The sequence below is a fragment of the Eikenella halliae genome, from assembly GCF_001648475.1.
Classification (GTDB): Bacteria; Pseudomonadota; Gammaproteobacteria; order Burkholderiales; family Neisseriaceae; genus Eikenella; species Eikenella halliae.
Genome location: NZ_LXSQ01000008.1, coordinates 1 through 45169 on the forward strand (window position 1 = coordinate 1; position 45169 = coordinate 45169).

At 59.0% G+C, this 45169-nt stretch carries 43 protein-coding genes, 1 other RNA gene and 2 pseudogenes; 25 read left to right on the forward strand and 21 right to left on the reverse strand.

Translation table 11 applies throughout. The features are described 5' to 3' along the window. Together A7Q00_RS03240 and A7Q00_RS14275 are read left to right on the forward strand one after the other, a co-directional pair. Nucleotides 1–209, forward strand: a pseudogene (locus A7Q00_RS03240) (metallophosphoesterase); the annotation flags it as partial. Nucleotides 210–1256: 1047 nt separating this feature from the next. Further along, a pseudogene (locus A7Q00_RS14275) lies at nucleotides 1257–1775 on the forward strand (site-specific integrase); the annotation flags it as partial. Between the two features lie 142 nt (nucleotides 1776–1917). Here the strand turns inward: A7Q00_RS14275 and ssrA are convergent. From ssrA to A7Q00_RS03270, 6 genes are all read right to left on the reverse strand, one after another. Continuing rightward, nucleotides 1918–2280, reverse strand: a transfer-messenger RNA (tmRNA) gene (gene ssrA / locus A7Q00_RS03245). A 326-nt stretch (nucleotides 2281–2606) separates the two neighbouring features. Next, nucleotides 2607–2963 (reverse strand): 50S ribosomal protein L20, encoded by a 357-nt coding sequence (gene rplT, locus A7Q00_RS03250; protein ID WP_023888029.1) that lies wholly within the window; start codon nucleotides 2961–2963, stop codon nucleotides 2607–2609. A gap of 13 nt (nucleotides 2964–2976) precedes the next feature. Then, nucleotides 2977–3174, reverse strand: a complete 198-nt coding sequence (rpmI, locus tag A7Q00_RS03255; protein ID WP_003823953.1) for a 50S ribosomal protein L35 — start codon at nucleotides 3172–3174, stop codon at nucleotides 2977–2979. Nucleotides 3175–3324: 150 nt separating this feature from the next. Further along, complete coding sequence (infC, locus tag A7Q00_RS03260) at nucleotides 3325–3846, reverse strand: translation initiation factor IF-3 (protein ID WP_082880675.1); 522 nt, start codon at nucleotides 3844–3846, stop codon at nucleotides 3325–3327. Nucleotides 3847–4016: 170 nt separating this feature from the next. Then, on the reverse strand, nucleotides 4017–4355 hold the full coding sequence (locus tag A7Q00_RS12725; protein ID WP_082887729.1) for a hypothetical protein: 339 nt from the start codon (nucleotides 4353–4355) through the stop codon (nucleotides 4017–4019). Between the two features lie 303 nt (nucleotides 4356–4658). Next, nucleotides 4659–5171 carry an O-acetyl-ADP-ribose deacetylase gene (locus A7Q00_RS03270; protein ID WP_064089209.1) on the reverse strand — a complete coding sequence of 171 codons (513 nt, stop codon included), beginning with the start codon at nucleotides 5169–5171 and terminating at the stop codon, nucleotides 4659–4661. A 319-nt stretch (nucleotides 5172–5490) separates the two neighbouring features. On the opposite strand from A7Q00_RS03270, the gene A7Q00_RS03275 reads away from it, so the two are divergent. Next, nucleotides 5491–7692 carry a primosomal protein N' gene (locus A7Q00_RS03275; protein ID WP_064089210.1) on the forward strand — a complete coding sequence of 734 codons (2202 nt, stop codon included), beginning with the start codon at nucleotides 5491–5493 and terminating at the stop codon, nucleotides 7690–7692. 362 nt (nucleotides 7693–8054) lie between these two features. Here A7Q00_RS03275 and A7Q00_RS03280 read toward each other — a convergent pair whose 3' ends face one another. The 6 genes from A7Q00_RS03280 to A7Q00_RS03305 form a co-directional block, all read right to left on the reverse strand. Then, a complete protein-coding gene (locus A7Q00_RS03280; RefSeq protein WP_064089211.1) occupies nucleotides 8055–8525 on the reverse strand; it encodes a hemerythrin domain-containing protein in 471 nt (156 codons plus the stop codon). A gap of 68 nt (nucleotides 8526–8593) precedes the next feature. Continuing rightward, nucleotides 8594–9280, reverse strand: a complete 687-nt coding sequence (gene narI, locus A7Q00_RS03285) for a respiratory nitrate reductase subunit gamma (protein WP_064089212.1) — start codon at nucleotides 9278–9280, stop codon at nucleotides 8594–8596. 24 nt (nucleotides 9281–9304) lie between these two features. Beyond that, nucleotides 9305–9949, reverse strand: coding sequence for a nitrate reductase molybdenum cofactor assembly chaperone (gene narJ / locus A7Q00_RS03290; RefSeq protein WP_003823941.1), 645 nt, complete (start codon nucleotides 9947–9949; stop codon nucleotides 9305–9307). Further along, nucleotides 9949–11517 (reverse strand): nitrate reductase subunit beta, encoded by a 1569-nt coding sequence (gene narH / locus A7Q00_RS03295; protein WP_003823940.1) that lies wholly within the window; start codon nucleotides 11515–11517, stop codon nucleotides 9949–9951. The genes narJ and narH overlap by 1 nt, the downstream gene beginning before the upstream one ends. 71 nt (nucleotides 11518–11588) lie before the next feature. Further along, entirely contained in the window at nucleotides 11589–11933 is a 345-nt protein-coding gene (locus tag A7Q00_RS03300; RefSeq protein ID WP_023888022.1) for a cupin domain-containing protein, read from the reverse strand. Nucleotides 11934–11996: 63 nt separating this feature from the next. Then, nucleotides 11997–15683, reverse strand: a complete 3687-nt coding sequence (locus tag A7Q00_RS03305; protein ID WP_064089213.1) for a nitrate reductase subunit alpha — start codon at nucleotides 15681–15683, stop codon at nucleotides 11997–11999. Between the two features lie 337 nt (nucleotides 15684–16020). Here A7Q00_RS03305 and A7Q00_RS03310 point away from each other — a divergent pair, with 337 nt between their 5' ends. The 9 genes from A7Q00_RS03310 to A7Q00_RS03350 all read left to right on the forward strand — a co-directional run bounded on the left by A7Q00_RS03310 (nucleotide 16021) and on the right by A7Q00_RS03350 (nucleotide 23752). After that, nucleotides 16021–16449: a TOBE domain-containing protein gene (locus tag A7Q00_RS03310; protein ID WP_064089244.1), complete on the forward strand. Its 429-nt coding sequence runs from the start codon at nucleotides 16021–16023 to the stop codon at nucleotides 16447–16449. A 274-nt stretch (nucleotides 16450–16723) separates the two neighbouring features. Further along, nucleotides 16724–18721 (forward strand): TonB-dependent receptor plug domain-containing protein, encoded by a 1998-nt coding sequence (locus A7Q00_RS03315; protein WP_064089214.1) that lies wholly within the window; start codon nucleotides 16724–16726, stop codon nucleotides 18719–18721. Nucleotides 18722–19221: 500 nt separating this feature from the next. Further along, nucleotides 19222–19752, forward strand: coding sequence for a DUF2478 domain-containing protein (locus tag A7Q00_RS03320; RefSeq protein ID WP_064089215.1), 531 nt, complete (start codon nucleotides 19222–19224; stop codon nucleotides 19750–19752). Continuing rightward, on the forward strand, nucleotides 19749–20837 hold the full coding sequence (locus A7Q00_RS03325; protein ID WP_064089216.1) for an ABC transporter substrate-binding protein: 1089 nt from the start codon (nucleotides 19749–19751) through the stop codon (nucleotides 20835–20837). Before A7Q00_RS03320 ends, A7Q00_RS03325 begins: the two co-directional genes overlap by 4 nt. Before the next feature lie 314 nt (nucleotides 20838–21151). Beyond that, nucleotides 21152–21469, forward strand: a complete 318-nt coding sequence (locus A7Q00_RS03330) for a hypothetical protein (protein ID WP_064089217.1) — start codon at nucleotides 21152–21154, stop codon at nucleotides 21467–21469. Nucleotides 21470–21541: 72 nt separating this feature from the next. Next, nucleotides 21542–21847 carry a hypothetical protein gene (locus A7Q00_RS03335; protein WP_064089218.1) on the forward strand — a complete coding sequence of 102 codons (306 nt, stop codon included), beginning with the start codon at nucleotides 21542–21544 and terminating at the stop codon, nucleotides 21845–21847. A 96-nt stretch (nucleotides 21848–21943) separates the two neighbouring features. Continuing rightward, nucleotides 21944–22510 carry a hypothetical protein gene (locus tag A7Q00_RS03340; protein ID WP_064089219.1) on the forward strand — a complete coding sequence of 189 codons (567 nt, stop codon included), beginning with the start codon at nucleotides 21944–21946 and terminating at the stop codon, nucleotides 22508–22510. A gap of 79 nt (nucleotides 22511–22589) precedes the next feature. Beyond that, nucleotides 22590–22892, forward strand: a complete 303-nt coding sequence (locus tag A7Q00_RS13850; protein WP_064089220.1) for a hypothetical protein — start codon at nucleotides 22590–22592, stop codon at nucleotides 22890–22892. 44 nt (nucleotides 22893–22936) lie between these two features. Then, complete coding sequence (locus A7Q00_RS03350) at nucleotides 22937–23752, forward strand: class I SAM-dependent methyltransferase (protein WP_064089221.1); 816 nt, start codon at nucleotides 22937–22939, stop codon at nucleotides 23750–23752. A gap of 80 nt (nucleotides 23753–23832) precedes the next feature. On the opposite strand, the gene A7Q00_RS03355 is transcribed toward A7Q00_RS03350, so the two are convergent. From A7Q00_RS03355 to A7Q00_RS03375, 5 genes are all read right to left on the reverse strand, one after another. After that, nucleotides 23833–24396, reverse strand: a complete 564-nt coding sequence (locus A7Q00_RS03355) for a TIGR01440 family protein (protein ID WP_064089222.1) — start codon at nucleotides 24394–24396, stop codon at nucleotides 23833–23835. A gap of 635 nt (nucleotides 24397–25031) precedes the next feature. After that, nucleotides 25032–25640, reverse strand: a complete 609-nt coding sequence (recR, locus tag A7Q00_RS03360; RefSeq protein ID WP_064089223.1) for a recombination mediator RecR — start codon at nucleotides 25638–25640, stop codon at nucleotides 25032–25034. Between the two features lie 23 nt (nucleotides 25641–25663). After that, entirely contained in the window at nucleotides 25664–26146 is a 483-nt protein-coding gene (locus A7Q00_RS03365; protein ID WP_064089224.1) for an SMI1/KNR4 family protein, read from the reverse strand. Between the two features lie 76 nt (nucleotides 26147–26222). After that, nucleotides 26223–27407: an LD-carboxypeptidase gene (locus A7Q00_RS03370; RefSeq protein WP_064089225.1), complete on the reverse strand. Its 1185-nt coding sequence runs from the start codon at nucleotides 27405–27407 to the stop codon at nucleotides 26223–26225. A gap of 170 nt (nucleotides 27408–27577) precedes the next feature. Continuing rightward, nucleotides 27578–28009 (reverse strand): HIT family protein, encoded by a 432-nt coding sequence (locus A7Q00_RS03375; protein WP_064089245.1) that lies wholly within the window; start codon nucleotides 28007–28009, stop codon nucleotides 27578–27580. 321 nt (nucleotides 28010–28330) lie between these two features. Between A7Q00_RS03375 and A7Q00_RS03380 the strand changes: the two genes are divergently transcribed. The 3 genes from A7Q00_RS03380 to ribF all read left to right on the forward strand — a co-directional run bounded on the left by A7Q00_RS03380 (nucleotide 28331) and on the right by ribF (nucleotide 31770). Next, entirely contained in the window at nucleotides 28331–30103 is a 1773-nt protein-coding gene (locus tag A7Q00_RS03380) for a M48 family metalloprotease (RefSeq protein ID WP_064089226.1), read from the forward strand. A gap of 77 nt (nucleotides 30104–30180) precedes the next feature. Beyond that, nucleotides 30181–30681: a hypothetical protein gene (locus A7Q00_RS03385; RefSeq protein WP_064089227.1), complete on the forward strand. Its 501-nt coding sequence runs from the start codon at nucleotides 30181–30183 to the stop codon at nucleotides 30679–30681. A 150-nt stretch (nucleotides 30682–30831) separates the two neighbouring features. Continuing rightward, nucleotides 30832–31770 carry a bifunctional riboflavin kinase/FAD synthetase gene (ribF, locus tag A7Q00_RS03390; RefSeq protein ID WP_064089228.1) on the forward strand — a complete coding sequence of 313 codons (939 nt, stop codon included), beginning with the start codon at nucleotides 30832–30834 and terminating at the stop codon, nucleotides 31768–31770. A gap of 279 nt (nucleotides 31771–32049) precedes the next feature. Here ribF and A7Q00_RS03395 read toward each other — a convergent pair whose 3' ends face one another. Beyond that, a complete protein-coding gene (locus tag A7Q00_RS03395; protein ID WP_064089229.1) occupies nucleotides 32050–32859 on the reverse strand; it encodes an autotransporter domain-containing protein in 810 nt (269 codons plus the stop codon). Nucleotides 32860–33423: 564 nt separating this feature from the next. Between A7Q00_RS03395 and A7Q00_RS03400 the strand changes: the two genes are divergently transcribed. Next, complete coding sequence (locus A7Q00_RS03400; protein ID WP_064089230.1) at nucleotides 33424–35187, forward strand: acyl-CoA dehydrogenase family protein; 1764 nt, start codon at nucleotides 33424–33426, stop codon at nucleotides 35185–35187. An 86-nt stretch (nucleotides 35188–35273) separates the two neighbouring features. Beyond that, the gene (locus tag A7Q00_RS03405) at nucleotides 35274–35681 is read left to right on the forward strand and encodes a VOC family protein (protein WP_064089231.1); all 408 of its coding nucleotides are present in this window, start codon (nucleotides 35274–35276) and stop codon (nucleotides 35679–35681) included. 225 nt (nucleotides 35682–35906) lie between these two features. Here the strand turns inward: A7Q00_RS03405 and A7Q00_RS03410 are convergent, their stop codons facing one another. From A7Q00_RS03410 to A7Q00_RS03425, 3 genes are all read right to left on the reverse strand, one after another. Beyond that, a complete protein-coding gene (locus A7Q00_RS03410; RefSeq protein WP_064089232.1) occupies nucleotides 35907–36200 on the reverse strand; it encodes a chaperone modulator CbpM in 294 nt (97 codons plus the stop codon). A 3-nt stretch (nucleotides 36201–36203) separates the two neighbouring features. Continuing rightward, nucleotides 36204–37169 (reverse strand): DnaJ C-terminal domain-containing protein, encoded by a 966-nt coding sequence (locus tag A7Q00_RS03415; protein ID WP_064089233.1) that lies wholly within the window; start codon nucleotides 37167–37169, stop codon nucleotides 36204–36206. A gap of 364 nt (nucleotides 37170–37533) precedes the next feature. Continuing rightward, nucleotides 37534–39051 carry a polyamine aminopropyltransferase gene (locus A7Q00_RS03425; RefSeq protein ID WP_064089235.1) on the reverse strand — a complete coding sequence of 506 codons (1518 nt, stop codon included), beginning with the start codon at nucleotides 39049–39051 and terminating at the stop codon, nucleotides 37534–37536. Nucleotides 39052–39312: 261 nt separating this feature from the next. On the opposite strand from A7Q00_RS03425, the gene A7Q00_RS03430 reads away from it, so the two are divergent. From A7Q00_RS03430 to speD, 8 genes are all read left to right on the forward strand, one after another. Then, nucleotides 39313–39711, forward strand: a complete 399-nt coding sequence (locus A7Q00_RS03430; protein ID WP_064089236.1) for a DUF350 domain-containing protein — start codon at nucleotides 39313–39315, stop codon at nucleotides 39709–39711. 185 nt (nucleotides 39712–39896) lie between these two features. Then, nucleotides 39897–40931: an SPFH domain-containing protein gene (locus A7Q00_RS03435; protein ID WP_064089246.1), complete on the forward strand. Its 1035-nt coding sequence runs from the start codon at nucleotides 39897–39899 to the stop codon at nucleotides 40929–40931. Between the two features lie 127 nt (nucleotides 40932–41058). Continuing rightward, a complete protein-coding gene (locus A7Q00_RS03440) occupies nucleotides 41059–41559 on the forward strand; it encodes a hypothetical protein (RefSeq protein WP_064089237.1) in 501 nt (166 codons plus the stop codon). 36 nt (nucleotides 41560–41595) lie between these two features. Further along, the gene (locus A7Q00_RS03445; RefSeq protein ID WP_064089238.1) at nucleotides 41596–41952 is read left to right on the forward strand and encodes a hypothetical protein; all 357 of its coding nucleotides are present in this window, start codon (nucleotides 41596–41598) and stop codon (nucleotides 41950–41952) included. Between the two features lie 15 nt (nucleotides 41953–41967). Then, the gene (locus tag A7Q00_RS03450) at nucleotides 41968–42438 is read left to right on the forward strand and encodes a GNAT family N-acetyltransferase (protein WP_064089239.1); all 471 of its coding nucleotides are present in this window, start codon (nucleotides 41968–41970) and stop codon (nucleotides 42436–42438) included. Between the two features lie 51 nt (nucleotides 42439–42489). After that, complete coding sequence (locus A7Q00_RS03455) at nucleotides 42490–44040, forward strand: DUF4178 domain-containing protein (RefSeq protein WP_082887731.1); 1551 nt, start codon at nucleotides 42490–42492, stop codon at nucleotides 44038–44040. A gap of 3 nt (nucleotides 44041–44043) precedes the next feature. Next, nucleotides 44044–44223, forward strand: coding sequence for a hypothetical protein (locus tag A7Q00_RS13335; protein WP_156503716.1), 180 nt, complete (start codon nucleotides 44044–44046; stop codon nucleotides 44221–44223). After that, nucleotides 44220–44573, forward strand: a complete 354-nt coding sequence (gene speD / locus A7Q00_RS03460; RefSeq protein ID WP_064089241.1) for an adenosylmethionine decarboxylase — start codon at nucleotides 44220–44222, stop codon at nucleotides 44571–44573. The genes A7Q00_RS13335 and speD overlap by 4 nt, the downstream gene beginning before the upstream one ends. Nucleotides 44574–45169: the final 596 nt, after the last annotated feature.

The following is a 45169-nucleotide window of genomic DNA, read 5'->3' on the forward strand; positions in this document are numbered from 1 at the left end:
GGGCAGAGGATGCGGAAATCGGGCTACCTGAAAAGCTTGCAGCCTGCATCCACGGCCATGCCCACCAACACCTGCCCGTGTGTTACGCCAACGAATACGGCATTCCGACGGTGAGCAACACCATCGGTTATTATCAGGAAGAGTTTAAGCCCGACAGCCCGGCGGGACAGCAGCAAATCAAAGACGGGCTGCCGTTTTTGATGGTGTGAACCAAGCAACGCATCAAAACGACAAGAGGGATGGTTTTCCATCCCTCTTTTTTCTGCGTCATCAGGTAAAAATCAACCGTGTCATGATACTTCCGGCTGCTGCTTGAAGGCTAAACGGAGCCGTTATTCTGCATGCTCAAAGATATCGACAGGCACAAAGGCAAGATACTTAATTGATCATATTAGATAATTTACTATATTGTTGAATCAAAACGAATATTGCGGGTAACGAAAACAGTATCAACAATGAAACGATTGGCCACGAACCTAGTACACCTCCGGTCTTTAGGGGAGATAGCTGCCGGTCGTTGGTATGCATCATCACCTCTTGCTTAGGTTTTATCTTTCAGTGAGTGAAAGAACCAGGTCCTTGCAACCCTCCCTGCTTCCAAGCAAGGCTGTCTGCCTCAATACCCCTTTTGATTGCGGACTTGGTCTCGGCAATCTGCCCTTTGCCCGTCGGTATAATTTTCTGCATCGATGCGGATATGCTGTGAGTAAGCTTAAAGTGACTTTAACCCGGCATGCATCATAGTCGTTGCCGGCCGTGACTGCTGTACGGATTCCATTTGCACTAATACGCTGATCTGTTCTTGTCAACCGCCGATGAACTAGGTCCGGATAGCGCCAGCGATACCTACATCAGCACACGGGATATTGGAACCTTGTCCGCTTAATCGGCGCTTGATTAGGCCCAACAGATGGAGAAGTGTGCCTGACCAGGTTCTCCGGTTAGTGAGTTTTACTAAGCTCTCGGGCATAAATCACTTCAAAAATATCAATCCATTGATATTTAATATTATTTCTACTTTATATTAAAAACCATGCGGCACTCAGCATTAACAGAACCTAGTTCCATTACATGAATACACTTGCGGCCATCGTACTTTTTATAGGGATAACCAGCTAGCCGGGCTGCTGGCTACCTTAGACTGTAGCGCAAAAACTCGCAACAACATCGCCACCGTTATCCGGCAGCCGTTTGTTCTTGCGCTCCGCGACGGCAGGATAAAAGACAATCCCGCCCAGCATCTGGCCAATGCCAAAGTGCAGAAAGAGCCGCCTGATCCGTTCACGCTCGAAGAGGCCGAAGCCATCCTAGGCTACCTGAAAAATGAACCTGTGTTTCACAATTACTTCGAGCTGGCCTTTTTTAGCGGTATGCGTACCAGCGAGCTCATAGCTCTCACTTGGCAGGACATCGACTTCCAAAGGCAGTGCGTGCGCGTGAACAAAGCATCCGTGGCTGGCAAGCTGAAAAGCACCAAAACCCACAGCTATCGAGACATCGAGCTCAATAGCCGCGCCTTGGAAGCCTTACGTAGGCAATGGCAAAGAACAGGGCTGGCAAGCGGATACGTTTTCATCAATCCGAAAACCGGCAGCCCGTTTAAGAACGACAAAGTGCCGTGGAGACCGTGGCAGCACGCTATAAAAATAGCGGGGGTAAGGTACAGGAAACCCTACAACACCCGCCATACATTTGCTACACTCAACCTCATGGCTGGAGCCAACCCCATGTGGGTAGCCCGACAGATGGGGCACAGCACCATGAAGATGCTACTTGAAAACTATTCCCGCTGGATTGACTTGGCCGACAAGCAGCGTGAAAAGTCCAAAATCGAGCAGTTTTTTGGTGGGAAATGTGCCAATGGTGTGCCAAAAAACACAGAAATGGAGGTAAGCATAGGATACTTATCGGATATTTTGGTGGAGGCGGGGGGAATCGAACCCCCGTCCGGAAGCCCTCTACAGAGCGTTCTACATACTTAGTCTTGCCAACTTGAAATCTCGCCCCCATTCCGCCGACAGACAGGCTGTTTGGGAGCCAGTTACCTTAAATCTCATTTCCCGCCAAGTAACCCGACGGGAAACCAGTCAATGTAGAATGACGTTGCGGTAGCTTACGCTACACAGCCCATTGACCAACTGTTGCAACGGCAGGCCTTAGGCGGCCAATGCGAAAGTTTCGTCGTTTGCGACTATTTAAATTCAGTGTTTTACGGGGAATCTGAGACCCCGGTATGCCCGCATCTGCTTTGCAACCCCCGTCGAAACCAAGGTCGCCCCCAGATAAAGGGAGGTGGATTATACGCTGTCGGGTGGATTTGGACAATTCGTTTTGCTGGCCGCCACCCCAAAGGCTACCTGAAAACAGTTTCTTCAGCGAGGTGGAGCGGCGGTTGGTGTAACCAAGACCAAGTATCTGCGAAACTATAGTGAATTAACAAAAATCAGGACAAGGCGACGAGCCGCAGACAGTACAGATAGTACGGCAAGGCGAGACAACGCTGTACTGGTTTTTGTTAATTCACTATAAAAGCCTAAGCACCCTCTCCACTTCCAGCACAATAAAAAATCGGCCGGAAGATTCCAGCCGATTTTTCCAATCAAGCATTAAGCCAAAGCGGCTTTGGCTTTTTCAACCAGCTGCGCGAAAGCAGCTTTGTCGAATACAGCCAAGTCGGCCAATACTTTGCGGTCCAGCTCGATAGCGGCGCGTTTCAGGCCATTCATGAATTTGCTGTAAGACAGGCCGTGCTGGCGGGCACCGGCATTGATACGGGCAATCCACAGTTGACGGAACTGGCGTTTGCGCTGACGGCGGTCGCGGTAGGCATATTGGCCTGCCTTCATCACCGCCTGTTTGGCAACGCGGTAGACGTTTTTACGACGGCCGCGATAACCTTTGGCCAGAACTAATACTTTTTTATGACGGGCACGTGCGGTTACACCGCGTTTTACGCGTGGCATATTTCAGACTCCTTTAAGCGTAGGGCAACATTTTATGAACGGAAGCCACGTCGCGCTCGTTCACCATAGCGGTGCCGCGCAGCTGGCGTTTGTTCTTAGTGGTTTTTTTGGTGAGGATGTGGCGTTTGAACGCGTGGGCGCGTTTGATGCCACCGTTGCCCAGCACTTTGAAGCGTTTCTTCGCACTGGATTTGGTTTTCATTTTAGGCATGGGAAAACTCCATTGGTTTATCGGATTAGGCATCGGGAGGCTGCCTGCAACAGGCCGCGCTTAATACCCGAAACCACGGTTTTATGCCGCACACACAACATTGAAGCCGTTTCCCGCGTGCGGCGGAGCGGAAAACGGCGAATTATACGGTTACTTCTTCTTAGGTGCAACCATCATCACCATCTGGCGGCCTTCCATTTTCGGAAACTGTTCCACAGCGGCCACTTCGGCCAAATCGGCCTTCACACGTTCCAGAAGCTGCGCGCCCAAGTGCTGGTGCGCCATTTCGCGGCCGCGGAAACGCAGGGTGATTTTCACTTTGTCGCCATCGGCTAAAAAGCGGGTAACGTTGCGCATTTTGATTTGATAATCGCCTTCGTCGGTGCCGGGGCGGAATTTAATTTCCTTAATCTGCACCTGCTTCTGCTTTTTCTTGGCTTCGTCGCGTTTTTTCGACTGCTCGTATTTATATTTGCCGTAGTCCATCAGCTTGCAGACAGGCGGTTTGGCGGTAGGGGAAATCTCCACCAAATCCACATCTTGCTCTTCGGCCATGGCCAGGGCTTCTTTCACGGTTACGATGCCGAGCTGCTCGCCCGTGCCGCTGATTAAACGCACTTCTTTGGCGTGGATTTCGCCGTTGATCCGTGCTTCGCGTTCTTGTGCGATGATGAATCTCCTATTAAGGTTAGTTTGGTGGCAGGCCGGGTTTTGGCTGATGAGCCGACGGCATACCGCTGTGGCCGGTGTTATCGAAAGGAGCACCGGCTGCTCCAGAAATTTTCAGGTAGCCCAAGGCAGGCTATTTGACATCAAACGTATCAAATGCGGCGCCCGGCCATTTAATTTTTTTGCTGCCGGTATTCGTCTAATACGGCAACGGCATCACGTAAAGAGAGGCCAAAACGGGAGCGGATAGCTTTGATGTCGGCAATACGTACGCCACTCAGGTTTTCAGCCAGCCATTGACGGGCAGCAGGGTTATTATGGAATGCTTGCAGAGCGGCACGGTGGGCACGGCTTATCATCCAATCGTAGAGGCCATATACCAAGAGTAGGGTAAGAATGTAAACCAAGAAGTCTTGGCTACTGCCAGCTTGCCTGGTGAAATGCCACAGCAGGATAGCAAGGATAATCAGATAGACAACTTGCAGCCAGCCCCAAAGTTTGCTGCGCATCATTGATACCTCCTAGTGGGCAATTCTTAATCTGCCTGCGGCGCTTTTGAGACAGGCCTTTTCTTTCAAGTAAAGGTTACCTGATCTCTATTCTTTCCAAACCACAAACTCCAATTACAGGTTTGCCGCCTGCCGCCGCAACGCGCTCGCGATTATAGCAAGTTTCGCCCTAAATACACCAAAAACCTGCATTTAGCCGCCCAAAACGATACTTCCCGCCAACAATTCAAGCAATCCGTTTTGGCGATGTACCCGATTTTGCCTGCTTACTGCCCCAAACATACGCTGCGTATCTGCCCGAATTTTTCAGGTAGCCTCCAGCAATCTCCGATATAGTGCCGCATCTCGCTGCGAAAAACAGCAAAACACCACGCGCTCTATCTGCGGGTATTGCGGCAGCGTTTCGCGCACCGTCCGCACCGCAATTTTCGCTGCTTCGCGTGCGGGGTAGCCATACACGCCGGTGCTGATACAGGGGAAAGCAATGCTTTTCGCGCCCTGTTCCGCAGCCAAGCGTAGAGAATTGGCATAGGCTGCGGCCAGTAGTTTCGCTTCGCCACGCTGCCCGCCGCGCCACACCGGGCCGACCGTATGCACCACCCAGCGTGCCGGCAGCCGGTAGCCCTGCGTGATTTTGGCCTCACCGGTGCGGCAGCCGCCCAGCTGGCGGCACTCGGCCAACAGCTCCGGCCCGGCGGCGCGATGTATCGCACCGTCCACCCCGCCGCCGCCCAACAGCGAGGAATTGGCAGCATTAACTATCGCGTCCACCGCCAGCGTGGTGATGTCGGCTTGGCATACCTCCAAAGTGGCATTCATATTTTCCCCTTAAGTTCTAAATGAGGCTACCTGAAACTGGCTTCGGCCTTGCCACAGGCTATTTCCACTGTGTTGCAGCCAAGGTTTTCAGGTAGCCTGATTTTACGTTGGCACAATACGCTCAGTTTACCGCCCGCCCTGATTAGAGGCTACCTGAAATCTGTGCGGCCATTTCAACAACATTGAAGCCAACGCCCCAGCTTCGCAGAAATTCGGCCTTAGCTGTGCCAAAACGCCTCCCCGTTGAAGCTGCGCTTTCAGGTAGCCTTTCCCGTTTCAGGTACAATACCCGCTGTCTCTTTATTCCTACCCAACCGCCGTGCCCTACTGCCAAGTTGCCCTCAATGTTCCGCTCGACACGCTCTTCACCTACCGTGCCGACCGCATTCCCGCGCCCGGCGTGCGCGTGGCCGTGCCGTTTCGCGACAAAACCGTGGCCGGCATCGTGTGGGGCGCGTGCGAAGAGCCGGAAATCAGCCCGGACAAAATCCGCCCGCTCGCGCAAGTGTTTGAACACGAACCGCCGCTGCCCGCCGCCTGGCGCGAACTGATTGAATTTACTGCCCGTTATTATCACCATCCCATCGGCCAAACCGCCTTCACCGCCCTACCCGCCGGTCTGCGCGAAGCCAAGCCCTGCCCGCCGCCGCAGCCGGAAACCTATTTTTCGCTCACCGATTTGGGGCGTCAGCAGCCATCTCCGCCACCGTACCACCGCCGCAAGGCCGCGCTGTGGCAGGCATTGCTGGAGAGCCCGGTGAGCCAAAGCGCCGCCCGCACCATCGCGCCGCAGGCCGCCGCCCAGCTGGCAAGCTGGCAGGCGCAAGGCTGGCTGGTAGCCGAAACCGGCGCTTTGCCCGCCCGCCTGCCGATTCCGCCCTCGCCCGTGCCGCTCAACCCCGGGCAGCAGGCCGCGGCCGATGCGGTGGCGCAGGCGCAGGGTTTTGCCCCCTTCCTGCTGCACGGCATCACCGGCAGCGGCAAAACCGAAACCTATTTCGAAGCCATGGCCGCCGCACTCTCGGCGGGCAAACAGGTGTTGTTCCTGCTGCCCGAAATCAGCCTCACGCCGCAGCTCATCGCCCGTTTGCAACAGCGTTTTGCTGACGTGCCGACCGCCGTTTTGCACAGCCAAACCGCCGCCGGCGAGCGCACCCAAGGCTACCTGAAAGCCATGTGCGGCCAAGTGCGGCTGGTGGTGGGCACACGGCTGGCGGTGTTCACGCCGCTGCCGGATTTGGGGCTGATTGTGGTGGACGAAGAACACGATTCCTCGTTCAAACAAGACAGCGAGCTGCGCTACCACGCCCGCGATTTGGCCGTGTGGCGCGCACAGCAGGCCGGCTGCCCGATTGTGCTCGGCAGCGCCACACCCTCGCTGGAAAGCTGGCACAAGGCGCAAAGCGGCGGCTACCGCCTGCTCAGCCTGCCGCAACGCGCCCGCGCGGCCGCCCGCCTGCCCGAAATCCGCCTGATCGACATCCGCCGCGAGCCCTTGGACCAAGGCTTCAGCCCGGCCGCTTTCAAGCTGTTGCAGCAAAATCACGCCGCCGGCGGCATGAGCATGGTATACCTCAACCGGCGCGGCTTCGCCCCCGCCCTCTTCTGCGGCGACTGCGGCCACACCTTCGGCTGCCCGCACTGCTCCGCCAAACTGGTGCTGCACCAGCGCGCGCGCCAGCTGCGCTGCCACCATTGCGGCCTGGCCGTGCCGATTCCGAAAAAATGCCCCGACTGCGGCAACCAAGACCTCACCGCCGTGGGCATCGGCACGCAGCGGGTGGAAGAGGCCCTGCGCGCGCAACTGCCCGGGGCCAAAATCGAGCGCGTGGACCGCGACAGCGTCGCCCGTAAAGGCGACTGGCAACGGCTCTACCGGCGCATCGCCGAAAACGGCGTGGATATTCTGGTGGGCACGCAGATGCTGGCCAAAGGCCACGATTTCGCCCGCCTGAATTTGGTGTTGGTGCTCAATGCCGACGGCAGCCTCTACAGCGCTGATTTCCGCGCCCCCGAGCGGCTGTTTGCCGAACTGATGCAGGTGGCCGGCCGCGCCGGACGTGCCGAGCTGCTCGGCCGCGTGTTCATCCAAACCCGCCTGCCGGAGCATCGCGTGTATCAAACGCTGCTGCGGCAAAACTATGCCGACTTCGCCGCCGGCGAGCTGGCCGAGCGCGAAAGCTTCGAGATGCCGCCCTTCGCCCACACCGCCGCCGTCCGCGCCGATGCCGCCAATATGGCCGATGCGCTGGAAATGTTGCGCCTGGCTGCCGAATGGGTGGCGCAACAAAGGCTACCTGAAAGTGCGGCAGCCGAAGCCGCAGAAGTGCTCTGCCTCGGCCCCGTGCCCATGCTGCTGGCCAAACTCGCCGGCCGCGAACGCGCCCAGGTGTTTCTAGAAAGCCCCAACCGCAAAGCGCTGCACCGGCAAGTCTCCCTCTGGCAGCAAGCCCTCGCCGCGCTGGCACGGCAGTTTGCCTCGGCCAGATGGTCGGTGGATATCGATCCCTTGGAGATGTGAGCGGCCTGTATTCGGTGTCAGCGCCACGCTTTCACAAAAGGCTACCTGAAAAATACCCTGCCCTTTGAATGGAGCATTTTTCAGGTAGCCTTGCTGCGATAAGCTGCCTTTAGCTAAAACCGCCCAAGGCTGATACGCTTTCCCTCCCCTTCAACGCCGCCATTCAAACCTGCTCCCGCCAAACCGCTCGCTAACCGTTGAACAGAAAAAAGGCTACCTGAAAACAGCAAATCCGTTTTCAGGTAGCCTTTCTGCATTCCATAGCAAGCCATCTTAACCTCCGCTACAGCATGGCTTCACCTTACCTTACCATCTGCGGCTCGCCGCCTTGTATCGAAGCTCAGCTGGTTTACTATATGGGGTTATGCCAATACGCGGGCAAAGAGGATGTTGTCTTCCAAATCGATGTGGTCGCGCAGGTCGTCCACCAGCTCTTGAGCCAGGCTGTAGAGGTGCTGCCAGCTGCGGCAGGCATCGGCGGGGGCTTGCAGGTTGCCGGTAACTTCCAGCAGGCGCTCAAGGGCGGCTTCGTGCTCGGTGTGCTCGTGCATCATCATGCGCACGGGCATGGCGGCAGCGCGACCGGCGCCTTGTTTGAGCATCGGGAAGAGGATGCGCTCTTCCTTCATCATGTGGCTGAGCAACTCGTTTTGGATGGTGTGCAGCAGGGAAACCACCTCGGCCGGGAATTTGCCTGCGTGCACGCCGGCCACTTTTTCGGCCAGTGGAACGAGTTCTTCCAACTGGCGGCGGTGGGTGTCGTGGTAGCGCGGCAGGATGTGGTCGATGATGTCGCTGTCGGAGGCGTTTTGCCAAAGTTCGTGATCAATCATGAGTGTGATGTCCTTAGTGTTCTATAAGAAATTTCAGGTAGCCCGAAAGGCTACCTGAAAATATTGCCTTAACGGCGGCGTACCAGCTGCCAGGGGCGGAATACGTAGAATACGCTGGCAAAACCGCTCCATACGTGCACCATACGGGTGAACGGGAAGATGAGGAAGAAGGTCATGCCCATAAACATGTGCAGCTTAAAGAGGATGTGCGCATCGGTAATGAAGCCGGCGGCTTCCACACCGCGGAAGGTAACGATGTGCTGCGCCCACTGCATGAGCAGGGTCATTTCGTGGCCGTCCATGTGGCCTGCGCTCACGCAAATGGTGGAGAGGCCGAGCAGGAGGGTCACCAAAATCCACACCAGCAGCAGCTTGTCGCGCCAGGTGCTGTTGATGTTGATGCGATCGATGGTGAAGCGGCGTTTGATCAGAATCAGCAGGCCGACCAGCGCCATGGTGCCGAAGATGCCGCCGGCGGTCATGGCCAAGAGCTGCTTGGCCGCATGGCTCACGCCCAAGGCATGCCATACCCACAGCGGGGTAAGCAGGCCGACGAAGTGGCCGCCGAACACGGCCAATACGCCCACGTGAAAGAGGATATTGCCCAAGCGCAGCTGGCCGTCATACAGCAGCTGGCTGGAATCGCTCTTCCAAGTGTACTGCTCGCGGTCGAAACGCACGAGACTGCCGAAGAAGAAAATTGCCAAACAAATATAGGGATAGATGGCAAAGAAGAAGAAGTGCAGGTTACTCATATCAAAACTCCCAAGCAGGTATGCTTACTTGCTTTTTGGATAAAATTGTACGGTTTGGATGCTCGGCTTGAGCAGGGGCTCGATACCGGATACGTCGGGGCCGAAGGTTTCCATGGCTTCGTCCATATCGCGCACGGGCGGCTCGGTTAGGGGCTGCGGCTCGACGGGGCTGAGCGCCACGATATTCTCCAGCACGACGGCATAAGGCGAACCGGCGGTACGCAAGTTTTTGCCGATATGGTTGATCACGTGCACGGCATCACCGAGCAGTTTTTGCGCATCGGCAGGCGGGATATGGGCGAAAAATTCCAGCAGCGCGGGCAGGAAGTCGGGCAGTTCGTCGTCGCCCAATTCGAAGCCGTATTTGCGGTATTCTTCCAACAAATCCACCATGGCGCTGCCGCGGTCGCGGTCTTCGCCGAAAACGTGCTCGAAAATATACAGCGCATGCAGGCGGTTGCGGTCGAAGGTGGAAACGTATTCCTCCTGGATATGGCGCAGGCTGTTGCCGCCCAGATAATCCAGCAACGCTTGCAAACCCTCGCGGTGTGCGGCCAATTCGGGCATTTGGTCGAGTGCTGCCTGAAATTCAGGCAGCGCCTCCACTAATTCGGCTTCCGGATAGCACAGCAGCGCCGAGAAGAATTTGTATACCGGATTGCCCTGCATCAGCGCACCCCTTTTTCGCGGTTTTCTTCCAAGTCCTTACGGCGGTCGAAGAAGATGATGGGCGAGGCTTTGGGCTTGCCGAACAGGCTTTCTTTGGTCATGCCGTCCGAGCCGCCGGAGCAGCCGTTGCCGAAGGAGAAGCCGCAACTTGCTTTGTCTTCAAAGGTGTTTTCCACCTGTTCTTTGTGGCTGGTGGGAATCACGAAGCGGTCTTCGTAGTTGGCGATGGCCATAATCTGATACATGTCTTCCACCATGGCGGGGGTCAGGCCGGTGCCGTCCAAGGTTTGCTCCAGCGTTTCGCCGTGTACTACTTGGCCGCGTTTGTAGCGGCGCATGGCGATCATGCGTTCCAGCGCGTCTTTAATCGGCTCGATTTTGCCGGCGGTCAGCAGGTTAGCCAGATAACGCAGCGGGATGCGCATTTCGTCCACGCTGGGGATGATGCCGTTTTCGCCCACCAAGCCGTTTTCGATGGCGGATTGGATCGGGGAGAGCGGCGGGATGTACCAAACCATCGGCAGCGTGCGGTATTCGGGGTGAAGCGGGAAGGCGATTTTCCATTCCATCGCCATTTTGTAGACGGGCGATTTTTTCGCCGCATCGAGCCAGCTCTGGCTGATGCCCTGTTTCAGGGCTTCGCGCTGGATTTCGGGGTCGTGCGGATCGAGGAACACGCCCAGCTGCGCTTCGTACAGGTCTTGCGGGTTTTCTACTGAAGCGGCTTCTTCGATTTTGTCGGCGTCATACAGCAGCACGCCCAGATAGCGGATGCGGCCTACGCAGGTTTCGGAGCAAACGGTCGGTTCGCCCGCTTCGATACGTGGGTAGCAGAAAATACATTTTTCGGCTTTGCCGCTCACCCAGTTGTAGTAAATTTTTTTGTAGGGGCAGCCGGACACGCACATACGCCAGCCGCGGCATTTGTCTTGGTCGATGAGTACGATGCCGTCGTCTTCGCGTTTGTAGATGCTGCCGGAGGGGCAGGAGGCGACACAGGTCGGGTTCAGGCAGTGTTCGCACAGGCGCGGCAGATACATCATGAAGGTCTGCTCGAACGCGCCCATCATGTCTTTCTGGATGCCTTCGAACAGGGTATCTTTGGCGCGTTTTTCAAATTCGCCGGCCAAGTCGTCTTCCCAGTTGGGACCCCATTCGACCTTGTCCATTTTCTTGCCGGTGAGCACGGAAATCGGCCGCGCGGTGGGCGGAGTTTTCATGCGCGGGGCATTTTGCAGGTGCTCGTAGTCGTAGGTGAACGGCTCGTAATAGTCGTCTATCTGCGGCAGGTTGGGGTTGGCGAAGATGTTGGACAGGATTTTCAAACGGCCGCCCTGCTTGGGCACGAGTTTGCCGTTGGGTTTGCGCACCCAGCCGCCGTTCCATTTTTCCTGGTCTTCCCAGTTTTTCGGGAAGCCGATGCCGGGCTTGGTTTCAACGTTGTTGAACCAGGCGTATTCCACGCCGTCGCGGCTTGTCCATACGTTTTTGCAGGTAACGGAGCAGGTGTGGCAGCCGATACATTTGTCCAAGTTCAGCACCATGCCGACTTGTGCTCTGATTTTCATGATGTGTTCCTTAAATGATTGGTCTTTTTCAGGTAGCCTTCCGTTGGCTCTTGAGGCTACCTGAAAAACGGTTATGCCTTTTCGAATCCGGCTTTCGGACTGACAATCGAAACCAAGATGCAGTCTTCCTGGCCGCTGTTGCGGGCGCCGTGGATTTGGTGGTCGCCCACCACTACGCTATCGCCTGCGCGGATGGTGCGGCCGCTTTGCGCGTCGTCCACCAGCTCGGCTTCGCCCTGCAGCACAATCCAAATATCCACGCCGCACGGGTGGCGGTGGGCGGGCAACATGGTTTGCGGCGGAATCTGCCACAGCACCATGTTGTCGTGTTGGTCTTGATACAGTACGGTGCGCACGGCTTCGGAGGGGGTTTCCTTCAAATAATCGGAAAAACGGATAATCTGCGGGAGCTTCATGGTTTTGTTCCTTATCTGGTTTTCAGGTAGCCTTTGGTTTAGCAGAAGGCTACCTGAAAAACCTTATGCCTGATCAGCGGGTTCGTCCATCCAGTCGATGTCCTTCATCTTGCGGACAATCACCCACTCGTCGCGGTTGGAGCCGACAGTGCCGTAATAGTTGAAGCTGTACGCCAGTTGCGCATAGCCGCCTATCATGTGGGTCGGGTTCAATACCGCCTTGGTTACCGAGTTGTGGATGCCGCCGCGTTTCTTGGTGGTTTCCGCCGCAGGCGTGTGCACCAGTTTTTCCTGAGCGTGGTACATCAAAATCATGGTTTCAGGAATACGCTGGCTCACAATCACGCGGCAGGCGATCGAACCATTGGTGTTGAACACTTCCACCCAGTCGTTATCCACCAACCCTGCTTTCTTGGCATCGATTTCGGAAATCCACACGTGCGGGCCGCCGCGAGAGAGCGTGAGCATGCGCAGGTTTTCTGAATAGGTACTGTGGATGCCCCATTTCTGGTGCGGCGTGAGGAAGTTGAGCGTGATTTCCGGATTGCCGTTGGGCATTTTACCCAAGAGTTTCTTGGTGGTTTTGGTGTCCACGGCGGGGCGGTACACGCAGAAGGCCGCACCGAAATCGCGCATCCATTTGTGGTCTTGGTAGAACTGCTGGCGGCCAGTGAGCGTACGCCACGGAATCAGCTCGTGCACGTTGGTGTAGCCTGCGGTGTAGCACACTTCTTCGCTCTCCACGCCCGACCAAATCGGCGAGGTAACGATCTTGCGCGGCTGGGCAACGATGTCGCGGAAGCGGATTTGCGTGTGCTCGCTGGCGTTAATCAGGTGCGTGTGGTCGCGGCCGGTGGCTTTGCCCAAGGCCTGCCAGGCTTTTTTCGCCACATGGCCGTTGGTTTCCGGCGCAAGGGTCAGAATCATCTCGGCCGCATCGATGGCGGTTTCGATTTTCGGCTGGCCTTTGCCTGCGCCTTCGGCGCGCACACCGTTGAGTTTGCGCAGGAAGTCCACTTCGTGCTTGGTATCCCAAGCCATGCCTTTGCCGTTGTTGTTCACTTTCTCCAACAGGGGGCCGATGGAGGTGAATTTCTCGTAAATCGCGCCGTAATCGCGTTCCACCACGGTCATGGCCGGCATGGTTTTGCCCGGAATCGGCTCGCATTCGCCGAGTTTCCAATCTTTCGGATCGAAGGGCTGGCCGAGTTCCTGCGGGCTGTCGTGCATCAGCGGGGTGAGCACGATGTCTTTGCGCACGCCCAGATAGTCTTTGGCCAGCTCGCTGAATTTTTTGGCCAGGCCTTTATAGATTTCCCAGTCGGATTTGCTCTGCCACAAAGGCTGCACCGCTTCGGTAAACGGATGGATGAACGGGTGCATGTCGGACGTGTTCAGATCGTGTTTCTCGTACCAAGTGGCGGTCGGGAAAATCACGTCGGCGTACAGGCAGGTGGTGTTCATGCGGAAATCCAAGAGCGTGAACAAATCCAGCTTGCCTTCCACGCCTTCCCGCTGCTTCACTTCGGCCGGTTTCAGGCAGTCGTCTTCGTCGCTCATCAGGCCGTTTTGCGTGCCGAGCAGGTATTTCAGGAAATATTCGTGGCCTTTGCCGGACGAACCCAAAATGTTGGAACGCCAAATAAACATATTGCGCGGCCAGTTTTTCGGGTTTTCCGGATCGTCGCAGGACATTTCCAGCGTGCCTTCCTTCAAACCTTTCACGGTGTAATCCACAGGATTCATACCGGCTTTTTCGGCCGCATCGGTTATATCCAGCGGATTGGTTTCCAACTGCGGCGCGCTCGGCGTCCAACCCATGCGGGCGGCTTTAGCATTGAAGTCGATCATGGTCAGGCGGCGCATATCGTCGCCCGCGTCGGACGTGAGCAGCTCGTCGGCGGACACGGTTTCGTGGCGGTACTGACCGGTGTGACCGTAGAAGAATGAAGTACCGGCCATCTGGCGCGCGGGGCGGTGCCAGTCGAGCGCGAAAGTCAGCGGCGCCCAGCCGGACTGCGGACGCAGTTTTTCCTGGCCTACATAATGGCACCAGCCGCCGCCGGACTTGCCGATGGTGCCGCACATCATCAGCATGTTGATCAGGCCGCGATAGTTCATGTCCAGGTAATACCAGTGGTTCAGGCCGGCGCCGACGATAATCATCGAACGGCCTTTGGTGTCGTGCGCGTTCTGGGCGAACTCGCGGGCTACCTGAATCACGCGTTCGGGAGCGACACCGGTGTGTTTTTCCTGCCATTTCGGCGTGTAGGGCTTGTCTTCAAAATAATCTTTGGCTACGTTCTCGTCGCCCAAGCCGTTGTCCACGCCATATTGCGCCACCAAAAGGTCAAACACGGTGGCCACCAACTGGCTGCTGCCGTCGGCTAGGGTGATGCGTTTCACCGGCACTTTGCGGAAGGTTTTTTCTTCGTCGAACTCGCCGCCGAAATAGTCGAAACCAACGCGCACCACGTCATCGGCATAGTTTTTCAGCGACAAGGCCGCTTGAACGTCTTGGTCATCCTGCGCCTTGGTTTCCAGATTCCATTTTTGGCTGCCGTCCCAACGGAAGCCGATGGAGCCGTTGGGCAGCATCAGGCTGTTGGTTTTCTCGTTCCAAGCCAGTACTTTCCAATCGGGATTTTTCTCTTCGCCGAAGTTGTCGCTCAAATGGGAGGCGCGCAGAGTGTATTCCGGGCGGTAGTCTTCGCCGTCTTCTTTCAGGCACACCAGCACCGGCATATCGGTCAGGCGGCGGCAGTAATCTTGGAAATAGTCGGATGGATTGTCGATATGGAATTCTTTGAGGATAACGTGTCCCATCGCCATCGCCAGCGCAGCATCCGTGCCTTGGCGCGGTGCGAGCCAGATGTCGCTGAACTTGGCCATTTCGCCAAAGTCGGACGACACGGCGACGGTTTTGGTGCCTTTATAGCGCACTTCAGTGTAGAAGTGGGCGTCGGGGGTACGGGTCATCGGAATATTGGAACCCCACACCAAAAGATAATTGGAGTTGTACCAGTCGGCGGATTCGGCCACGTCGGTCTGTTCGCCCCAAGTCTGCGGCGAAGCGGGCGGCAAGTCGCAATACCAGTCGTAGAACGACAGCGGCACGCCGCCGATCAAGCCGAGATAGCGCGCGCCTGCAGCGTAGCTGATCATTGACATGGCAGGAATCGGCGAGAAGCCGATAACGCGGTCGGGGCCGTATTTCTTGATGGTGTAGCAGTTGGCTGCAGCCACCATTTCATAGGCTTCGTCCCAGTTGGAACGCACGAAGCCGCCCAAGCCGCGCTGGGATTTATAGGATTTGGAACGCTCGGGGTCTTCCACAATCCATTTCCATGCTTCGATCGGGTCTTTGGTTTTGCGTGCTTCGCGCCACAGTTCGGCCAGCGCGCCGCGCATCATCGGATATTTGATACGCTGGGCAGAGTAAACATACCAGCTGTAAGACGCACCGCGCGGGCAACCGCGAGGCTCGTGGTTAGGCAAATCCGGGCGGGTGCGCGGATAGTCGGTCTGCTGGGTTTCCCAGGTGATGATGCCGTTTTTAACGTAGATTTTCCACGAGCACGAACCGGTACAGTTCACGCCGTGGGTGGAACGGGCAACTTTATCGTGCGACCAGCGGCTGCGGTAGGCATTTTCCCACTTGCGGTCTTCGTTGATCAAAACGCCGTGGCCGTTGGAAAACGGCTCGCGTTTTTGCCTGAAGAAGGTCAGGCGGTCTAAGAAATGGCTCATGTGCGATCCCTATATGTATGCTTTGCCAGCAAAAACCACGCAAAGGTCTTCCTGTGCGAAAGCTATTCTCAAAACCGAAATACTTTTATACTCAGTGGATTGAACTATAAAGCAAGCAAGCGGCAAAAAACATGCTTCCATCAGGTTTAATTGCCATTCATTCGAATGATACAAACTAATTCTAAAGAACTAGTTCGAAATAATTATTGCCAATACTTCATGATAGAAATAGCCGATAGCGGGCTTATTTGGCTAAAATTGCCTCTCCTTTTAACTCAAGCCAAATTATGGCATTATTCACACTCGTATGTTTATGGAAAATAAAAACGGTTCACTTATGAAAACCAGCGCCCGCAACCAACTGCCCGGTAAAATCACTGCCGTTAAACACGGCCCCGTTACCAGCGAAATTACTCTCCAGCTGGCCAACGGCATGAGCTTGGTCGGCACCGTAACCGAAGAAAGCTGCCGCGAGCTCGGCTTGGCCGAAGGCGGCTTGGCCACCGCGCTGATTAAAGCCAGCAACATCATCGTGGCCACCGATCTGCACCCAATGAAACTCTCCGCCCGCAACCAGCTCTCCGGCCTGGTTACCCATGTTGAACGCGGTACGGTAAACTCCATCGTCAGCATCGACATCGGCGGCGGCCTCATCCTGACTGCCGGCATCACCATGCAAAGCACCGAAACCCTCGATTTACACCCCGGCCAGAAGGTTACCGCCATTTTCAAAGCCGGCAGCGTGATTTTGGGCGTAGTCGCTTAACACCTGTCCAAGCACAGTCACTAAAGGCTACCTGAAAACAGAGTTCCAACCGAACCATGTTTTCAGGTAGCCTTTTTTCGTTTGGCAAAATAGCGGCTGCATAGCAGATTACTCTTGAATCCAAACAAGGCGATGCAGCGCCATACCCTTAAACTTGACCCGCCATTTACCGCCCTATACCGCAATTCTATCTAATCCCTTCGGCTGATGACATATGTTCAACGAGCAAGTTAGATTCACGCAATCTTAACCAAACTATACACAAGTCATCATTATGTCTCCCCGTTTCCCCCGCAACGCCATCCTGCTCGGCCTGCTGGCCTTGGCCGCCGCCCCGCAAACCTTTGCCGAGGGCACCAATCCCGAAGACCAATCCTTCGAATTAGGCCAAATCACCATCACCGGCCGCCGCACCCGCAGCAGCGATGCCGGCGAGCACACCGTTACCGCCGAAGACATCCGCCGCGGCAACAGCCAAAATATCGCCCAAGCACTCGAACCCCTGCCCGGCATAAACATCGACTTCTCCGGCGGCCGCAACGAAACCGGCCTGCGCGTGCGCGGCTACGATGCCCGCCAAGTGCCGCTGTTCCTCGACGGCATCCCGCAATACGTCCCCTATGACGGCTATGTGGACTTCGCCCGCTTTCTCACCCCCGGCCTCTCCTCAATCCGCGTGGCCAAGAGCGGCGCCTCGCTGATGTACGGCCCCAATACTCTGGGCGGCGCCATCAATTTGGTTACGCGCAAACCGGGCAAACCGTTCGAAGGCGACATCAATGTCGGCTTCGACGACACCGTCGGCCACAACCTGTCCGCCAACTTCGGCTCCAACACCGGCCGCTTCTATGTTCAGGGCGGTTTTGCCTATTCGGATTCCGACCGCTTCCACCTGCCGCACCATTTCCGCGACCCCAAACGCCGCCCCACCGACACCGGCTCCTACCGCGAAAACGCCGCCCGCACCGACCGCCACTACTCGCTCAAACTCGGCCTCACCCCCAACCTCACCGACGAATACGCCATCGGCTACAGCGGCATCCGCAGCGAAAAACAGCAGCCCGCCTATGTCGGCACGGCCAACCAAAGCCCCCGCTTCTGGCGCTGGCCGTATTGGGACAAAGACAGCTACTACTTCATCGGCAACATCAGCCTCGGCGAAGCCAACCGCCTGAAAATCCGCGCCTACCGCGACACCTACAAAAACGGCTTGCAGGCATACCGGGACAGCGGCTACCGAGTGCCCGACGGCGATATCAGCGCCTACAAAGACCGCACCACCGGCCTGAGCGTCAATTTTTCCACCGCCGTGTGGCAAAACCAGCTGTGGCAAATCGGCTACCAATACAAAGCCGACCGCCACCACGACTTAGGCAGCGACCAAGTTTTCCGCGACGCCGCCCACCAAATCGCCATCGAACACCAAATCGACTTCACCCCCGCCTGGCGGCTGCGCAGCGGCGTAGACTACGAACGCCTCGCCGCCAAAGAACTGCCCGCCACGTTTCACCGCGGCAAAACCTCTTCGGTAAACGGCCTCGTCGAACTGAGCTACCGTCCGAACGAAAACCACAGCTTCTACGGCACGGTATCGAGCAAATCACGCTTCCCCAGCCTGAAAGACCGCTACTCCTACCGCCTCGGGCGCGCCATCCCCAATCCCGATTTGGAATCTGAGCGTGCCAACCACTTCGAACTCGGTTGGCGCGGCAAACCGTGGGCCGGGGCAGAAGCCGAAGCCGCCGTGTTCTACAGCCGCCTGCACAACGAAATTCAAAGCGCCTACGTGCCAGACCCTACCGGCCGCACCTGCCGCCGCTCCCCCGTACGCGGCTACTGCCAGCAAACCCAAAACATCGGCCGCACCCGCCACACCGGCATCGAACTCAGCCTGCGGCAGAGCATCGGCAGCCAATGGACGCTCGGCGCCGCCTACGGCTACCTGAACCGCAAAGACCTAGGCAGCACCGACACCCCGATGCTGAACACCCCCAGCCACAAATTCTCCGCCTATGCCGAATACCGCCCCGTCGAGCGCGTCAGCCTGCACGCCTCCGTGCTGGCCGAAACCGGCCGCAAATCCTCCTACGGCAACAGCACGCGCACCCTCGGCGGCTACGCGGTTTACAACGCCAAAGGGGTTTGGCGCATCCGCGAAGGCCTGAGCTGGGAAGCCGGCGTAGAAAACATCGGCAACCGCCATTACGAACTGAGCGACGGCTACCCCATGCCCGGCCGCACCTGGTTCACCAACCTGCGCTACGTGTTTTAAACCGTAAACGGCCTGCATTTTCAGGTAGCCTGACGGTTCGGGCTACCTGAAAGCACAACTGCGCAACCCATAGCAGATTAAATCGGCCGCCAACACCAGGCGGCACATTACAGGCAGCGCGCGTAGGGCAAAGCAACGCCGTGGCAACAATTCATCCGCAATAAACATTTACCTGCCCGCACATGGCAAATAAGCAGCACCGCCGCCCGGCGGCGCAATACGGCAGACTTTGCCCGCCCATATTTCCCGCCGCCAAACCGCCGCGCCTTGCAGCGAGCACAGCCACCCGCGCCTTGCCAAAGCCGGGTATGGTGCAGGCCGAATCGGCTTCCAGCACTAGGCGAACCGGCGCCGTAGCAAAAGTTAAGCCGGTTTGCTATAAATATAGATAAAGCAGGCCGACCCTATTTTCAGGTAGCCTCTCCCAAGGGCTACCTGAAAACCCAACGCGCTGGAATTTCAGCAAAATTAAACCCCTCCAACCCAAGCCGGTTCCCACCATGAACGATTTCTCCACCGCCGCCGTTATCTACAGCGATGAAGGCGATGCCGCTAACGCCGCGCTGTGGCAAGCCGCCGCCGAATTGCGCCGCCTCGGTTTCCGCCCCGGCGGCCTGCTCAACCCGCTCGACGGGCAAGGCCGCCACATCAAATCCCGCCTCGTTTCCATTGCCGACGGCGTGGAGTTTTCCATTTTCCAAAACCTCGGCAGCGGCTCAACCGGCTGCAAACTCGACGACGGCAGGCTGGCCGCGGCGGGCGCGGCCGTGCGCGAAGCCGTCCGGTCGCACGCCGATTTGGTGTTCGTCAACAAATTCGGCCACGCCGAAATAGAAAACCGCGGGCTTTTGGCCGAATACCTTGCCGCCGCCGCCGCAGGTATCCCCGTGCTCACCTGCCTGCACCGCAACTATCTGGCCGACTGGCGCGACTTCTGCGGCGGCGAAGGCGTCGAACTGGCCGTCGATGCCGATGCCGCGGCCGCTTGGGCGCTGGCCGCCATCGCCCAAAGGCGCGGAGCCGGCGCATGATCAGCCGCCGCGATTTCCTCCGCAGCCTCATGGCCGGCAGCCTGCTACTGGCCGGCTGCCGCCCCCATGAAAACGATGCGCCCGAAGCCCCCGCTTCCGCCCCCCAATCCGCCTCCGGCCTGCTGCACATCTTCGGGCTACCTGAAAACGAACGCAGTGAGTTTCTGCGCAGCAAAAGCAACACCCGCGCCTTCCGCCGCCTGTATGCCGCCGGGCCGCCCGCCGAAGTGCTGCTCTACGCACTGGCACCGGAGCGCCTCGTCGGTTGGACGGCGCAAAAACGGCCGCAGGCACTGGCTATGCTGAGCGAAGCCTCCCGCCACCTGCCCCCGCTCGGCGGCATCAACGGGCGCGGCTCGCCCATATCGCTCGAACGCCTACTGGCAGAAAAAATCGACGCAGTGGTAGACGTCGGCGTAGTGAGCGAAGCCACCGTTTCCACCGCCCAGCAAACCGCCAAACAGCTCGGCGTGCCCTACTTGCTGCTGGAAGGCAGGCTGGCGCAGTCAGCAGAACAAATCCGCCAGCTGGGCAGCCTCATCGCCTCGCCGCACACCGAACGCCTCGCCACACTGGCCGAACAGGCACTCGCCTTCGCACAACGCGAAGCCGCCGCCCGCAGCCGCCCCGTCAGCGTTTATCTGGCTCGCGGCCGCGACGGGCTGGAAACCGGCCGCCGCAACTCCATCCACACCGAAGTGGCCGAACTCTTAGGCGCGCGCAATGTGGGCGACGCACTCGCAGGCGGCGGCCTGGCACAGGTTTCCATCGAACAGATCATCCTGTGGCAGCCCGACTGGATTCTCACTCAAGAAGCCGATTTTGCCGTTCAGGTAGCCCGCAACCCGCTGTGGAAAAACGTGAAAGCCGTGCGCAAAGGCCGCATCGGCCTGCTGCCGCGCCTGCCCTACGGCTGGATCGACGGCCCGCCCGGCATCAACCGCCTGCCCGGCCTCTACGCACTGGCCGCCATCCTGTCCGGCCAGCCGCCGGCACGCTACCGCGAACAAATCCTGCCCCTGCTCGAAGCGCTGTACCACCACCACCCCGACCCCACGCAACAACGCCTGCTCGGGCTGGCCTAAACGGCACGCCCGCCCGCGGTATAGTGAATTAACAAAAACCAGTACAGCGTTGTCTCGCTTTGCCGTACTATCTGTACTGTCTGCGGCTCGCCGCCTTGTCCTGATTTTTGTTAATTCACTATAATATCGGCAATTCCGAAGCCGTGTGAAGCACGCTGCAACCCCGCTGCTTGCCAAACCCACCGAAGCCGCGCCTTCAGGCAGTTTTTTGCCGCCAAAATGCGCCGGTAAGGCATTTCGGCTATAGACAATTTCCCCGCCAAACGGCACAATGCGGCTTCTTTCCAACCCATCCTATCCAGAAAGGAAATCTGATGAAAAAATACCTGTTTGCCGCCGCCGTGCTGGCTGCCGTTGCCGCTCCTGCCGCCCAGGCCAAAACCCTGCAGCAAATGCGCAACGAATTCGTGAGCGCCTGCGCCCAGTCTGCCACGGCCAACGGCAGCTCCCTGAGCCAGCAAATGGCCCGCACCCTCTGCTCCTGCACCTTCGACGAAACTGGAAAACAATACGGCACCCGCTGGAAAGCCACACTGGATGCCTACGACCGCACCGGCAACGATCAACAGTTTGAAAGCCGTATGCGCCGCAACACCGAAGTGTACATCAACCGCCATTTCAACCGCCGCTAAACGGCATACAGGCAGCCTGCCTTTTCGCAGGCTGCCTAATTTTTATCCTTAACCCCTCCACATCAAAATTTTATGTTTAAAAAACTCCTCCCCGCCCTATTCCTCCTCGCCCTCATTCCTGCCGCTTCCGCCAATGGCCCCACATACAGCCCACGCGATTTGTTTATCAGCCGCTGCACCGGCGAAACCGCAACCACCGGCATTTCCCGCCAATCAGCAGCCAATATCTGCGCCTGCACGTTCGACCAAATCAGCAGCCGCTACGGCAACAACTGGCTGCAAACCCTCGACAGCCAAGACATCGGCAACAAACCGGAACTCACCCGCTTCATCGACACCGCTACCCGGCAATGCGTCTCCCGCCATATGCCCCGATGAATGCGGCATGATTCAAACCCAATTTTCAGGTAGCCTTTGCCCGTCATCATAAAGGCTACCTGAAAACACAAACCCCACTGCTTAAGGAAACTCATCATGCTTATTCGCCGCCTGTTCCCCGCAGTACTTGTCCTCACCGCCCTCGCCGCCTGCCAAACCACCGGCAGCAACACCGCCAACCAAGCTCCCACCACCCCGCGCAGCAGCTTCGTTAACGCCTGCGCCGACAATGCCGCCGAATGGCGGATGACCCCCAACCAAGCCGCCGGCGTTTGCGCCTGTGCCTACGACAAAGTCAGCAGCCGCTACGGCCACAACTGGATTCGCCAGCCCGCCAACCCCAACACCCCGCTGGGCCGCTATTTCATCAGCAGCGTGCGCCAATGTGCCGCCCGCCCCAACGCCAATGCCAACCCCAACCGCCGCAGCATTGCCAGCCACCGCAGCGCCTTCCTCGATCTCTGCACTTCCCGCAATATCGGTACCCCCGCCCAAACCCGCCGCATCTGCGCCTGCACCTACGACACCCTGCGCAGCCGCTACACCGCCGCCCAATGGCAGCAACATATCAACAACGACACCAACCCCGACCGTGATCCCGTGCTCAACCGCCGCATGAATGAAGCCGCCAATACCTGCGTGCGCCGCCACCTCACCCGCTGAGTTTCAGCCAAAACCTTTTTCAGGTAGCCCCAAACCGGCAAAGGCTACCTGAAAACCACAGCCGCCAAGGAAGCCCACCATGAAACCCATCCTCTTTCTATCCGTTCTACTCGTCCTTACCGCCTGCGCCTCTAATTCCGCAGTCGGCACTTCCCGCAGCGGCTTCATCGCCCAATGCACCTCGCGGTTCAACGGCCGCGCCAACACCGCCCAGCTGCGCCGCCTATGCGCCTGCACCTACGACACCCTGCGCAGCCGCTACAGCGCCCGCGAATGGCAACGCGTTACCACCGCCTACGACCGAGGCCAAAGCAATCCCGTCCTCGAACGTCAGATGAGCACTGCCGCAAACAGCTGCGTCCGCCGTTATCCCGTGCGCTGAATTTACAGCCAACTCCCTTCACCACACCTCTTTCAGGTAGCCCCATGCCCCAACCCCGCACCCTGCCCGCCGACTTCGCCGCCGCCTACCGCGAACGCATGGCCGAACTCGGCTTCAGCGAAAAACCCGCCGCCGAATGGGACGACAAAGCCCCGAGCTTCAGCGCCAAAGTCAGCCAGCCCAGCCCCTACGCCGATGCCTTTATCGCCCGAATGCACCTCCGCCCCGGCGACACCCTGCTCGACGTCGGCTGCGGCCCCGGCGTCCTCGCCCTGCGCCTCGCCCCCAAAGTGCAGCGCCTCTACGGCCTCGACTACAGCAGCGGCATGCTCAGCTGCCTGGAAGCCAACGCCCAAGCCGCCGGCCTCGCCAACATCACCCCCATCCACCTGAGCAAAGAAGACAGCTGGCACAACGTGCCCGTGTGCGACATCGTCGTTTCCTCCCGCAGCGGGCTCGACCGCGACCTCGCCGCCCTCTTCGCCAAACTCAGCGCCCACGCCCGCCGCAGCGTGTATTTCACCATCCTGGCCGACGGCCATTTCAACCCGCCCCAAATCAGCCGCCTGCTCGGCCAAGAGCGTAGCCCCTACCCCGGCTACATCTACGCCCTCAACATCCTCTACCAAATGGGCTACGATCCCACCCTCAGCTACATCACCACCCCCGGCCGCCTCGCCGACTGCACCCAACTGCCCGACTTCCTGCAGCGCATGGCCGCCGCCTACGGCGCGCTCACCCCCGAACACACCCGACTCCTCACCCAATTCTTCCACCGCCACCACAACCAATTCGCCGAAGCCCCCTTCGCCATGAAATGGGCACTCCTGAGCTGGCATACCGGAGAGGCCGCCACATAAACAAGCGGAAACAACACGACGGTTTCCCGCAAAAAAGGCTACCTGAAATTTTCAGGTAGCCTTTTCCCCGCCGCTTGACTTCACACGCGGCGGATGCTGTCTTTATAGTGCCCTGCGCGTTCGCCGCCGATCAGGCGCGGGCGGCTGGCCAGGGCGCAGACGTGGGCGCCACCCAATTCGCGCTGCTGCGGGCGCAGGGGGATTTGCACGTGTTTGATGTGCATACCGATGGAAGTGTCGCCGATGTCGAGCCCGGCGTGGGCGGTGATGAACTCCACTTCCACCGGGTCGCGCATATATTTGAAGGCGGCCAGCTGCGCACTGCCGCCTGCGTGCAGGCCGGGCAATACGTTCACGATTTCCAGCCCGTATTTTTCGGCCAGCTCCCGCTCCACGGCCAAGGCGCGGTTGATGTGCTCGCAGCCTTGCACGGCGAGGTAGATTTTGCGTTCGTTCAGGATGTCGAGCAGGGTTTTCACGATCACTTCGCCCACTTCCTGATTGGAATTCTTGCCGATACGGCCGCCGACCACTTCGCTGGTGGACAGGCCGAGCACGAAAATCTGCCCTTCGCCGATGGCGGATTGGTGCAGGATATCGAGCGCAAGGGCACGGGTTTGTTCGGCCAATTGGGTTAGATCCATGAGATGCCTCCTTTATGCTTATTTTTGCTTATTGCCGCCAATCAGGCAGCTAGAAAGATTTTAGCAGCTTCATGCGGAGGCGGTTTTGATGGAGGCTAAGATACGACTCGGCGGTTGGCAAAAGGCTACCTGAAAACGAAGCTTCAACGCAGCCAAACACAGCACAGCGGAATTTCTGCGAAGCTAAAAACTTTCAGGTAGCCTTCACACATTAGTATCCTGTTCCCCTTTGCGCCTCATGCCGGCGCAGGCACTTCCTTTTCTTTGCTTCGCCAAAGAAAAGGAAGCAAAAGAAAGGCGACTGCGGGCACAGGTTTGGCTTCGCCAAACTTCCCTCACTGCACACGGTTTTTCGGGCGGGCTCGCAACTTGCGGCTTCGCCAGCAGACGGGTGGCAAGCTTGCTTAAGGAGTGGTGCTTATTTTGTTTTTGTCGGTATTGTGAATTAGTACAAATCAATACTGCCTTGACTCATCTTATATCGATGTGTTGATTGGCCATAGATTGGCAAACTCAAACAAAACGTCGGCGTGGCAATATCAATCTACAATAAATACGCCATAACAAAAGGCTACCTGAAATTTTCAGGTAGCCTCTTTTCCTTTCCTGCCCACTGGCTATTCGCCCTCCCCGCCCTACTTTTTCACCAGCCGCCGTTCATACACGGATTGCGCCAGCGTGCCGGCGTCGATGTATTCCAGCTCGCTGCCCAACGGCATGCCTTGCGCCAGGCGGCTGACGCGGTAGGGCAGGTTTTTAAACAGCTCGGCCAGCACATAGGCGGTGGCGTTGCCTTCGGGGGTAAAGGCGGTGGCGATGATCACTTCTTCCACTTCGCTCTCTTGCAGGCGGGCAACGAGTTTGTCGAGCGCGATGTGCTGCAAATCCATGCCCTGCGCGGGACTGATTTGCCCCATGAGCACGAAATAGAGGCCGTCGTGGCAATGGGCGGCTTCCATGCCGGCCACGTCGGCGGGCAGGTGCACAATCATCAGGCGGCGGCCGTCGCGTGAGGGGTCGGCGCAGATGGCGCAGAGTTCGCCTTCGCAGAAGGTGTTGCACAGGCGGCAATGCTGCACGGCGGTGAGGGCGTGCTGCAGGGCGGCGGCCAGCTCGGCGGCGCCTTCGCGCTTGTGGCGCAGCAGTTCATAAGCCATGCGGCGGGCGGATTTGGGGCCGACATTGGGCAAAACTTCGAGGGCTTGGGTGAGGCGGGTGAAGGCATCGGTTTTTTTGCGGGTCATGGTTTGGGTTTCAGGTAGCCTGTTCACTCTTCCGGGTCGGTATGCAGGTAAAACAGGAATTCCGTGAACGAATCGGCAATCAGGATGGTGTTTTTCGCGAAGTTGGCTTCCGTGCTGATGTTGTCGCTCCACACGTCGCGCACATAGTAGTAAATCCTGCCGCTGTTTTGGTGCAGGCAGATGTAGTTGCCGCCCCAATCAAAGGCGTAGGGGATTAAATCGGGCGGCACTTCCATGTTCTCCCATTCGTTTACCGCCCTGCCCTCTAAGGTGAAATCGGGGTCGTCGCCAAAATCGCGGGCGTATTTGACGGCGATGAAATCGCTGATTTCGATATAGTCGTAATCGATGTTGGGGTTTTCAAATACGGGTTTGTTGGGTGTGCCGCCGTTCCACTTCAAATAGTGCGCCTTAAAGTCTGCGGGGAAGGAGACCTCTAATTTGTTTTCCACTTCCCGCATTTCTTGTTCGGAAATATTTTTTTCGCAATCGTGACATTCCAGCATTTTTGTGCCGCCTCCTGAATCAATCGGTATGCTTTCAGGTAGCCTTTCTTTGGGCAGGCTACCTGAAATCCTGCGGCTATTCGCTGGCTTCGCTGCTGTCTTCCGCTGCGGCGGGGCTGTCGGACGGGGGCGGGGGCGGCAGCAGGTTGTTGAGCGTGAGGGCGGCGGGGTTGAGCACGGGGTGGCCGCTGAAGGAGGCGCTGTAGCCGCCGGTGCTGTTGCCGCGGATGGTGGTTTGCACGCCCAGCGGGAAGGTGGCGATGTCGCTGATGTGGCCGAAAGGGAAGCCGGTGAGCACGGGGATGCCGCTGATGCGGCGCAGGGTGCGGATCACGCTGGAGAGGTCGTAGCCGCCGTCGTATACGTCGCGCGCGCTGCCCATGCGGAAGTTGCCGAGCACGATGGCCTGTTGCCTCTTGAGGATGCCGGCCAGATGTAGGGTTTGCAGCATGCGTTCGAGGCGGTAGGGCTGTTCGCCCACGTCTTCGAGGAAGAGGATGCCGCCTTCGGGCTGCGGCAGGTAGGCCGAGCCGGCCAGGGAGGCAATCACGCTGAGGTTGCCGCCCCACATGGTGCCGTGCAGGGTGGGCACGTTGGCGGCCTGCACTTCTGATACTTGAATGCTCAAATCGGCGCGGGTGCTGCCGTCGATAAAGGCTTGCATGGTGTACACCGAGGGCTGGGCCTTGCCGAAGGCGCTATAAAGCATGGGGCCGGCGAAGCTGCACATATTGCCTTGGGCGAGCAGGGCGAGCTGGATGGCGCACACGTCGCTGAAGCCGAAAAGCTGGGTGCCGTGTTCGCGCATGCGTGCGCCGAGCGAGGGCCAGTCGATATGGGGCAGCAGGCGCACGGCGCCGTAGCCGCCGCGCATGCCCATCAGCACTTGCGGGGTGGGCACTTTGCCGGAAGCCACGTCTTGGAAATCGGCGATGCGTTCGGCATCGGTGCCGGCAAACCGCTGGCTGCGGCGCTCCACGGCCTGCTGGTTGGTGATGGTGAAACCGGCGTTATACAGGCGCAACAGCCCGGCCTGCGCCTGTTCGGGCTTGGGCGCGAAGCCGGAAGGGGCCACCACGCGCAAGGTGGTGCCGCTGCCGCTGCGGACGGGGCGGGCCGGCGCATTGCTGCTGCCTATGCTGCTCTGGTTGGTCGGCAGCACGGGCATGGCGGGCGCACTGCATGCCTGCAACACGCCTGCCCCGGCCAGGGTGGCGGAGGCGCTGAGAAAACGGCGGCGGGAAAGATGGGGGAGGAGCATGGGGTTTCCTTAATCATTGAGTGGAGGCTACCTGAAAGCGCAAGCTTCAACGCAGTTAAAACGAAAAATCAAACTGAGGTTCAGACAACCTGTTAGTAGTGTGGAGGCTACCTGAAAATATTGTGTCAACCATGTTTCAGGTAGCCTTTGCATTGGGCAGACAACGGGCATTATACCAGCCCGTCTGTTTCTTCCCCCTTAGCCAACAGCTCGGCCACCTGCCGCTGCCAGCCTTCCGGCAGCTCGGGCACGGCTTCGCGGCGCGAGGCGGCCCAAATCGAATCGGGGAAAAACGCATCATTTTCAAAACGGGCAATCACATGCCAATGCAGGTGCGGCACTTGGTTGCCGAAGCTGGCCAGATTGATTTTAGCCGGGCGCAACACCCGGCGCATCGCCGCTTCGGTGCGCCACACCGCCGCCATCATTTCCTGCCGCGCTGCTGCGGGCAAATCCGTCATCTCGGCCACATGGTCGCGCCAAATCACGCGGCAAAACGCGGGCGCGGCGGGCGTGTCGTTTACAGCAATCACGCGCAGGCGGCAGGTTTGCCACAGCACGGTTTCATTTTCGGCACGGCACAGCGGGCAGGAGGCGGGCATTTCGGTTCCTTCGAGGTGGTTTAACGAATCGGGGCAAGGGTATAGCACGGCGGCGGGTTTGCCAAGTGCGGGCGGGAGAAAGGCTACCTGAAAGCGCAGCTTCAACGAAGTTAAAACGAAATCTTGGCGAAGCCAAGGCTGAGTTTCTGCGAAGCTAAAGCGCCGCTTCAACGAAGTTAAAACTTCTCTTTCAGGTAGCCTTTACCTCGCCCGCCGGATTGGCTATATTCAAGCTATCGCTTCCTTCCTACTGCGTTGGCTCGCCTTGTAGGAAGAAATCATGATTTCAGCCACATTCCTCCCCCTCCCAAGGATTTCCCCATGCGCTTCTTCCGCCGCCAGCAGCAATCGCGCCGCCGCACCGTGCGGCTGGTGGTGTGCTATGTGCTGGCACTGATCGGCACAGTCGCCATCACTTCCGCCGGGCTCGGCAGCCTGCCGTTTTTGTTCGGTGCTAAAGTAGGGCACAGCCTGTGGTGGTATTACCTGCCGCCCGCCCTGTTTGTGTGTGCGCTCACCATCGGCCTGAGCCTGCACCGCCTGCGCGAGTTGCGGCGTGGCGGCGAAGCGATAGCCAAGCGGCTGGGCGGCGAAGCCTTGCAGCTGGCCGACGCCACCTTTGCCGAACGGCGGCTGCTCAACGTGGTGGCGGAAACTGCGCTGTCCGCCGGCCTGCCCACCCCGCCGGTGTACCTGCTGCGCCGCGACGGCAGCATCAACGCCTTTGCCGCCGGCATGAGCCCGCGCAGCGCCGTCATCGGCGTTACCCAAGGCGCCATCAACCTGCTCACGCGCGACGAGCTGCAAGCCATCGTTGCCCACGAATTCAGCCACATCCGCAACGGCGACATGCGCCTCAACTGCTCCCTGGCCGCCTGGCTGCACGGCCTGCAGGGCATCGCCAGCAGCGGGCGCTATTTCCTCTACGGCCGCGACGACGAACACTATCTGGAATACCGCCGCCGCAAAAATGTAGACAACCATCCTTTCGACAACGGCGTGGAAATCGTGATGCAGTCCCTGCCGCTGCAAGCCCTCGGCGTCCTCCTGATTGCGCTGGGCTCGGCGGGCAGCGTGTTCGCCCTCTGGCTGCAGGCCGCCGTGTGCCGCGAGCGCGAATTTATGGCCGACGCCTCCGCCGTGCAGCTCACCCGCCAAACCGCCCCGCTCATCGAAGCGCTGCGCAAAAGTGCCCGCACCGCCTCCTGCCGCCTCGCCTCCCCCGAAGCCCCCGAATACGCCCACCTGATGTTCGGCCGCATCCGCCCCGGCGGCCTCGCCGCCACCCACCCGCCGCTCATCGAACGCATCCGCAGGCTCGATGCCGCCGCCGCGCGCCGACTGGCCGGGGAACTGGCCGACGCCGACAGCTTCGCCCTGCCCTCCTCCGTCCACCTCAGCTTCGCCGCCCCGCAGCCGATGAGCGCCGAGGCCGAAGAAGCCGAAAACCTCTACCGCCAGCGGCAGGCCCTGATGCAGGCGCGCATCCGCCGCTGCCGCCCGCACACCCCGCCGCTGCAGCTGCCCGCCGACTGGCAGGCCGCCGCCTACGACGGCGAACACGCAGCCGCAGCCCTGCTCTGCCTGTTCCAAGTGCCCGCCCCGCCCGCCGAATACCGGCACCACGGCGGCATCAGCCCCTTCGTTTGGCAACAGCTCGCCCGCCTGCGGCAACACCCCCTGCTGCCCGGCGCCGAACTGCTCGAACACCTCCTGCCCGCCCTCGTGATGCAGGAAGACCATGTCCTGCAAGCCCTGCTCGACCAAATCCGCCGCTGCCGCCCCCAGCCCGCCACTCCCGAACAAGACCACCTTTGGCTGCTGCTCGAAGCCTACCTCGCCCCCACCCCGCCGCCCGGCCGCCTCGCGCAACACCCCGCTGCCGAAGCCCTGACCCGCGCCGCCGAACTCACGCCCGAGCAGCTGTACACCGCCGTAAACGCCGCCCTGCTGCTCACCGACCCCGCCAAAACCGCCCTGCTGCGCCCCCTCGCCGCCACCCTCCCCGCCAACAGCCCCCTGCTCTGGCGCTATCTCTGCGTGCGCCTCGATGTCGGCGCCTGGCACTTCGGCCTGGCAGGCAGCAAAAGCTAAAGGCTACCTGAAACCTCCCCGCTGCCGTTTTTCAGGTAGCCTTCAGCCAAACAAAAACACATTCCAAAAGGAAAGCCATGAAACGCCTGCCTACCCTCCTCTCCTGCCTTTTTCTCCTTACCGCCTGCCAGAAAGACCCTGCCATGCCCACCGCCGCCTCCAGCCCGCAACCCCCGCAAACTAACGAACCACAAACCAGCGAGCCGCAAATTACCGAGCCGCGAACCAACGAAGAAATCCGCGCCACCGCCGAAAAATTCCTCGCCCAATACCGCTATCTCGATGCGGCCTCCTGGGCATACAAGCTCCAACAGCGCGGCGTGACCCTGCCGCCGCACCTGCAGGCCGTACTGGACGAAATGCACTACGACCCCGAAGCCCCGCTATCCACCGGCAGCATCTTCGCCCTCAGTCCGCAGCAAATCGCCCGCCTGCAACCCAAAGCCGAAAACGGCGATACCGCCGCCGCCATCCGACTCTCCCAATACTACCGCATGGCCTCCGGATTCACCCCCGAAGACAAACGCCTGGCCGACTACTGGGACGCCAAAGCCGCCGGCGCCAGCCAAGCGCAATAAAACCGCAGGCAAAAAAAGGCTACCTGAAACGCAACGCAGCAAGGTTCCTGCGAAGCCAAATTTTCAGGTAGCCTTCTTCCGCCCGCACCGCACGGATGCTTTAATCCCCCCTTCCCGCTACAATAGCCCCTTTTTTCCACCCCGCCCGCCATGAACATCCGCTTCGGCAACACCGCATTCCGCCCGCACCCGCACGGCAGCGCCGTCACCATCGGCAATTTCGACGGCGTCCACCTCGGCCACCGCCACATCCTCGAACGCCTGCGCCATGAAGCCGACGAGCGCGGCCTCGCCGCCGTGGCCATCGTATTCGAGCCCCAGCCGCAAGAGTTTTTCAGCCGGCAGCGCGGCGCAGAAAAACCCTTCCGCCTCAGCCCCCTGCGCGAAAAACTGCGCCTGCTGCGCGACACCGGCTGCCTCGACGCCGTATGGGTGCTGCGTTTCAACGCCCGCCTTGCCGCCGTATCCGCCGCCGATTTCATCCAACACTTGCTCATCGAACAGCTGCACACCCGCCACCTACTCATCGGCGACGACTTCCGCTTCGGCGCAGGCCGCCAAGGCGACTTCAGCCTCCTCAGCCGCCGCCCCGAATTCACCACCGAGCGCACCCCCTCCGTGATGGTGCGAGACGTGCGCGCCAGCAGCACCCTCGTGCGCCAAGCCCTCAGCGAAGGCCGCCTCGGCTATGCAGAAAGCCTGCTCGGCCACCCCTATTCCCTCAGCGGCCGCGTAAAACACGGCGCCAAGCTCGGCCGCACCATCGGCTGCCCCACCGCCAACCTCCACCTCCCCCCGTACCGCTACCCCCTCTGCGGCGTATTCGTCATCGCCGCCCACGGCACATTCGGCACACGCTACGGCGTGGCCAGCTTCGGCCGAAACCCCACCGTATCCAGCCTGCCCACGCAAAAACTGGAAGCCCACCTGTTCGACTTTGCCGGCCAACTCTACGGCCAACGCCTGCGCATCGACTTCCTGCACAAACTGCGCGACGAAGCCAAATTCCCCGGCCTGCCCGAGCTGCAGGCGCAAATCGCCACCGACATCGCCCAAGCCCGCGATTGGCTGGCACAACACCAGCGATAACCCCGCCATCACGCATCGGTCATATTGCCGAACCTGACTGATACACAAAAGGCTACCTGAAAAATGAATTTCAGGTAGCCTGCTCATTTGCAGGGTGTAGGGTGCGTGCGGTATGCACGCACGCGGCTTGGGAATAACAGGCAACTTGGCATAACGGGCAACGGCGTGCGCGCCTGCGGCGCACACCCTACACGCCCTCAAACAGCAGCCGATAAATCGGATGAAGAAAGGCTACCTGAAATTTCAGGTAGCCTTTGCGTTGCAGACAAGCGCGGCGGTTTAAAAGCGCAGGCCGGCGCGAATGCCGAAGGCGTGCGTGCGGCTGGTGGACGAATCGAGATGGATGCCGGCATGGTCGCGGGCGGGGGTTTTAGAATGAGCGTATTGGTAATACGAGCCGAAGGTTAGTGCCATATTTTGGCCAAGCTGTTTCTGTGCGTCCACACCTAAGCTAATGTGGTAGCCTCTGCTTTTGTATGTTTCATCAGGCACATGGGGATAAGCCTGCGACCATTTGGTTTCTTCCCGAATGCGCAGACCGACTTGGACTTCGCCCCACGGGGTGATGCTCCAACCGCTGCCCAAAGCCTGCTCGTATTCCACCTGTGCTTTCAGGTATAGGCCGCTTGAATCGTTGTCCACGAGATTCGGGGCGTGGACGGTGCGGTGTGCGCGGGCTTTGTCGCTACTATAGCTATAGAGCAAACCTCCACCCACACGCAGACCGCCCTGTTTGAACCCGGACGGGGAATACAGATAGCCTGCATACAGATCAATGATGTCGTTCTTACCACCGTCCACCAGAGTCTGGCCGTTATGTTTAAAATCATAACTCATATGGGCATAGTCCAGTTCGGCACGGACGGCGTGCTGCTGTGCCAGCGGGATATCGGCACGGCCGGTCAGGGTAAAGGCGTCTATACTGCCTTTGCTGCCATCGTTACTTTTTTGATTGGCGTGTTTGTAGCCGGTGGTAACGGTATAGCGCCCGTCTTTAATCGGGTGCAGCGGGGTTTCTTGGGAATCGGGCGCGGCGGATGCGGCGGCGGCGAAGGAAAGGATGGCAAGGGCGAGTAGGGTTTTCTGCATAATTCGGTCTCCTTGGAATGGGGATTGAACGATGCTGCAAAAGCCCGAAAAAAGGGCTGCACAGCGGGGGCTGCACAGCGGGGGCTGAGGCGGCAAACCTGCCTGCGGCGGTTTGCCGCCTCAGCCAAACTTATTATCAATCATCCGAGCCTAGGCTTACAATTCTAGCAGCAGGTTTTGCCTTTATTAACAAAGGCAGCCAAAACTGGCGTAGCCCGCTCCGCCTGCCGCAAAAGGCTACCTGAAAAATAAATTTCAGGTAGCCTGCCCATTTTTGAAATGTAGGGTGTGTGCGGAACGCACGCACGCGGCTTGGGAATAACGGGCTACGGCGTGCGTGCCTGCGGCACACACCCTACACCCCACCTTAGGCTACCTGAAAAACCATAAGCCGGATTCCCGCACCCGACGCCCTATCCAAGGCTACCTGAAATTTTAGCTACGCTACGTTTTCAGGTAGCCTTTTTGCCGCGCATCAAACCGGCCTGCCGCCGCCATACCCAAGCCCCTGCGGATTTGCTATGCTAGGCCGCATCCCTTCCCCAAACTACAAAGGAGACTCCCATGACCTACCGCGCCCCCGTAAACGAACTCTTATTCGCCCTGCAAACCCACGGCAACCTGGCCGAAATCGCCCGATGGTATGCCGAAAGCGGCCTGGACGAAGACACCGCCGCCGCCATCATCGAAGAAGCGGCCAAGTTCAGCGAAGAAGTCTTCCTGCCCACTAGCCGCACCGGCGATTTGCACGGCGCGCGCCTGGAAAACGGCAAAGTCGTCACCCATCCCGACCTTGCCGCCGCCTACCAAGCCTTCTGCGAAGCCGGCTGGCCCGGCCTGCGCGCCCCTGCGGAGTACGGCGGCCAAGGCCTGCCTGCGGTGATTTCCGCCGCGTGCGAAGAAATGTACTACTGCGGCAACCTCGCCCTCTCGCTGCTGCCCATGCTCACCGTGGCCGCGGTGGAAACCATTGCCAAGCACGGCTCCGAAGAGCAAAAGCAAACCTTCCTGCCCAAAATGGTGCAAGGCCTCTGGAGCGGCACCATGAACCTCTCCGAGCCGCAGGCCGGCACCGACCTTTCCCAAGTGGCCACCAAAGCCGTGCCGCAGGAAGACGGCAGCTACCGCATCAGCGGCCAGAAAACCTTCATCACCTGGGGCGAACACGAACTGGCCGAAAACATCATCCACCTCGTGCTCGCCCGCCTGCCCGGCACCACCTCCGGCATCAAAAGCCTTTCGCTGTTTATCGTGCCCAAATACAAAATCCAGCCCGACGGCAGCATCGGCGGGAAAAACGGCGTGTCCGCCACCGCCATCGAACACAAAATGGGTATCCACGCCAGCCCCACCTGCGTGATGCAGTTCGACGAAGCCGAAGGCTACCTCATCGGCAAAGCCGGGCGCGGCCTGCTTTATATGTTCACCATGATGAGCCATGCCCGCCTGGGCGTGGGCATCGAAGGCCATGCCGTGGCCGAGGCCGCCTACCAGCAGGCGCTGGCCTACGCCCACGAGCGCATCCAAGGCAGCGCGCCCGACGGCACCCCGCTCACCATCATCCACCACCCCGACGTCGCCCGCATGCTGCTGGTGCAAAAAGCCACCATCGCCGCCCAGCGCGCCCTGTATCTCCAGGCCGCCGCCGAGCTCGATGCCTCACACAAACACCCCGAACCCGCCACCAAAAAAGCCGCCAAAGGCCGGCTCGACTACCTCATCCCCATCGTTAAAGCCTGGTGCAGCGACAACGGCACCGTGCTCGCCAACCTGGCCATGCAGGTGTTCGGCGGCGCAGGCTATATCGAAGAAACCGGCATCGCCCAGCTCGTGCGCGACGTGCGCATCACCGCCATCTACGAAGGCACCAACGGCGTGCAGGCCGCCGACCTCGCCCGCAAAACCGTATCCGACAAAGGCAGCCTCGTGCGCACCCTGCTCGCCGAAGCCCAGCAGACTGCCAACGAGCTCGCCGCCATCGAACCCGCCACCGCCGAGCCGCTCCGGCACACCCTCGAATTGGCCGAACGCAGCACCGCCCTCCTCGTGCAGCAACACGAAACCAACCCCGCTGCCACCGCCCTCAACGCTGCCGCCTATCTGGAGCAAATCTCCCTCACCCTCGGCGCGGCCGCCCTGGCGCAAAACTTCCTCGCCGCGCGCAACGCAGAAGCACGCTTCGGCAGCGCATTCTGCCAAGCCCAGCAGCACACCGCCCGCGCCTACCTCGCCTACGTGCTGCCCCAAGCCCACGCCTGCGCCGAACGCATCCGCCAAGGCGCCGAGCCCCTGCTCGCCGTGCCGTTTAAAGCCTTCGCTTCGTCTTAAAATGCGGCATGACAAAGGCTACCTGAAAACGCAGAACCGCTTTTCAGGTAGCCTCTCAATATCTCTTCCAGCCACAAGGAAAACCGATGGAACAACACATCAACTACATTACGCTCGGCGTGGCCGACCTTGCCGAATCGCGCCATTTTTATCGGGAGGTATTCGGCTGGCAGGAAACGGCAGGCAGCAACGAAAATATTGCCTTTTTCCAAGCCGGAAACGCGCTGCTGCTCGCCCTGTTCGGCCAATCCGCCCTGGCGCGCGACGCACAAATACCGGAGCAAAGCAGCGGCTTCCCACGCTTTACCTTGGCGCACAACGTGGGCAGCGAAGCCGAAGTGGACGCACTGTTTGCCGGGTTTGCCTCAAAAAACGCCAACATCATCAAATCCCCGCAGAAAGTGTTCTGGGGCGGCTACAGCGGCTACCTCGCCGACCCCGACGGCTTTTTGTGGGAAATCGCATTTAATCCGTTTTTGCAGAAATTGCGCTGAAACCGCGCTTTCAGGTAGCCTCTACGGCAAACCTACAACCGTCAAGAGTGCAGTTTCCGCGGCGGAGTGGAAATCAACAGCGTTGTTTACACCTTCGGCTTTTGCTTGAAGACCCGTTTGAGCAAAACCAAAGCTGTCTGCCGTAGAAAAAGTGTAACCAACGCGACGCTTTCCTACACAAAAGGCTACCTGAAATTTTCAGGTAGCCTTTTCATCTTGGCGGCATTACAGCGGCAAATCTCGATTGGATTCTTCAAAACGGCCTTTGCGCAGGGTTTCCAATTCATCGAGCAGTTGCAGGATCAGCGCGGTGGCGGGCACGCTGGCCTCGAAGTCGCGGCTGATGCGGCGGGCGCGGCGGATGCGGGCGAGCTGCCAGCCGCTGAAACCGGCCTCGCGCGGGCTGCCCTGCACAGAAATGATTTCTTCCTCGATAACATTAACCACCCAATCGGCATCGCCGTCGCAGGCGCGCACGATTTCGTTGAAGGTGAGCTGAATATCTTGTTCGCGGTTCATGGTTTATCCTTTCATTCCGTAATGCTCGGCCAGCTGCTGCCAGGCTGCACGGTCGGCTTCGCTCATGGTTTCCGGCAGGGTGATGTTGATGATGAGGTAGAGGTCGCCGGCTTCTTTGGCGGGAATGCCTTTGCCTTTGAGGCGCAGGTTTTGGCCGCTGTGGCTGTTGGCGGGAATGTTGATGTTGAGTTTGCCGGCGGGTGTGTCGATGGCGGTTTTGCCGCCGAGCGCGGCTATCCAAGGCATCACATCGATGCGCTGGTACACGTCTTTGCGGTTTTTCACATACAGCGTGTCGCTTTCGCGGAAGCGGATTTTTAAATAGAGGTCGCCGTTTGCGCCGCCGTTGAAGCCGGGCAGGCCTTGGCCGCGCAGGCGGATTTGCTGGCCTTCGCTGATGCCTTTGGGGATTTTCACCTGCAGGGTTTTGCGCTCGTAGGCCATTTGGCCGCCCGCGCCGAGGGTGGGCATATCGAGGCTGAGCGAGCGTTCGCCGCCGGTGTAGGCTGCGGCGAGGTCGATCGTCAGCTCGGCGTGCTGGTCTTCGCCGGGGATGGGGCCGGTTTGGCGCTGGCGGCCTGCTCCGGCGTGGCCGAAGGCGGAGAATATGTCGTCGAAACGGAAGTCGCCGCTGCCGAAGGGCTGGCCTTCGCCGAAGCGGCTGCTGTCGAAGTGGTGGTATTGTCCGAAGTCTTGGCCGGGGTCGAAACCGCCCGCGCCGCCGTGGGCGCTGCCGGCGCGGCCAAAGGGGTTGGCCAGCATTTCATCGTATTCGGCGCGTTTGGCCTCGTCTTTCAGGGTGTTATAGGCGAGGTTGATTTCGCTGGTTTTTTGGTCGGCATCGGGGTCTTTGCTGACATCGGGGTGGTATTGGCGCACCAGCTTGCGGTAGGCCTTTTTGATGTCGGCCAGGCTGGCATCTTTGGCCACGCCGAGGATGTCGTAATAGGTTTTCTGGTTGGCACTCATAGATTGGATATTCCGTGGAATGGATAAAAATCAGGCAGCACCTCTTGCGCTGAACGCGGGGCTAGGGCTGGCTGAAAGCCGTAGTGCAGAGATGCGCGGCTGCAAATACAAGTGGGAGATGGGGCTGGACATGGGGAAATCAATACGCGGTTTGCGGCGGGCAAACTCTGTGTCCGCGCGAAAAGGCATGCTTAATCAGGCCGTTTTGTTTGCGCGATTGGGAAAGGCTACCTGAAAACCGGAAACCTGTTTTTCAGGTAGCCTCTAGTCCATTAGCCGCCATTCCAAACCGCGTGCGTGCGTTCCGCACACACCCTACGCCTCGCAATAGAAAGGCTACCTGAAAATTTCAGGTAGCCTTTTCTCAGCGCATCACATTGCGCCAATCCTGTTCGAAATAATGCACCAGAATCTGTGTGTTCAGATAGTTTGGCTGCACATCGCGGCGCACCATATCGGGCGGGAAGCGGAACATTTCGGCGGCGGTGTCGGCGTTTAGAAAGCGGGTAGGCACGCTGAATTGCGTGGGCATGGGAAAATCGGGCTCGCGGGCGGCCAGTACGAAGCCCCATTCGCCGAAGGAGGGCACATACACATGATAGGGCGCGGTGGCGAGCCCGGCGGCCTCCAGCGTGGCCACCACCGACCAATAGGCGTTCGGGGCGAAATAGGGCGAGGTGGATTGCACCACGATTTTGCCGCCGGGCGCGAGATGCCGCGCCACCAGCCGATACATGGGCACGGAATAGAGCTTGCCCAGCGAGAAGTTGGAGGGGTCGGGCAGGTCGATGATGATGACGTTGAACTTTTCCTGAGCCTGTTCCAGCCATTTGGCGGCGTCGTCGTTTACCACGCGCACTTTGGGGCTGGCGAGCGAGCCGGCGTTGAGGCGGCTTAATTCGGCGGAGGTGCGGAAGGTGCTGGTCATTTGCGGGTCGAGGTCGACCAGGGTGATGCCCTTCACTTGCGGGTATTTCAGCACTTCACGCGCGGCCAAGCCGTCGCCGCCGCCCAGAATCAGCACGTTTTGCGCCTGCCCGCCCACCATCTGCATGGCGGGCAGCACGAGGGCTTCATGGTAGCGGGCTTCGTCGCGCGAGGAGAATTGCAGGTTGCCGTTGATGTAGAGGCGCAGGTCGTCGTGCCATTTGGTGATCACCAGGCGCTGGTAGGGCGAATGGCTTTCGTACACCACCGGGTCGCCGAAATAGCTTTGTTCGGCCAGAAAGGTGATGCGGTTGGCGGCGGCGAAGGCGGCCAGCAGGCAGGCCAGCACGATGCCGCCGCGCAGCTGGATGGCGCGGTAGCGCGGCAGCTCCGCCTTGAAGGCGCGCGCGGTGAGCACGGCCACGGCGGCGTTGAGCAGGCCGAACAGCAGGGCGGAACGCGCCATGCCCAGCCGGGGCGCGAGCACCAGCGGGAACAGCAGCGACACGGCCAGCGCGCCCAAATAATCAAACGTCAGCACTTTGGCCACCAGGTCTTTAAAATCGGCCTGCCGCCGGTTTAGCACGCGCATCACCAGTGGAATTTCCATACCCACCACGATGCCCACCACCAGCACCAGCGCATACAGCAGCGTGCGGAACGGCGCGGCAGCCAGCCCGAACACCACAAACAGCACCAAGGCCGACACCCCGCCGAGGATGCCCACCAGCAATTCGATTTCGATAAAGCGCGAGAGCGCGTCTTCATCGCGGATGTATTTGGTGAGGTGCGCGCCGATGCCCATGGCGAAGAGGTAGAGGCCGATGATGGAGGAAAACTGCAAAATGCTGTCGCCCAGCAAATAGCTGGCCAGCGCGGCAATGATGAGTTCATACGCCAGCCCGCAGCTGGCCACGATGAAAACGGAGATGATTAGGGTGCGGTCGGGTTTCATGTTTCAGGTAGCCTTGATGATGGGCTGAATTATATAGCTAAAGCCATGCCTTTTTTCATCAGGTTTCTTACAGGGGCCAGCAAAGGGATGCTCGGTAGCGAATGGTAAAGGCTACCTGAAAATTAGCCAGCTGCCGCACACCTCACAAGCCGCATAAATAAAACGGCAAAGCAGGATGAACAACCGGCATTTGTATGGCATAATCAGCCGCATATCGCCGCTGTGGCGGTCCTCTTTCCACCCTGATTGCAAAGGCAACCCATGAGCATTTCTCTGCAACAATATCTGTCGTATCTGCAATACCTGGCCGTGAGCCTGGGCATGACCGCGCTGTTTGCCGCCGTGTATCTGCGCATCACCCCGGCCGACGAATTGAAGCTGATTAAAAACGGCAACCTGGCCTGCGCGCTTTCCTTTGGCGGCGCGCTCGTCGGCTTTTGCCTGCCCTTGGCCTCCAGCATCGCCCACAGTGTCGGGCTTTTGGATTTTGTGCTCTGGAGCTGGGCGGCTGCGGCGATTCAGATTGTGGTGTATTTCGCCGCCACCCGCCTCGTGCCCGATGCCGCCGGCGAGCTGGCCGGCAACAATGTGGCCGTGGGCACGCTTTGTGCCGTGATTTCCGTGGCGGTGGGGCTGCTCAACGCCGCCTGTTTGGTGTAGTAGCAACGCGTACGCAACAGGCTACCTGAAATTTGGTTTTGCGGAAATTTGCCCCATTTTAGCTGCGCAATAATGCGGCCTTGAATGCGGCCTTGGCCGTGCTAAGCTATCCGGCTGCCCCGTTGCAGCCATGCTTTCAGGTAGCCCTCCCCTTCTCCCTATCCATCAAGAAAGGAATCCCCATGCTGGGCAATTTCATCAAGAAGCAGTTTATCGACGTTATCGAATGGCCGAATCCCGAAGAAGGGCTGCTGATGTGGCGCTTCCCCGTGGCCGACCAGGAAATCCAAAACGGCGCCAGCCTCACCGTGCGCGAAGCGCAGGCCGCTCTGTTTGTGGACGAAGGCAAAGCCGCCGACGTGTTCCAGCCCGGCCGCTACACGCTCACCACCCAAACCCTGCCCATCCTCACCAACCTGAAAAACTGGGATAAATTATTCCAGTCGCCCTTCAAATCCGACGTTTACTTCTTCAACACCCGCCAGCAGCTCGCCCGCCGCTGGGGCACTTCCCAGCCGGTTACCGTGCGCGATGCCGATTTCGGCGTCATCCAGCTGCGCTCCTTCGGCATGTATGCCTACCGCATCAGCGATCCCGCCGCCTTCTTCCGCGAAGTAACCGGCGTAGGCGCTTCCTATAGCGGCGAGCAGCTCGAACAGCAGCTGCGCAACCTCGCCATGACCCAGCTGGCTGCCGCCTTCGGCACTTCCGGCATCCCCTTCCTCGATATGGCCGCCAACCAAGTGCTGCTGTCACAGAAAATGAACGAGCTGCTGCTGCCTGAGTTTGCCAAACTCGGCCTCACGCTGGAAAACTTCACCGTGGAAAGCGTGAGCCTGCCTGAAAACGTGCAAAAAGCGCTGGACAGCAAAATGTCGATGGGCATCATCGGCGACATGGGCAAATTCACCCAATACCAAACCGCCACCGCCATTCCGATGGCTGCGCAAAACGAAGGCGGCATTGCCGGTATCGGTGCCGGACTCGGTGTGGGCGCCGGACTCGGCCAGGCCATGGCCGGCGCAATGGGCGGCATGATGCAGCCCCAACAACCCGCCCAAACCGCCCCCGCTGCACAGCCTGCCGCTCCGGCTGCCCCCGCTGCTGAAGACCCGCAAGCCAAACTGGCCAAACTCAAAACCCTGCTCGACGGCAACCTGATTTCCGCCGAAGACTACGAGAAAGCCAAAGCCGAAGTGATCAAGCAGCTGATCGGCTGAGGAACAAAGGCTACCTGAAAACAGGCACAACGGAATTTCCGCCAAGCCGAAGTGCCGTTTCAAATTTTCAGGTAGCCTCAAACACGGTTTAAAGGCTACCTGAAACGATAACTTCAACATTAAAACCATGCCCGCCCAATTAAACGCGCCGCCTGCCCCCCACCCTTTGTGGCGCGACCTGCTGCCTACTTTGCTGGCCGGTGGATTTGTGGCCTGGTTTGCCGGGCAGCCCGGATATGGTTTTTCGCTGGAATTGTTTCTGCCGCTGATTGCCCTATCGCGGCTATGGCGTACAGCCAAGGCTTTGCGCCCGCCACGCCGCGAACTGCGGCGGCAACTGGCTATCTGCGGCCTGTGGCTGCTGCTTCTCGGCGGCTTGGCCGTCCTGCACAGGCACTACGTCCGCCTCGCACGGGAGGAAGCCGAACAGCTGCTTGGGCAAATCCTAAGCAGGCAGCAGCCCAACGGCAGCTTTGCCCCGATGCCGCTAACCACCAGCCCGCGCTGGCGCATCCGTTACGGCGTAAATGAGGGGAAACCCTTTCTGCACTACAGCGACACCTACAACGTGTTTGACGTGCAAATATATGATTTTGAGCAACGCCGTTGGCAGCATCGAGCCGACTAGTTGCCCACAGGCTACCTGAAAGGTGAATCCGCAATCATGTCAACCACAAACCCCGTACAAGTCATCGCCCAGCATCTGCAAAACCGACCCACCATTCTCGATTTTGCAGAGGAATTGCAAATCATTGCCGACTTGCAGGCCGTTGCGCCGGAGCAGGCTGCCGCCGATTGGGATGCGCTCAGCGCCGTGGTGAACCGCCTCCGCGATTCGCACCAAATCAACGGCATTTTCTGCCTGACGCCGCAAAACCGGCCTGTCTTCATAGAGTTTGCAGGCTACCTGAAAACCGTTGCCGACATTGCAGGCCAAGATGCCGCTCCCTTGTGCGACGGCTTCGGTTTGAGCGCCGCCGAAATCGATGCCGCCTTTGCCGCCAAGCGCGAACGCCGTTAAACCTTGAGGAAACCCATGCCCATCCGCCCTGCCCAGGCCGCAGATGCCGAACGCATCGGCGAGCTGCTCTACCAAGTGCACGCCGTACACGCCGCCGCCCGCCCCGACCTCTACCGCGCAGGCGCGCGCAAATATTCCGTTGAAGAAGTGCGCGCCATCATTGCCGATGAAAACCAGCCCGTGTTCGTGTATCAAGACGAAGGCGGCAAGGTGCAGGGCTATGCCGTGTGCCAATTTCAGGTAGCCTCGGGTCATCCCGCGCTGTTGGAACGCAAAGTGCTGTATGTGGACGATTTGTGTGTGGACGAATCTCAACGCGACAGAAAAATCGGCGAAAAGCTGTATCGCCACCTGCTCGACTTCGCCCGCGCACATGGCTGCCACAGCCTCACCCTGCACGTGATGCACGGCAACGATGGCGCGGAACGCTTCTACCGTAGGCTGGGCATGACTCCGCTAAAAACCCTTCTGGAACAAACGCTTTAAAGGCTACCTGAAAATTTCCCGTCCCAACCGCCCGCCCTTTAGGAACCCATCATGAGCGAACCCTTCTTTAAAACCGACTGCCCCAGCTGCGGCGCGCCCGTGCACGCGCATTCGGCCACGGCGGTTACGCTGGTGTGCGGCTTCTGCCACAGCCTCTTGGTGCGCCAGGGCGAAGGCATCATCGACAGCGGCCGCGATTCCGCCCTGTTGGAAGACTTCAGCCCGCTGCAAATCGGCACCTCCGGCACGTTTGCCAACCGCCCGTTTGCCATCATCGGCCGCCTGCAGGCCAAATACGATGCCGGCATGTGGAACGAGTGGTATGTGCAATTTGACGACGGCAGCAACGGCTGGCTCTCCGAATCGGGCGACCAATACGTCTTCACCCTGCCCGCTACCGAGCCCTTGCAGGAAATACCCGAATTTTCCGGCCTGGTGGCCGGCCGCAGCAGCCTGATATACCGCAACAAACGCTTTTGGGCGGCCGACGTGCGCGATATCGTGCTGGAGCAGGCCGCCGCACAAGGCGAGCTGCCCTTTGCCGTGCCGCCGCAGATGAAAAACCAGGTGGCCGACTGGCGCTGCGAACAGATTTTTCTCACGCTGGATTATGCTTCCTCCCCGCCTGAAGTGTTTGTAGGGCGGGGCGTGCAGCTGGCCGACTTGCAACTTGGCAATACGCGCAGCAGCGAGCAGGTGGCCGATAGCGCCGGTCGGCTCAAAGGCACGCGCCAGGCCGAAAGCTGCCCGAACTGCGGCTCGCCGGTGCAATGGATTACTGGCCTCACGCCGTCCATCCTCTGCCCCAGCTGCGGCAGCAGCTTGGATGCCACAGGCAAGCTGGAATTGCTGGAAGCCAACAACAGGCGCGAGGCGCAGGCTGATGCGTTCACCCTGAAAATCGGTTCGGAAGCCCGCATCAACAACCGCACCTACACCCTCATCGGCGCGGTGCGCAAAGACGAACTGGAACCGGAAGACGCGTTCAACCTGATGTTCGGCCAAAAGCCGCTCGGCATCGTGCCCGTCGGGCGGTGGACGGAATACCTGCTCTTCGAGCCGCAGATCGGCTTTATGTGGCTGGTGGAAAGCGGCGACGGCGAATGGAGCGTGTCGGAAACGCTCAACGTGTGGCCGCGCCTATATGGCGATTTGTTCCAGCCGCAAGGTCTGACCAAACTCTACGACTACGGCGGCCGCGTGGTCTTGGCTGCCGGCGCATTCTACTGGCATATTCGCCAAGGCGACGTGGATTTCTACAGCGACTACCGCCACAACAGCAACGGCAAACTCTGCGCTGAATGTAATCCTCACGAAGCGGCCTGGAGCCAAAGCACCACCGTCCCCTACCGTACCGTACGCCGCTGGTTCGGAGACACGGCCGACACCCCGCAATACAGTGCCGATATGCGCCCGGACGAACCATCACGTTGGCTGATGCTGCTGCTCACCACCATATTCGTGGTGATCAACCTGCCCGCCTGGATCAGCATGTTCGTTACCGAAGAAAATATCAGCCTGGCCGCATTCGTATCGGCCATGGTGCTGTATTTCCTAGTTAAGCGCGGCAATATATTCACCGAAAGTGATGACGAAGAGTAAGCCATGTCGAAAAACACCTACCTTATCCTCAGCATAGTCGCCATTCTCGGCAGCACCGTATTCAACTACGTCTCTCTTGGTGACATGAGCAAATACCAAAGGAGCAGCAGCTCCCCCAGCTCTCGCTCCTTCGGCGGCTCGCACAGCGGTGGTGGCTACTCATCCGGCGGGTGGCACAAATGAGCCACAGCCCCGGTAGCCACGGCCTACTTGATTTATACGGCTGCCCACCCGAATTACTGCGCAACGAAGGCTACCTGAAAACCGCATTGGAGCACACCGCCCGCCACATCGGTGCCACCGTGCTCGAAAGCCGTTTCCACACCTTCGGCGGCGAAGGCGGCGTAACCGGCGTGCTGCTCTTGGCCGAATCCCATCTCAGCATCCACACCTGGCCCGAACACGGCTTCGCCGCCATCGACATCTTCCTCTGCGGCCGCCTACAGCCTGAAGCGGCGAAAGAACCTTTGCAATACGCCCTAAAGGCCGAGCGCAGCGTGTGGCACAGCCATCCGCGTGGAGGGAATCTGTAACTCTTACGCGGATGTAACGAATAGCAGCGCAATCTATCTGAAACTTGCCCAGCAATCAAAAAGCTGTCCACAAACATGAGACAGTGGGAATTCTGCAAAGCTAACAACTTCAGACAGCTCTTCTCTTTTCTAATTATTTTGATTCCACTGATCTTTCCTTTTCTTTCTCCCCCCTCTCTTTGCATTCTCTAGTCCCATTACTCGTAGGAAATCCTCGTATTGTTTACATTTTTCTACGGCTTTCTACGCACGGACAGCGTTTGTTTTTTGCTTAACCGCTTTTTAAGCAGTTATCTATCATTTTTCAAGAACAAATCAGTTTTCCGCATCTATCGACATACTTGACAATACCAGAAGCTGCTTAATCTGATCTTCAATCAAAAGCCGAAAGTGCACACAACGCTGTTGATTTCCCCATGAAGAGAGGCCAGTTAAATATTAATACTCAGCTAGTCTCTTCAAGGTAGTCTCCTAATCAGCAAATACTATCCTCCCTTACTTATTCCTATGCCCTTATTCCTATCCCAGTTTATCTTCGCTTTTGTTTTCGCTGTATTTTCTTTTTGTTGTTTTCCACAAAGCACAACACCCCGCCG

Excerpts from the sequence above, each read along its gene's own strand:
- rplT (WP_023888029.1), bottom strand. The coding sequence starts at position 2,963 with ATGCCACGCGTAAAACGCGGTGTAACCGCACGTGCCCGTCATAAAAAA.
- rpmI (WP_003823953.1), bottom strand. The coding sequence starts at position 3,174 with ATGCCTAAAATGAAAACCAAATCCAGTGCGAAGAAACGCTTCAAAGTG.
- A7Q00_RS12725 (WP_082887729.1), bottom strand. The coding sequence starts at position 4,355 with ATGATGCGCAGCAAACTTTGGGGCTGGCTGCAAGTTGTCTATCTGATT.
- A7Q00_RS03270 (WP_064089209.1), bottom strand. The coding sequence starts at position 5,171 with ATGAATGCCACTTTGGAGGTATGCCAAGCCGACATCACCACGCTGGCG.
- A7Q00_RS03280 (WP_064089211.1), bottom strand. The coding sequence starts at position 8,525 with ATGATTGATCACGAACTTTGGCAAAACGCCTCCGACAGCGACATCATC.
- narI (WP_064089212.1), bottom strand. The coding sequence starts at position 9,280 with ATGAGTAACCTGCACTTCTTCTTCTTTGCCATCTATCCCTATATTTGT.
- narJ (WP_003823941.1), bottom strand. The coding sequence starts at position 9,949 with ATGCAGGGCAATCCGGTATACAAATTCTTCTCGGCGCTGCTGTGCTAT.
- narH (WP_003823940.1), bottom strand. The coding sequence starts at position 11,517 with ATGAAAATCAGAGCACAAGTCGGCATGGTGCTGAACTTGGACAAATGT.
- A7Q00_RS03300 (WP_023888022.1), bottom strand. The coding sequence starts at position 11,933 with ATGAAGCTCCCGCAGATTATCCGTTTTTCCGATTATTTGAAGGAAACC.
- A7Q00_RS03305 (WP_064089213.1), bottom strand. The coding sequence starts at position 15,683 with ATGAGCCATTTCTTAGACCGCCTGACCTTCTTCAGGCAAAAACGCGAG.
- A7Q00_RS03310 (WP_064089244.1), top strand. The coding sequence starts at position 16,021 with ATGAAAACCAGCGCCCGCAACCAACTGCCCGGTAAAATCACTGCCGTT.
- A7Q00_RS03315 (WP_064089214.1), top strand. The coding sequence starts at position 16,724 with ATGTCTCCCCGTTTCCCCCGCAACGCCATCCTGCTCGGCCTGCTGGCC.
- A7Q00_RS03320 (WP_064089215.1), top strand. The coding sequence starts at position 19,222 with ATGAACGATTTCTCCACCGCCGCCGTTATCTACAGCGATGAAGGCGAT.
- A7Q00_RS03325 (WP_064089216.1), top strand. The coding sequence starts at position 19,749 with ATGATCAGCCGCCGCGATTTCCTCCGCAGCCTCATGGCCGGCAGCCTG.
- A7Q00_RS03330 (WP_064089217.1), top strand. The coding sequence starts at position 21,152 with ATGAAAAAATACCTGTTTGCCGCCGCCGTGCTGGCTGCCGTTGCCGCT.
- A7Q00_RS03335 (WP_064089218.1), top strand. The coding sequence starts at position 21,542 with ATGTTTAAAAAACTCCTCCCCGCCCTATTCCTCCTCGCCCTCATTCCT.
- A7Q00_RS03340 (WP_064089219.1), top strand. The coding sequence starts at position 21,944 with ATGCTTATTCGCCGCCTGTTCCCCGCAGTACTTGTCCTCACCGCCCTC.
- A7Q00_RS13850 (WP_064089220.1), top strand. The coding sequence starts at position 22,590 with ATGAAACCCATCCTCTTTCTATCCGTTCTACTCGTCCTTACCGCCTGC.
- A7Q00_RS03350 (WP_064089221.1), top strand. The coding sequence starts at position 22,937 with ATGCCCCAACCCCGCACCCTGCCCGCCGACTTCGCCGCCGCCTACCGC.
- A7Q00_RS03355 (WP_064089222.1), bottom strand. The coding sequence starts at position 24,396 with ATGGATCTAACCCAATTGGCCGAACAAACCCGTGCCCTTGCGCTCGAT.
- recR (WP_064089223.1), bottom strand. The coding sequence starts at position 25,640 with ATGACCCGCAAAAAAACCGATGCCTTCACCCGCCTCACCCAAGCCCTC.
- A7Q00_RS03365 (WP_064089224.1), bottom strand. The coding sequence starts at position 26,146 with ATGCTGGAATGTCACGATTGCGAAAAAAATATTTCCGAACAAGAAATG.
- A7Q00_RS03370 (WP_064089225.1), bottom strand. The coding sequence starts at position 27,407 with ATGCTCCTCCCCCATCTTTCCCGCCGCCGTTTTCTCAGCGCCTCCGCC.
- A7Q00_RS03375 (WP_064089245.1), bottom strand. The coding sequence starts at position 28,009 with ATGCCCGCCTCCTGCCCGCTGTGCCGTGCCGAAAATGAAACCGTGCTG.
- A7Q00_RS03380 (WP_064089226.1), top strand. The coding sequence starts at position 28,331 with ATGCGCTTCTTCCGCCGCCAGCAGCAATCGCGCCGCCGCACCGTGCGG.
- A7Q00_RS03385 (WP_064089227.1), top strand. The coding sequence starts at position 30,181 with ATGAAACGCCTGCCTACCCTCCTCTCCTGCCTTTTTCTCCTTACCGCC.
- ribF (WP_064089228.1), top strand. The coding sequence starts at position 30,832 with ATGAACATCCGCTTCGGCAACACCGCATTCCGCCCGCACCCGCACGGC.
- A7Q00_RS03395 (WP_064089229.1), bottom strand. The coding sequence starts at position 32,859 with ATGCAGAAAACCCTACTCGCCCTTGCCATCCTTTCCTTCGCCGCCGCC.
- A7Q00_RS03400 (WP_064089230.1), top strand. The coding sequence starts at position 33,424 with ATGACCTACCGCGCCCCCGTAAACGAACTCTTATTCGCCCTGCAAACC.
- A7Q00_RS03405 (WP_064089231.1), top strand. The coding sequence starts at position 35,274 with ATGGAACAACACATCAACTACATTACGCTCGGCGTGGCCGACCTTGCC.
- A7Q00_RS03410 (WP_064089232.1), bottom strand. The coding sequence starts at position 36,200 with ATGAACCGCGAACAAGATATTCAGCTCACCTTCAACGAAATCGTGCGC.
- A7Q00_RS03415 (WP_064089233.1), bottom strand. The coding sequence starts at position 37,169 with ATGAGTGCCAACCAGAAAACCTATTACGACATCCTCGGCGTGGCCAAA.
- A7Q00_RS03425 (WP_064089235.1), bottom strand. The coding sequence starts at position 39,051 with ATGAAACCCGACCGCACCCTAATCATCTCCGTTTTCATCGTGGCCAGC.
- A7Q00_RS03430 (WP_064089236.1), top strand. The coding sequence starts at position 39,313 with ATGAGCATTTCTCTGCAACAATATCTGTCGTATCTGCAATACCTGGCC.
- A7Q00_RS03440 (WP_064089237.1), top strand. The coding sequence starts at position 41,059 with ATGCCCGCCCAATTAAACGCGCCGCCTGCCCCCCACCCTTTGTGGCGC.
- A7Q00_RS03445 (WP_064089238.1), top strand. The coding sequence starts at position 41,596 with ATGTCAACCACAAACCCCGTACAAGTCATCGCCCAGCATCTGCAAAAC.
- A7Q00_RS03450 (WP_064089239.1), top strand. The coding sequence starts at position 41,968 with ATGCCCATCCGCCCTGCCCAGGCCGCAGATGCCGAACGCATCGGCGAG.
- A7Q00_RS03455 (WP_082887731.1), top strand. The coding sequence starts at position 42,490 with ATGAGCGAACCCTTCTTTAAAACCGACTGCCCCAGCTGCGGCGCGCCC.
- A7Q00_RS13335 (WP_156503716.1), top strand. The coding sequence starts at position 44,044 with ATGTCGAAAAACACCTACCTTATCCTCAGCATAGTCGCCATTCTCGGC.
- speD (WP_064089241.1), top strand. The coding sequence starts at position 44,220 with ATGAGCCACAGCCCCGGTAGCCACGGCCTACTTGATTTATACGGCTGC.